Consider the following 56724-nt stretch of genomic DNA (forward strand, 5'->3'; position numbering starts at 1 on the left):
AGATGCCGTCGCCGAGGCTCGCTTCGGTGATGGGACAGAGACCCGCCACCGCACCAGTCTTCACGAATGCGGCGACTTCCTCATTGGTCGTGTGGGTGGCGTGAATGAGGCACCAGCGCCGATCGAGAGGCGCGTGCTCGAGCAGCCATTGCACCGGGCGCCGGCCCGACCAGGCCAGGCAATCCTCGACTTCCTTCACCTGCTCGGCCGCGTGGATATGCACCGGTCCGCGATCGGCGAGCGGAATGATTGCCGCGAGCTCATCCGGCGTCACCGCGCGCAGGCTGTGCGGCGCGATGCCGACATTGGCGCCCGGCAATGCTGCGATTGCCTTGCGCGATGCGCTCATGAGTTTGGCGAATTGATCGACCGAGCAGATGAAGCGACGCTGGCCGTCATGCGGGGCTGCGCCTCCGAACGAGCCATGCGCATAAAAACTCGGCAGCAGCGTCAAGCCAATGCTTGAAGCTTCGGCAGCCTGCGCGATGCGCGCAGCCATTTCGCCGATGTCGGCGTAATGTGCGCCGTCGCGATCATGATGCAGGTAATGGAATTCGCCGACGCGGGTAAAACCCTGCTCCAGCATCTCGACATAAAGCAGCGTCGCGACGGCGGTCACGTCGTCCGGCGTCATCGCCAGCGCGAAGCGGTACATCGTCTCACGCCAGGTCCAGAACGTGTCGGTGGTGTCGCCGCGCAATTCCGCAAGACCAGCCATGCCGCGCTGAAACGCGTGGCTATGCAGGCTTGCAAGCCCTGGAAGCGCGATGGCGTGGCGCTCGTCGCCAGCGGCCGGCACAACGCCCGGCGTCACCTCCGCGATCGCGCCGGCGGTGATCACCACCTGCACGTCATTGGCCCAGCCCGAAGGCAGGAGCGCGGAGGCGAAATGCAGTCGGGTCATGCTTACACGCCGGCTGGACAGAACCGCCCCACGATTATATGTCTAGACATATAAGTCAAGCATCCCAAGGAGGCCGGGATATTGGCGAAGGGAGACCTTCATGGCAGAGCGCTTCGATCGGATCTGGTACAACGCCCGGCTTGCCACGATGCGGGCCGACCGTCCCGATCTCGGCGAGATCGAACATGGCGTGATCGCCATACGTGGCGGCCATATCGTCTATGCGGGTGCCGCGGCGGATTTCCCCATTGATGCGGACGCGATCAAGCGCATCGATTGCGAGGGGCGCTGGATCACGCCGGGGCTCGTCGACTGCCATACTCATCTCGTCTATGGCGGCAACCGTGCGCACGAGTTCGAGCTTCGCCTGAACGGCGCAAGCTACGAAGAGATCGCGCGCGCCGGCGGTGGCATCGTCTCGACGGTGGCCGCGACGCGCAAGGCGAGCGAGGCCGAGCTTGTCGCCCACGCGCTGCCGCGGCTCGATGCGCTGATCGGCGAAGGCGCAACCACGGTCGAGATCAAGTCAGGCTATGGCCTCGATACCGAGACCGAAATGCGTCAGCTCGCAGCCGCGCGCAGCCTCGGCCGTCAACGGCCGGTTGCGATCCGCACGTCCTTCCTCGGCGCGCATGCGCTGCCGGTGGAGGCCGATGGCGACAAGGATCGCTACATCGATCTCGTCTGCAACGAGATGCTGCCGGCTATTGCAAAGGCCGGCCTTGCCGATGCCGTCGACGCCTTCATGGAAGGCATCGCGTTTTCCGCTGAGCAGACCGCGCGTGTGTTCCAGACCGCAAGGGCGCTTGGACTGCCGGTCAAGCTTCACGCGGATCAATTGTCGAATCTCGGCGGAGCAGCGCTTGCCGCACAATTCGCTGCGCTATCTGCCGATCATCTCGAACACACTGACGAAGCGGGCGCCGCCGCGATGGCGAGCGCCGGAACGGTGGCGGTGCTGCTGCCCGGTGCGTTCTACTTCATCCGCGAGACGCAGAAGCCGCCGGTGGACGCGTTTCGCAAGCACGGCGTCCACATGGCGCTTGCGACCGACTGCAATCCCGGTAGCTCGCCGCTGACGTCGCTGCTGCTGGCGATGAACATGGGAGCGACGCTGTTCCGGATGAATGTGGCCGAATGCGTTGCAGGGACCACCCGTGAAGGTGCGCGCGCGCTCGGCGTGCTGCACGAGACCGGCACGCTGGAAGCCGGCAAATGGTGCGACCTCGCAATCTGGGACATCGAGCGTCCGGCGGAACTCGTTTACCGCATCGGCTTCAATCCGCTGCACCGGCGAGTGTGGAGAGGGCAGTGACTGAGCAGGGCGCAGCGATCGTCGTCAAGCCGGGAACGGTCAGCCTCGACGATCTCGCGCGCGTGCTGGTGGGCGCTCCCGTCGTCCTCGATCCATCGTTCTGGCCGCGCGTCGACGCCGCAGCCGAGATCGTCGCGAAGGCCGCGCAAGCTAGCGTACCTGTGTACGGCATCAACACCGGTTTCGGAAAGCTGGCGTCAAAGCGCATTCCACCGGATCAGACCGCGCTGCTCCAGCGCAACCTCATCGTCTCGCATTGTTGCGGCGTCGGCCCGGCGACGCCGGAGCCGATCGTCCGGCTGATGATGGCGCTGAAGATTGTATCGCTCGGGCGTGGGGCTTCCGGCGTGCGCCGCGAGGTGATCGAGCAGCTGCAGGCCATGCTCGGGCGCGGCGTCTATCCGCTGGTGCCGCAGCAGGGATCGGTCGGCGCCTCCGGCGACCTCGCGCCGCTCGCGCATATGACGGCTGTGATGATCGGAGAGGGCCAGGCGATCGTTGGTGGCAAGACGGTGCCCGGCCACGAGGCGCTCGCCGCCGCCGGCCTCGCGCCGCTGACGCTCGGTCCCAAGGAAGGGCTCGCGCTGATCAATGGCACGCAGTTTTCGACCGCCTATGCCATCTCCGGCGTGCTGCGCGCGTTTGGCCTGGCTCGCGCCGCGCTCGTGACCGGCGCGTTGTCGGTGGATGCAGCGATGGCCTCGACGGCGCCATTCCGTCCCGAAATCCAGGCGCTGCGCGGTCATCCCGGACAGATCGCCGTGGCTGCAACGCTGATGGCGTTGCTCGACGGCAGCGATATCCGCCTGTCGCATCTCGAAGGTGACGAGCGCGTGCAGGATCCCTATTGCCTGCGCTGCCAGCCGCAGGTCGCTGGCGCAGCGCTTGACTTGATCACGCAGGCGGCACGCACGCTGATCGTCGAAGCCAATGCGGTCACCGATAATCCGCTGGTGCTGGTCGAGACCGGCGAGATCGTCTCCGGCGGCAATTTCCACGCCGAGCCGGTCGCCTTTGCCGCCGATTCAATCGCGCTGGCGCTGTCTGAGATCGGCGCGATCAGCGAGCGGCGCATCGCAACGCTGGTCGATCCCGCGCTGAATTTCGGCCTGCCGCCGTTCCTGACGCCCGATCCCGGCATCAATTCGGGCTTCATGATCGCCGAAGTGACGGCGGCCGCGCTCTATGCCGAGAACAAGCAGCGTGCGGCGGCCTGCTCCATCGACTCGACGCCGACCAGCGCCAACCAGGAAGACCATGTCTCGATGGCCGCGCATGCCGCGCGACGCCTGTCCGACATGTCCGACAATCTCGCCGCCATTTTGGGTATCGAGCTTCTGGTCGCGGCCCAAGGCATCACGCTGCGGGCGCCGCACGCGACCAGCGCGGCGCTCGTCGCCGTCATCGCCGCCCTTCGCGAACAGGTGCCCGCACTCGGCGCTGACCGCTACATGGCCGGCGATCTTGCCAGGGCCGCCGCGCTGATCGAGGCCGATGCACTGCCGGCAGCGGCGATCGCCGCGCTGTCATCCGATCCGTTTCCAAAACTCGACTGAACAAGGCTCGACCAAGAGGTCCTTATGAACCGCCGACTGGACAACGACCGCACCATCCGCTCGCCGCGCGGCAGCGAGATCAGCGCCAAGAGCTGGCTGACGGAAGCGCCCTTGCGCATGCTCATGAACAATCTCGATCCCGATGTCGCGGAGCGCCCGAGCGAGCTCGTAGTCTATGGCGGCATCGGCCGCGCCGCGCGCGACTGGGAGAGCTTTGACCGGATTGCGGACGCGCTGCGCAAGCTCGAAGGCGACGAGACGCTGCTGGTGCAGTCCGGCAAGCCAGTTGGCGTGTTTCGCACCCATGCCGACGCGCCGCGCGTTCTGATCGCGAACTCGAACATCGTGCCGCATTGGGCGACGCTCGATCATTTCAACGAGCTCGATCGCAAGGGCCTGATGATGTACGGGCAGATGACGGCGGGCTCGTGGATCTATATCGGCAGCCAGGGCATCGTGCAGGGCACCTACGAAACATTTGTCGAGGTCGGCCGTCGTCACTATGGCGGCAGCCTCGCGGGTAAGTGGATCCTCACCGCCGGTCTTGGCGGCATGGGCGGCGCGCAGCCGCTGGCCGCGACCATGGCCGGTGCCTCGATGCTCGCGGTCGAGTGCCAGCCGAGCCGCATCGAGATGCGTTTGCGTACCGGCTATCTCGATCGTCAGGCCGCAACGCTCGACGAGGCGCTTGCGATCATGGCGGAGGCCGCGAAGACGAAGAAGGCGGTGTCGGTCGGCCTGCTCGGCAATGCCGCCGAGATTTTCCCGGAGCTGGTACGCCGGGGCGTCAAGCCCGACATCGTCACCGACCAGACCAGCGCGCATGATCCGATCAACGGCTATTTGCCGAAGGGCTGGACGCTGGCCGATTGGGAAGCCAAGCGCGCGTCCGATCCGAAGGCGGTGGAGCGCGCGTCGAAGACATCGATGGTTGAGCACGTCCAGGCCATGCTGGATTTCCATGCGCAGGGCATTCCGACGCTGGACTACGGCAACAACATTCGCCAGATGGCGCAGGACATGGGGCTGAAGAACGCGTTCGATTTCCCCGGCTTCGTGCCTGCCTATATCCGCCCGCTGTTCTGCCGCGGCGTCGGGCCTTTCCGCTGGGCCGCGCTGTCGGGCGATCCCGAGGACATCTTCAGGACCGACGCCAAGGTCAAGGAGCTGATGCCTGACGACAAGCATCTGCACAATTGGCTCGACATGGCCAGGGAGCGCATCAAGTTCCAGGGCCTGCCGGCGCGGATCTGCTGGGTCGGTCTTGGCGATCGTCATCGCCTCGGCCTTGCCTTCAACGAAATGGTGGCGAGCGGCGAACTGAAAGCGCCGATCGTGATCGGCCGCGACCATCTCGACAGCGGCTCGGTGGCAAGTCCCAACCGCGAGACCGAGGCGATGAAGGACGGATCGGATGCGGTGTCGGACTGGCCCCTGCTGAACGCGCTGCTCAATTGCGCCAGCGGCGCGACCTGGGTCTCGCTGCACCATGGTGGCGGCGTCGGCATCGGCTATTCGCAGCATGCCGGCATGGTGATCGTTGCCGACGGCACGCCTGAGGCGGCAAAGCGGATCGAGCGGGTGCTGTGGAACGATCCCGCCAGCGGCGTCATGCGCCATGCGGATGCGGGCTATGAGACCGCGATCGACTGCGCCCGCGACAAGGGGCTAGATCTGCCGAGCCTGGCGAAATAGCTAGCCGCTCGCCAGCAGCTTCGGCATCGTCGTCTTCGCGCCGTCCATGAAGGTCTGGACGGCGTCGCGGACGATCGCGTCGAGATCGGACGGGATCGGCGTCTCGTAGATGAATTTGCGGATGGCGAGATAGAAGATGCGGCCGTGCAGGCCCCAGAACAGCTCGGTCTCGCGCTCGCTCAGCGGATGGGCCTTCGCATCCGGCAGATTCAGATCGTGGCGCAGCTCCGCTGCCGCCGGCTCGATGATCTCGCGGCGGACGATGTCGAGATAGCGGCCGGTGATGCCGAACGACTTCATCCCGGAGAAGACGAAGATCCGCACCCAATTGTACTCGAACACGCGCTCGACGTAATCGAGATAGAAGCGTGTTAGCCGCGCCTCCAGCGACTGCGAGCGGTCGCGGATCATCGGACCCCAGTCGGGCGACCAGCGGCTGAGATAGACCTCCTGGTACACGCGCTCGATCAGCGCTTCCTTGCTGGGGAAGTGACGATAGATCGCCGAATGCGTGATGCCCATGCGCTTGGCAAGCTCGCGAGTCTGGCCCTCGAAGCCGCGCTCGGCAAAGAAGCGGATCGCCTCGTCCACGATCGCTCGCTCGCGGTCGGCCGCGCGCATGTTGCGGCGCTTTGGCGCGGACTTTCCGGCCGGGGTCCGCTTCCGGATCGGTCGCTTCGCTGGTTTGTGCGCTTTTCGGGCCATTTCGTCGCTGAATCGAACGTCTGGCTGCCTTCATAGCTCAAGGCGCATTTGTGACCAAATGGTCATTTCTTGTTGACCGACCTCTGGCGCCGTGTCAGGATTTTGAGACCAGATGGTTACAAATCTGGCATCCCGGCTGATGAGCCGATGGATATCGAGGAAACGGCAGTGAAGGCGAGGGCTTTCAGCTATTTTCGTGCGGCGACGATCGACCAGGCGTTGGACGCTCATGCGCGCGCCGGCGACGACGCGCGCTTCATTGCCGGCGGCCAGAGCCTGGTGCCGGCACTGTCGCTGCGACTGCAGGCGCCGCGGCTGTTGATCGACATCACTCACATTGACGCGCTGCGCGGCGTCAGGCGCGAGGGCAGCCATCTGCGTATCGGCGCGCTGACGCGTCATTGCGAGATGCTGAGTGAGCCGCTGATCGCCGAATTCGCGCCGTTGCTCGCAGCTGCTGCGCCGTTCGTCGCCCACCCCGCGATCCGCAACCGCGGCACGCTTGGCGGCAGCGTTGCACTGGCCGATCCGGCTTCCGAATTTCCCGCGATGACGCTGGCGCTCGATGCCGAGATCGAGATCGCGGGCGCTTCCGGCCACCGGCGCGTCAAGGCCGACGACTTCTTCCTCGACCTGTTCGAAACGGCATTGCTGCCCGGCGAGCTCGTCACCGCGATCCATGTCCCGCTGTTCAAGGCGGACCAGCGCTTTGCATTCGACGAATTGGCGCGGCGGCGCGGCGACTATGCGCTGGTCGGATGCGGCATGCTCGCGACTTGCGCCGGCGATCGCATCGACGATATTCGAATCTCCTTCTTCTCGGTCGGCAATACGCCGACGCGGGTGAAGGGGGCCGAGACAGCCCTCATCGGCGCCAGCCTGGATGCGGTCCGTATCGCCGCCGCGCAGGCCGCGCTCGAAGGCGATCTCGCGCCGCCCGAGAGCGATGAAGTGCCGTCCGCCATGCGGCTGCATCTCGCACGCGTGCTGCTCGGCCGCCTGCTCGGGCGTCTTGATGAGGGCGCATGAGCGGCTTTGACGAGACCCTGCTGGAGGACGCCGACGAGACCGTGCGGGTCCGCTTCGTCGTCAACGGCCGCAAGGTCGCGTGCGAGGTTGCACCTCGGGAGACGCTGGTCGATTGCTTGCGCAATGCGCTCGAACTGACGGGCACGCACGCTGGCTGCGAGATGGGGGCCTGCGGCGCCTGTCTGGTGCAGCTCGACGGCCGGGCCGTGCATTCCTGCCTGATGTTCGCGGTGCAGGCCGACGGCGCGAAGATCGACACCATCGAGGGACTGACCGAGAGCGGTGTGATCGCCGATCTCCAGGCCGAATTCCATCGCCGTAACGCCCTGCAATGCGGCTTCTGCACACCGGGCATGCTGGTCAATGCCCATGAGCTGCTGTCGCAGGCGGTGCGGCCGAGCCGCGAAGAGATCCGCGACGCGCTGTCGGGCAATTACTGCCGCTGCACCGGCTATGAGGCAATCATCGATGCCATCGATGCGGTCGCCAAGGCGCGCAGCGATGAGGGGGGACGCCATGAGCGCGCCGCTCACCTCGCTCGATCGGCCCAATTCGTACATTGGCCGCTCCGTGCCGCGACCCAACGCGAAGCGGTTGCTTGCCGGGCGCGGGCGCTACGTCAGCGACCTCAAGCTGCCGCGCATGCTGTATGCTGCCTTCCTGCGTAGCCCCTATGCGCATGCAAAGATCATTGCCATCAACACCGAGCAGGCGCGCGCGCTCGAAGGGGTGCATCTCGTCGCTGTGGGCGCTGATCTCGCAAAGATCTGCACACCCTGGATCGGCACGCTCGATCATTTCAAGGGCATGACCTCGGCACCGCAATTGCCGCTGCCGCTGGACCGCGTGGTCTGGGCCGGGCAGGCGGTGGTCGCCGTCGTCGCCGACAGCCGGGCGATCGCGGAAGATGCGCTGGAACTGATCGAGGTCGACTACGAGGAGTTGCCTCTCGTCGTCGACATCGACGGCGCACGAGAGCCCGGCGGACCGCTGATCAATCCCGATAGCGCCAACAATGTCTGCTTCCGCAGCCAGCTGGACAGCGGCGCGGTCGACGACGCCTTTGCGCATGCGGCCCATGTGGTGGAAGAGGAGTTCTCCTTCGGCCGCCATACCGCGGTGACCCTGGAGCCGCGCGCGATCGTGGCCGATTATGATCCCGCGGCCGGCGCGCTCACGGTGCATCACGGCACGCAGACGCCCTATCAATTCCAGGACCTCTATTCGCGCCACTACGGCATCCCCGAGGCCCGCGTTCGCGTCATCGCGACCGATATCGGCGGCTCCTTCGGGATGAAGCTGCATGTTTATCACGAGGACATGGCGGTGGTCGGCCTCTCGATCCTGCTCGGCCGTCCCGTCAAATACGTTGCCGACCGCATCGAGTCCTTCGTCTCCGACATTCACGCCCGTGACCATCGCGTCCATGCCCGCATGGCGCTCGATGCCAAGGGCGAGATCCTGGCAATGGACGTCGTGGACCTGACCGCGATCGGCGCGTTCTCGACCTATCCGCGCACCAGCGTGGTCGAGGGCAACCAGGTGATCCGCCTGATGGGTGCGCCCTACCGCTTCAAGAACTATCGCGCCGCGCTCGAGGTGATCTTCCAGAACAAGGTCCAGACCAGCCAGTACCGCGCCGTCGGACATCCCATCGCCTGCGCCGTCACCGAGCGGCTGGTCGACATGGCCGCGGCGAAACTGAGCCTCGATCCCTTCGCGATCCGTGCGCAGAACGTGATCGCCGATGACGCCTATCCGCAGACCTCGCCGACCGGCTACCGCTTCGAGGCGCTGTCGCACCAGGCCTGCCTGAAGCGCCTCCACGAGATGATGGACTATGACGCGCTGCGTGCCGAGCAGGCGGAGTTGCGCAAGCGCGGGGTCCATCGTGGCATCGGCATCGCGGCCTTTGTCGAGATCACCAATCCCAGCCCGGCGTTCTATGGCGTCGGCGGTGCGCGCATCTCCTCGCAGGACGGCGCGATCCTCAGCCTGACCCCGTCCGGCGAGGTACGCTGCCTGATCTCGGTGACCGAGCAGGGGCAGGGCACCGAGGCGATCATCAGCCAGATCGTGGCCGATCAGCTCGGGCTCGCGCAGGAGCGCGTCAAGGTCATCACCGGGGATACCGAGGTGACGCCCCATGGCGGCGCGACCTGGGCCTGCCGCGGCGCCGGCATCGGCGGCGAGACCGCGCTGCAGGCGACGCGCGCGCTCAAGCGCAACATTCTGGAGATCGCCGCGCTGATCCTCCAGGAGCAGCCGTCGGCGCTCGACATCATCGATGGCGAGGTGGTGGATGCCGCGACGCGGAACCAGCGGATGCCGATCTCCGAGATTGCGCGCATCGCCTATTTTCGCTCCGACACGCTGCCGCCGGGCACGCAGGCGCAGCTCACCGTCAGCCATCACTTTGCCCCGCAGGGCTATCCCTTCGCCTTCACCAACGGCATCCAGGGCTGCTTGCTGGAGGTCGATGTCGAGACCGGCTTCATCAAGGTGCTGAAGCATTTCATCGTCGAGGATTGCGGCCGCGTCATCAACCCGATGCTGGTGGACGAGCAGCTGCGCGGCGGCATCGTGCAGGGGCTGGGCGCGGCACTGTTCGAGGAATGCCGCTACAGCGAGACCGGCCAGCTCATGAACGGTTCGCTGGCCGATTACCTCGTCCCGATGCCGATGGAAATGCCCGACATCGTCATCGGCCATGTCGAGACGCCGACGGCGGACACCGTGCTCGGCGCCAAGGGGTTGGCGAGGCCGGCACCGCGGCGGCGTCCGCCTGTGTGCTCAACGCCGTCAACGACGCGCTCCTGCCGTTCGATGCGACGATCAATTCAATTCCGATCACGCCGACGAAAGTCCTGAAAGCCCTGAAGCGGTTCTAGAAAAAAGACAATTGGAGGAAATCATGCCCAAATCCGGTTCGACCTCGAAGATCACCCGCCGCACCGCGCTCGCTGGCCTGTCGGCCGGCGCGGCTCTGCTCGCCATGCCTCGTCTCGGCCGGGCCGCGGACGAGACCATCCGCATCGGCTTCCCAACGCCGCTGACCGGACCATTCGCCGCTGAAGCGCGCGACCAGGTCAAATGCGCCGAGCTCGCGGTCAAGCTCGTCAATGACAAGGGCGGCGTCGGCGGCCGCAAGGTCGAGCTCCTGGTGCGGGACGACAAGCTCAACGCGGGCGAAGCGGCGACCCGTACGCTCGAGCTGATCGAGAAGGACAAGGTCCATGCCGTGGTCGGCGCGCTCTCCAGCGCCGTGCAGCTCGCGGTCAACGAAGTCACGCGCGCCCGCGGCGTGATCTACGTTTCGATCAGCCAGTCCGACACCATCAACGAGGTCAAGGATTTCAGCAAGTACACGTTCCACGAGGCTCTCAACCCGCACATGACCACCGCGGCCGTGGCGCGGCAGACCCTGAAGAAGGGCATGAAGGTCGCCCATCTCGTCGCCGACTATGCCTATGGCCACGAGATGCTGCGTGGCTTCAAGCGCGCGCAGACCGCGATCGGTGCCGAGACCGTCGGCGAGATCCTGCATCCGTTCGGTGCGGCCGATTATTCGACCTTCATGCCGCGTCTGATGTCGCTGCGGCCTGACGTGCTCTGCATTTCCAATTTCGGCCGCGATCAGGCCAATGCGATCAAGCAGGCGGTGGATTTCGGCGTCAAGCAGCAGATGAAGATCGTCGTGCCCGTCATCCTGCACAACCAGCGCCTCGCGGTCGGACCCGACGTGTTCGAGGGCGTCGTCGGCGGCTCCAACTATTTCTGGGGCCTGGAGACGCAGAGCAAGTCGGCCGCCAGCTTCAATGCGGCGTTCAAGGCCGCCAACGGCGGCGCGATCCCGACCGATTACGGCGCCTATGGCTATTCCGGCGTCGGATCGTTGCTGGCAGCAATGCAGGCTGCCGGCGGAACCGATACCGACAAGGTCGTCGATGCCCTGGAGAAGCTGCAATACGACCTCACCAAGGGTCCGCAGCATTACCGCAAATGCGACCATCAGTCGGTGCAGTCGGTGCTGGTGCTGGAGTCCAAGAAGAAGTCCGCGATGGCGAACGACAATGATCTGTTCGCGATCCTGGCCAACGATGCGGGGTCCGATGACATGCTGCGCAGCTGCAGCGAGCTCGGCCACGCGACCTGAAGCCTGTTACCATGGACCTGTCGCTGATCATCATGCAGCTTCTCTCCGGGATCGCCCTTGGCGCGGTCCTGGTGATCACTGCGCTTGGACTGACGATCGTGTTCGGCATGCTGGGGGTGGTCAATTTCGCCCATGGCGCGCTGTTCATGATCGGGGCCTATGCGGGGCTGTATCTGGCATCGCTCACCGGAAGCTTTTGGTGGGGGTTGCTGCTCGCGCCCATCTTGATCGGCGCCTTCGGCATGCTGATCGAGTTCGTCCTGATCCGCAGGCTCTACGGACGCTCGATCGACGATCCGCTGCTGCTTACCTTCGGCCTAAGCTACATCCTGGTCGAGGGCGTGCGTATCGTGTTCGGCAGCGACGGCATTCCGTTTCCGACCCCGCCGCAGCTGGTCGGCGTGCTTGATCTCGGCATTGGCTTCTTTCCGCGCTACCGGTTGTTCGTCATAGCCCTTGTGGCGGTGGTGCTGCTGGTGCTCTGGCTGACGCTGGAGAAGACCCGCGTCGGCCTGATCGTGCGCGCCGGCGCGCGCGATCCCACCATCATGCAGGTGCTCGGTGTCGATATCGGGCGGGTCTGGCTGGCGATCTTTGGGCTCGGGTCGGGCTGGCCGCGCTGGGCGGCGTGCTCGCGGGGCCCATGCGCAGCGTCAATCCGGAGATGGGCTCGCTGGTGCTGGCGGAGGCCTTCGTGGTGACCGTGATCGGCGGCCTCGGCTCGATCGTCGGCGCGGTCGTCGCCGGCCTGATGGTCGGTATCTCCATCAGCCTGGTGGCGCTGTTTGTCCCTGAAATGGCGACCATCGTGATGTTCGCGTTGATGGCGGTGGTGCTGCTGATCCGTCCGGAGGGCCTGTACGGCGTGAGAGGGAGGACCGCGTGACGCACCCTTCGAGCGGCGAAGCGGTCGCCAAACCGGCCTCCACAGGACTCGGCTGGCTCCTCGAGCAGCGCGTGCTGCTGTCGATTGCGGTGCTTGCCGTGCTGCCCTGGCTGCTGCCGTCCCAGGCGCTGGCCGTCAACGTCCTGATCTACGGTGTCGTGGTGATGGGCTACAATCTGCTGTTCGGCTACACCGGGCTGCTGTCGTTCGGGCAGGCGGCGTTCTTCGGCGCCGGCGCCTACTTCACCGGCATTGCGATCGGCCGCTACGGCATGCCCTGGTTTGCCGCGGTGCCGATCGCCGTCCTCCTCAGCACCTGCCTTGCCGCCGCGATCGGCATGGTCTCGACGCGCACCCGCGGCATCTATTTCTCCATGGTGACGCTCGCGCTGGCCCAGCTCGTCTATTACGTCGCGCTTCAGGCCTCCTCCTTCACCGGCGGCGAGAACGGCCTGCGCGGATTCACGGTCGATCGCATCAGTCTGTTTGGCTTTCAGGTCAATTTTCTCGACCCCGTCAACAAATACTACGTGCTGATGGCCTTCGCGGCGCTGGCGATGTGGTTTCAGTCCCGTATCCTGAATTCGCCGTTCGGCGCCGTGATCGAGGCGATCCGCGAGAACGAGCAGCGGGCGCGGGCCTGCGGCTATGACGTCGAGCGCAGCAAGCTGATCGTGTTCATGCTGTCGGGCGCGATCTCCTCGCTCGGCGGCTGCATGCTGGCACTGCATCTGTCGATCGTGCCGCTGGATCTCCTGCACTACCAGACCTCCGGCATGATCGTGATGATGGTGCTGCTCGGCGGCGCGCGCAGCTTCTTCGGGCCCTTCGTTGGGGCAGCCAGCTTCCTGATCCTGGAGGACGTCATTTCACTCTGGACGCCGCACTGGCAGATCTTCGTCGGCGCGATCTTCGTCCTGTTCGTGCTGTTCCTGCCCAAGGGCATCTGGGGCACGCTGCTCGACGCGCTTCGCATCGGAAAGGCGCGGCCATGAGCGGCGAACTGCTTCGTGTCGAGGGGATCGGCAAGCGCTTTGGCGGCTTCGTTGCGCTCGAGGGCATTACGGTGTCCTTTGCCGCCGGACAGCTCACCTCGATCATCGGTCCGAACGGTGCCGGCAAGAGCACCTTCTTCAACATCCTCTCCGGCGCGTTGACCCCAACATCGGGCAAGCTGCACTTCAGGGGACGCGAGCTGAGCGGCCTGCCGCAGCACCGTTTCGTGCATCAGGGCATCTCGCGCTCCTACCAGATCACCAACATCTTTCCGGATCTGTCCGTGCACGAGAACGTCCGCGTCGCGGCGCAGGCGCTGACCGTGAGCTACGACATCTGGCGCAACCGCGCCCGCCTGACCGAGCTGAACGCGCGCGCCGATGCTGCGCTCGACGCCGTCGGGCTGCTCTCCAGGCACGGCGAACTTGCAAAGTTCCTGTCGCACGGCCAGCAGCGCGCGCTGGAGATCGCGATCGCGCTGGTCTCCGAGCCCGAGCTGCTGTTGCTGGACGAGCCGACCGCGGGCATGGGGCCGGAAGAGACCAAGGACATGGTCGCGCTGCTCGAGCGCCTTGCCGAGAAGCGGACCGTGCTCCTCGTCGAACACAAGATGAAGATGGTGCTGGGCCTGTCCAAGCGCGTCGTGGTGCTGCATCACGGCCGGCTGCTGGCCGACGGCGCGCCCGACGAGATCAGGAGCAACCCGGAAGTCCGCCGGGTCTACCTCGGACAGAGTGAAGGCTATGGCTGAGACCGCGCTGCTCGAAATCAATGATCTCCACGCCTGGTATGGCGCGAGTCACATCCTCCACGGCATCTCCCTGCACGTGAATCCGGGCGAGGTGGTCGCTCTCGTCGGCCGCAACGGCGCCGGCAAGACCACGACACTGCGGGCCATGATGGGTCTGATGCCGAAGGCCACGGGTCGCGTGCGCTTTGCAGGCCAGGAGCTCCTGCCCCTACGCGCCCATCAGCGTTTTCATCTCGGTCTGGCCTACGTGCCGGAGGAGCGCCGCATCGTTTCCGGGCTCTCCGTGCGCGAGAACCTTCGCCTCGGTCTCGTCGCGGCCGGCGGCGATATCGAGGAGCGCGTCGCAATCGACGAGATTGCCGAAACCTTCCCGCGCCTCAAGGAGCGGCTTGATCAGGAGGGCGTCACGCTGTCGGGAGGCGAGCAGCAGATGCTCGCGATCGCCCGCGCGCTGATCGCCAGGCCCAGAATGATCCTGCTCGACGAACCCTCGGAAGGCATCATGCCGGTCCTGGTCGAGGAGATGGGCGTGCTGTTCCGCCGCCTGCGCGACGAAGGCAAGACGCTGCTGCTGGTCGAGCAGAACGTCGAATGGGCGCTACGGCTCGCCGACCGTGCCGTGATCATCGATCAGGGCGAGGTGGTGCATGAGAGCAGCGCCGCGGCACTGCTGGCCGACAAGGACATCCAGGAGCGCTACTGCGCGGTGTGAGCGGCCTCAGGCCACGACCTTGGCGCCGGCGTGGTCGAGCCGCTGCCGTTCGTTCGCGAGATAGTCGCCGATCGCATCGGCCGGCATGGGCTTTGCGAAATAGTAACCCTGGATGAAGTCGCATCCGAGCCGGCGCAGGCTGTCGAGCTGGGCGCGGGTCTCGACGCCTTCGGCGACGCAGGCAATCTCCATGTCGCCGCACAGGCCCGCCAGTGATTTGATGATCTTGTGGCTCACCGGATTTTCGTTGATGTCCGCGACGAAGCTGCGGTCGACCTTGATCTTGTCGAGCGGCAGCCGGTGCACGTGGCTCAGCGAGGAATAGCCGGTCCCGAAATCGTCCAGCGAAATGCCGCAGCCCATGGCCTTCAGCGTCGCGATCGATTGCTGCGCGCGCGCGAAGTCGAAGGTAACGGCGGTCTCGGTGATCTCGAAATCGATCCGGCGGGGCGGCACGCCGCTCTTCTCGATGATGGAGATCAGCGGCAGGATGCCTTCGGCCGCGCAGACGTCGTGGGCGGAGAGATTGAACGACAGGCGGATGTCGTCGGGCCAGGTCCTGGCAGTCGCCAGCGCGCGCCCGAGCAGCGCCTGCGTCAGCGGCCGGATCAGGCCGATGCGCTCGGCGGCCGGAATGAAATCAGCCGGCGAGACCAGGCCGAGGCGGGAGCTGCGCCAGCGCGCCAGGACCTCGAAGCCGACGGTATGCTCGCTCATGGCGTCCACGATCGGCTGAAACACCAGGTCCATCTCGGTGTTGAAATCAGCTGTCCGCAGCAAAGTCTCGATGACGCCGCGGCTGCGGATCTCTGCTTCGAGTTCGCTCGAGAAGATCACGGTGCGGCCGCGCAGATGGCGCTTGGCATGATAGAGCGAATAGTCGGCGCATTCATAGAGCGCCTCTGCCGTCGTCGCCGATTGAGGAAACAGCGCGAAGCCGATCGAGCAGGACAGGCCGGTATGAGCGGTATCGAGCTGGTAAGGCAGCTTGACCTGGTCGCCGATGCGTTCGCCGAGCCGCGTCAGGTCCACATCATCGGGGTCGCCGCACACGACGAGACCGAACTCGTCGCCGCCGAGCCGGGCGAATTCCACCCGCTGCGGACCAAAGCCCTCGCAGACCTCGCGGATACGACGGCCCGCCTCGATCAGGACGCGGTCGCCGACCGAGTGCCCGTAATTGTCGTTGATGGGCTTGAAGCCGTCGAGGTCGATGATCCCGACCGCAACGCGAACCTTTCTACGCTCGGTGTCAGCGAAGGCGCTCGACAGCTCGGCGAAGAAGCGGCGGCGGTTCGGCAGCTCGGTGAGCGAATCCAGATTGGCGAGGCGGAAGTTCTCGTCCGACAGCGCTTGCGTCGCTGCCTGCTGTGCCAGCAGCGACTTGCGGCTGGCGACGAGGTCGGCGAAGTCGCGATAGTAGATAAACAGCACCGTCACCATCGCGCCCGACACGAGGAGGTTATTGACCGCGATCGCCTTCAGCGTCGGCTCCCCCGTCGCCCAGAAGAACAGCACATAGGGTACGTCGACGACCAGGGTGACGATCAGCGCTGCCGAGCGAAGATGCATCAGCGAGAAGATGCAGCCGATCACGGTCACCGCCATGTAGAAGGCGACCTGGCTCTTGGCGAAAGGGTCGCCATAAGGGTAGAGCGCGAACGACCATGCGGTGAAGCCGGCGCCGATCGGCAGCGTCATCCAGTTGGTGGAGCGCAGATTGCGCAGGATGTCGGCATCGCTGCGCACGAGGTGGCGCTGGCGCAGCCACCAGAAGGTCCGAAGCGCGGCGAACAGGGTCAGCACGGAAGGGACGATCATCGTCAGCCAGTCCGGCGCCACGTTCACATAGGTGTAGGCGACCGCGATCGTGTTGCTCATGAGGATGAAGTAGAGCAGCGGGATCTGCTTGGAGAAGGCGCTGAACTGCGCGCGCGTCAGGTCCGGGTTGTCGGCGGGAACGCGAAACAGCCGTATCGCGGCGGCCATGTGAGACTTCAAATCGACGACAGGCATTGCAATACGAGCCCCGGATCCCTTCAAAACACCGGTGATCTTGCCGCGCGGGGGTAAAGGTCGCGTTAGGCGGGCTTCGCGGGAGGAGCCAGCGCAGGTTGCACGCTACCGCGGAATTTTCCGGTCGCGTGCATTGGTGAGGCCACGTTAAGGATATCCGGCCGCTGGGGCGTACGTCTCGGGCACAACTTCCCATAATCACCGCAGCTACGACCTGCTAACCATGCACGTGACGGAGCGGTGCAGCGTATTGCCGCGCGGCCATGGCTGACGGCCGGCGCGCCTATCGCCTCCCGTTCAGGGAGAGGCGACAGGCGACCTTGCGGCAGAGAGAGTAAGGCGATCGCTATTTCTTCTCCAGCGCCGCTGTTTGCTTGGCGAGCTGCTTGTCGAAGTCCTCCGACAGGCTGGTCGCGTAGGTCGCGAGCTCGCCCGGCTTGACGAACGGGTTCGGTGCACCGTCCTTCATCTCCGCGCGCTTGGCCTGCATGCCGTAGACTTCGGGATGCGGCCCGAGCAGGACGTCGATCTTCATGGCCTTCACCTTGGCATAGGTCGCGCGATAGTCGTCGACGATACCGGCGTGGGTCGGCTGGCCGACCAGCCGGTTCAGCGCCACCGTGCCGCTGCAGAAGAACAACACCTGGCGGTTCTGGCCGCCGTCCTTGACGGTCATCTCCCAGCTCGTGCAGCCCGGCGAGTGACCGGGCGTGGCGTGCGCCGTCAGCGTGGTGTCGCCGAGCGTGACCTTGTCGCCTTCCTTCACGGCGCGATCGACCTTCACCGCGGGGAAGGCGAGATCCTCGTTCTTCTCGTCGCCGGGATAGTAGCCGCCTTCGAGCAGCGGCTTGTCGCGCTCGCCGGCCACGAGTTGCGCGCCAGTCTCCTTCTTGACCTCGGCAAAGCCCCCGGTGTGATCGAAATGCGCGTGCGTGTTGAGGATGATCTTGATGTCGGCGACCTTCAGGCCGAGCTTCGTGATGTTGTCCTTGATCATGCCGGTCGACTGCGGAAGCGCCGTGTCCATCAGGATCAGGCCCTGCGAGGTCTTGATGACGTAGACGGCGATGCCGTCGGTGCCGACATAGTAGATGTTGTCGATGAGCTGGAACGGCTCGAACGGCGTGGTCCATTTCTTGGTCACCGCCGCAATGAAATCCTTGACCGTCTGCGCCTGCGCGCCGGTTGCGAAAAACGCCAGCGCACACAGCGCGGCCGCGAGCTTCTTCATAGGTTGCCTCCCGGAGTGTTCTTGTCATTCTGACCGCACGCAGCTTTCGCGCGGCGGCCGGTGCGCAAGCTACGTCGTGCGCGGTGCGGCAGCAACGGCCTCGTGCCCTCAAATTTTCACTGCATGCGCGGAATAACGGTCGCCGGCCGGTTTGAGCATGGCGGCCATCGTTGCAGCACGGGCCTTGTCGTTTGACCGCGTGCGGGCATCCCGTCATACTTTGCGGCAAGACGGGCCAGAAAGACTCGTCGGCACCGGGAGCTGAAATGACCAATTCATGGCCCGTCCTCGCTGGGACGCTGGTTTCGCTTGTTTCCTGCACCGCGATAGCCTTGGCCCAGCCGGCCTGCGTCACCCAGAACATGGCCGTGCCGCCCGGCGCCAACACCACCGACAAGGCGGCACCGTTCTTCATCGACACGACAGGGCTTGATTTCAAGACCTCACCGCCGACGCGCGATCCTCTCAGCGCCAACTATCCGCGTGCGACCGAGCTGCCCGACGGAACGCTGCCGCCATCGGGGCCGAAGGCAATTTCATCATCGGCCCGACCCACAACCCCGCGCCGGAGACAATCGCGAAGGAGAGTGTGCCGCGCGGCACGACGAAGTCGTTCACACTCTCTTCGAAGCAGAGCACGATCTACAATCCCGGCCTGATCCGCGACGACGTTGCCGGCTGCACCAATTCCTCGATCATGACCACCGTGACCGCGCCGGACGACAAGTCACACATGATCGTCACCACAAGCCATCCCGGAATCTGGTCGCGCACGATCGACGTCTACGTGCCGGCGCAATATGTGCGCGGGACCGAAGCGCCGTTCATCGTGGTCGGAGACGGCGGCTCCAACGCCTACAAGGACCTCGCCACGACGCTGGATAATCTGATCGCGCAGCGCCGTGTGCCGCCGATGATCGCGATCCAGATCGGCAATGGCGGGCAGGACGCGCAGGGCAGCCAGCGCGGCCGCGAATATGACGCGGTGTCGGGCGCCTACGCGCAGTTCGTCGAGCGCGAGGTGCTGCCGCTGGTCGAGGCGAACGCCGACGTCAGGCTGACCAGAGATCCCGACGGGCGTGCGACCATGGGGTTGAGCTCCAGCGGCGTGGCCGCCTTCACCATGGCGTGGTTCTATCCCGATCTCTATCACCGCGTGCTGGCCTTCTCGCCGACCATGGTCAACCAGCAATGGCCGCACGATCCGTCGCTGCGCGGCGGCGCCTGGGAATATCACAGCGCGTGGACGGGGCCGGCCGGTCCCAACCTCATCTCGAAGGCTGGTGTGCTGACGCCGGCCGAGCCGCCCGGTGTGCCGCTGATCGCCGCTGCGCCAGTGAAGCCGATCCGCTTCTGGTTCTTCGGCGGCGACCAGGACCTGTTCTATCCGAATCCCACTATCCCCGACGGCATGCACGACTGGACCTTGTCGAACGCACTGACGGCGAAGGTGCTGGCGGAGAAGGGCTACCACTAGCAGTTCCTGTTCGTGCGCAACGCCAAGCACGTTGACCGGCCGACCATCGCGCAAACGCTGCCGTCGGCACTGGAGTGGGTCTGGAAAGGCTATCCGATTCCCTGACCGCGCAAGCGCGGCTGGATGCCTAACGCCCGATCGTCACGCCGGCGGTCGAGCGCATGGCGTCCCGCAGGCTTCTCGCGTTCATGTCGTCGAGCACCTGCCGCGTCAGGACGGTGGTCTGGCCGGGCGTGTTGAGGATCGTCTCGCCGCGCGACAACGACAGTCGATCAGCCTTATAGGGCGAGGGCGGATCGGTCGCATGGGCGTGGTGCCGCTTGCTGGAGGCGGCCAAAGCTCCCTGCGAGGCGCAGAGGGCGACGATCGCGATCGATCGCAACAATTTTGCGGGCATGCGACCTCCCATGGTCAGGATGTCAGCCTAGCACATGGTCGCGTCGCCGCAGGAAAACAATGTCAGGCGAGAACGGCCTGGCGTTCCCCCACCGGTTCGCGAACCCGGTCGGTCTTTCCGGGCTCGGCGAGCCGCGTGAAACTCCGCTGGCCCGCACGCGCGGGTGCCTCGACGATGATGCCCTCGCAGACGATCTGCCCGCCCAGCATCCTGAATTCCAGCTTGTCATAGCGCGGCATGGTCTCGCCGGGCGCCGGCGGCAGCAGTTCGACGCGCCCCTGGATGTTCAGCGTGGCATCGCCGGTGCCGTGAAGCCGCGGATTCCACATCCTGATCCCGGTCTCCGCCCAGCGTTGCGGGATCAGCGTAGCGCGATCGACGGGATCCGCGATCTTGGCGCGCGCCTTTGGCGCGCTGGAGATCTTCGGAACAGGGGCCGCAAGGACTGGTTCGGGCGTGACAGGTTCGATGACGCTCGGAGGGACCTCCGCGGCCAGTTCGGCAACCGGTGCAGGAGCGCTCGTGTGGATAGGCTCGACCTCGACCGGGACGCTCGAGGGGCCGTCGCTCTCGATGCCCCCGGCGATATCCGCCGTCGAGACTTCGCCATCGCCGAGAGTCGCACAGGTGTCCGCTACCACGATCGGTTCGACATCCACGACGACTCCAGAGCAGGGTTCGTCGTTGACGATGAGAGCAGGGGCATCGACCGCAGCGATCGCGACATCGGCAGATACCTCTTCTGCGACGACGGGCTCGACCTCGATCGGGGCTTCGAACGATGGTTGGTTGCTGAGGACGGGCTCGGGAGCATCGAACGGCTCGCTCCCGGTTTCGGCAGACGGAGCCTCTTCCCCGGCGGCATGTTCACCGTTCGCCGGGAGTTCCGCAACCGGATCAGTGTTGATGAGCTCGGACGGATTAACGGGCTCGTGCTCGACCGGGGAAACCGAAATCTCCTCGACGGCCACCGTCTTGGCGTCGCAATGCAGCGGCTCGGCGACGATGCTGTCGAGCGCCGGTGCTGCTTCCGCAACGTCGGCAGCGGTGGAATCGCTCGCGGCGGTCGGCGCGACGTCGATGCTGCCGCTGTGCGGCAAGGGCCGAAGCCGGGTGAACGCCCATTTCACCGCGGGAATGCGGCGCAGCAACGATATCAGTCTCGAAAGCACAGGGAGTTATCCAAGAGGTACTCGGCGTGAGGCAATCGCTGATTCGCCAGCAATGCGAAAAACTGCCCCGGCCGTCACATCGCTGTCAATGTGGATGGGACCAATTGCAGAACATCTACACAGCGATCGCGACGCGGGCGATCTGATGTGCTTCATTCAGGGGGCATCGGTGCCAGCGGAGCTGAGGTGAGGACGATCCATGAGAAAAATGACGGCCATTGGAGCGGTTCTGCTCTGGTCCACCATCGCCTTCGCGCAGGACCGCACCATCACCGTGGCCTCGACGACGTCGACGGAGCAGTCGGGACTGTTCGGCTACCTGCTGCCGCTGTTCTCCAGGGACGCGGGCATCGAGGTCAAGGTCGTCGCCGTCGGTACCGGGCAGGCGCTCGACATCGGGCGGCGCGGCGATGCCGACGTGGTGTTCGTCCATGACAGGCCGGCGGAAGACAAGTTCATGTCGGAGGGGCAGGGCGTGAAGCGCTTCGACGTCATGTACAACGACTTCGTCATCGTCGGACCGAAGAGTGATCCCGCGAAGATCGCGGGCCACAAGGACGTCGCGGAGGCGCTGCGCAGGATCGCGGAAGCAAGGGCGCCGTTCATCTCGCGCGGCGACAAGTCCGGCACACATGCGGCGGAGCTGCGATTGTGGAAGGAGGCGGGTGTCGATATCGCAGCCGGCAAAGACAGCTGGTATCGCGAGATCGGGCAAGGCATGGGCCCCGCGCTGAACATGGCTTCGTCGTCGAACGCCTATCTCCTGTCGGATCGCGGCACCTGGCTGTCGTTCAAAAATCGCGGCGAGCTCGCCATCCTGACCGAGGGCGACAAGCGGCTGTTCAACCAGTACGGCGTCATGCTGGTGAATCCCGCCACGCATTCAAACGTGAAGGCGAAGGAGGGGCAGGCCTTCATCGACTGGCTGGTCTCGCCGAAGGGGCAGGACGCGATCGCCGGCTACAAGGTCGGCGGCGAGCAGCTATTTTTCCCCAACGCGTCCCACTAGCAGGAAGGCCACCGTCGACACGGCGACGCTGAGCGCCAGCAGGATCAGCCCGAGCCCGAGCGCCAGCGGCAGGTCGCCCTTGCTGGTTTCCAGCGCGATCGCAGTCGTCATCGTGCGCGTGAAGCCGCGGATGTTGCCGCCGACGATCATGATGGCGCCGACTTCGGCAATTGCGCGCCCGAACGCCGCGAGAAAGGCCGTCAGCAGCGAGGTCCGGCCGAGGGCGAACAGCAGCGCCATGCTGCGCAAGGCGGAGAGCCCGTCGATCCGTGCGAGGTCGCCATACTCCGCCCATAGCAGACTCGCCGGCCGGTGCACCAGCGCCACCACGATCGGCGTCGCCAGCAGCGACTGCGCGATCATCATGGCCGCCGGTGTGAACAACAGGCCGGCCGCCCCGAGCGGGCCGGACCGCGACAGCACGAGATAGAGCGCAAGCCCGACCACGACAGGGGGAAGGCCGAGCAGGGCGTTGGTCAGAACGATGATGACTTGCCGTCCGCGGAATCGGGTGATCGCAAGCAAGACCCCGATCGGCGCGCCGATCAGGAGCGCGACGATGCTGGCCGTCAGGCTGACGCGCACCGACAATGCGACGATGCCCAGCAGCTCGGAATCGGCTTCCCCGATCAGCACGAAGGCTGCGGCAATGGATCGCGCGAAGTCGTTCATCCGGGCCGGCGCTTGGGCGTCGGACGGAAGGCCTCCAGAAGGTCGTTGTCGAGGCTGCGAAGTCGCTTCACGGATCTTCCCTTGCGAGTCTTGCCGACGATCACAGAATACCCGGCAGGAGCGGTTTGGGAACTCGATTCGTCGGGAAGACGACAAGAAGATGGGCGACGACAGGGACGAGCTGACGTTCTAGGATGCGCCCATGAACATGGTGGCCACCATGCCGACGATGCACAAGGCCATCGCGATCGTCGAGGCCCAGCCGAGCCAGTACAGCGGGCCGGTGACCACGAGATCGCCCATCACCTTCGGCCGCCGAACCAGCAACATCAGGATCACCATGACCGGTGCCGCCAGCACGCCGTTGACGACCGCGCTCCAGTACAGCGCCTTGATGGGGTCGATCGGCGTGAAATTCAAACCGATGCCGCAAAGCCCGGAAAGGCCGAGCACCGTGTAAAAGGCGATGGCTTCCCTGGGTTTGCGCGAGAGCCCGACCTTCCAGCGGCGGCCTTCGCCGATGGCGTAGGCGGTCGAGCCGGCGAGCACTGGAATTGCGAGCAGGCCGGTGCCGATGATGCCGAGCGCGAAGATGAGCTCTGCGAAGGGCCCGGCGATCGGCTTCAGCGCTTCCGCGGCCTGGGCTGAGCTCTGGATGTCGGTCTTGCCTTGCGCATGCAGGGTCGCGGCCGTGGTGATGATGATCGAGAGCGCGATGAGATTCGAGAATCCCATCCCGATCAGCGTGTCGAGCCGGATGCGGCGGAATTCCGCGTCCGCTGTCGAGGTGTCTTTCTTCAGCGGTGTCTTGTTGTCGTCGATCCGCTGCTCCTCGGCCTCTTGAGAAGACTGCCAGATAAAGAGGTATGGCGAGATCGTCGTGCCGAGGATGGCGACCAGCGTGGTGAGGAATTCGACGTTCCAGCTCACCTGCGGAATGAGTACGCCCTTCAATGCCTCGGTCCAGGGGACCTTCACGACGGCCAGCGCAATGACATAGGCGAACAGGCTGAGCGTCAGCCATTTCAGCACCGCGACATAGCGATCGTAGTCGAAGAAGATCTGGGCCAGCACCGAGACGACGCCGAAGATTACGACATAGACGATGCCCGGACCGCCGATCAGCACCTTGAGGGCGTCCGCCATCGCGCCGAGATCGGCCGCGATGTTGATCGTATTGGCGGTAAACAGCAGAACCACGAGGCCCCACACATAGGCCGGGCCGAAATTGCGGCAGACATTGCCGGCGATGCCATGACCCGTCACCCGCCCGATCCGCGCCGAGATTTCCTGGATCGCCGTCATCAGCGGATAGCTCAGCAGCATCGTCCAGCCGATGCCGAAGCCAAGCTGTGCACCGGCCTGGCTATAGGTGCCGATCCCCGAGGGATCGTCGTCCGACGCGCCGGTGATCAACCCCGGCCCGAGCGTGGACAGGAAATTCCGCAGGCGGAAGGTGGCGCGCTTCTGCACCTTTGGTTCGAGCGTCGCCGTGTCCATCGCGGTTCCTCAGATGCAGCCTTGCCCTATAACCGGGCAAGGGCATCAGGAGTTCCAGGTACGGAACGCTTTGATGGGCGGAATGCTTACCCGCTGCGATCGATCGCGAAATCGTCAAGCAGGGGAGAGTTGCCTCCAGAGCAGAAGGTCGCGAGCAATTCGGCCGCAAGATAGCTGAACGTGATGCCGTTGCCGCCGTAGCCGTAGGCCGCGAAGATGTTCTTCTGTCCGGGGACCGGGCCGATCAAGGGCAAGCCGTCCTGCGTCGTGTCGAACGCCCCCGACCAGCAATAGTCAATCTTGCCGGAGGATCGCGGCCACATCGCCCCAAGCTGTTGCCTCAGGCGTTTTCGCTTGGCGGAGGTGAGGGCCTCGCGCGCCTGCGGTTCGATCGCGGAATCATCATCCTCGCCGCCGAAGATGATCCGGCCGTCGGTTGTGCTGCGGGCATAATGGTAGTCTTTGCTTGCTTCCCAGATCAGCACGTCTTCCGGCCACAGGTTCTGGGGCTGAGGCTCTGTGGCGATCGCCCAGCTCGAAGTGGGACGCTGGATGGTCGGACGCACGATGCCGGGCATGACGTAGCCCGTACACAGCACCACGCGGTTTGCCTCGATCTCGTAGCCGCCATTGAGCCCGACGATGACCTTGGCACCGGCGCTTTCGAAAGCCGTCGCGTCGGCTTGCCGGATCGCGGCCCCGCGCCCGATGGATATCTTCAGAAGCTCATGAGTGAGCTCGACCGGATCGGCATCGGCAGAATGCGGCGACAGGATCGCACCGGCGCGCGCAATCTCGAACCGCCGGAACAGTGACGCATGGTCGAGAAACACGCCGGGCAGGTCGGCCCGCGCGCGCAGCTCGGACTCTTCTCTCAGGGATCTGCCGCTGTCGTCGACTGCAAGGTAGAGCGAGAGCCGATCCCTGATGTGGCATGGGATCCGATAGCGGCGCGTCAACGAGATCAAGCCCTGGACGGCCCGGATGCTTGCCGTGTAGCAGCGCGCCGCACGTTCGAATCCGTAAGCCTGCGTGAGTTCGGATAACGGACGATCGATTTCCCAGAGCAGCATCGCGGTGCTGGCGCCGGTGCTGCCATGTCCCGGCGTTTCCCGATCGATGATGACGACTTCGTGCCCGCGGCGCGTGAAGCTTTCGGCGACCATGGCGCCAGTGATGCCCGCGCCGACGACCAGGACATCACATGCAAAGCTTCCCGCCACAGGACGAATTTCGGGGCCGCCGCTCGTAAGCCATGGCGTTGTCGAACTCCTGAGGTCGCCATGGTCGATGTCTTGATCGTCGGAAAAGATCGCAAAACCTCCGTGAAATTGGTGTCAGGGCCGCTTGGCCTCAGTCACCAGCTTCAACGTTCTTGAAATGCGCAAAGTTCCAGCGGCGGCGCGGCTTCTGAAGTCTCCGGATCAGATCAATCCGCGCAACACCTCGATCAGCCGCGCACACTCCTCCTCCGTTCCGACCGTGACGCGCAGGAAATCGTCGATGCGCGGCTTTCGGAAATGCCGGACGAGAACGCCGCGCTCGCGCAGCGCAGCGGCGAGATCGGCTCCGCTCCGGCTCCGATGGCGCGCGAAGACGAAGTTCGTGAGCGACGGCAGCACCTCGAAGCCGAGCTGTTCGAGATCGCGAGCCAGGATTTCGCGGCTTGCAATGATGCGTGTGCAGGTCTTCCGGAACCACGCGTCGTCCTCGATGGCAGCGACCGCGCCGGCGATGGCGAGGCAATCGACGGGATAGGAGTTGAAGCTGTCCTTCACCCGCTCCAGCGCCTCGATCAGCGACCGCTGGCCGATCGCAAAGCCGACCCGCAGGCCGGCGAGCGAGCGCGATTTCGAGAAGGTCTGGATGACGAGCAGATTGTCGTGATGCGCAACGAGCGGCACGGCGCTCTCGGCGCCGAAATCAACATAGGCTTCGTCCACCACCACCAGCCGGTCCGGGTTTTCGGCAAGCAATCCCGCGATTGCCTCGCGCGGAAGGGCGACCCCGGTGGGCGCGTTCGGATTGCAGAGAAGGATGGCGCTCGAGGGACGCCGGTAGTCGCCGTGCGCGATCCTCATCGCGGCATCGAGCGGCACCTCCTCGTGAACGATGCCATAGAGCCGGCAATAGACGGGATAGAAGCTGTAGGTGATGTCGGGAAACAGAAGCGGTCTGTCGTGCTTCAGCAGGGCCTGGAAGGTGTGCGCCAGAACCTCGTCCGAGCCGTTGCCGACGAACACCTGCTCGGGCGCGACTCCGCTGTGGGCCGCGATCGCCTCGCGCAGGCGTGTGGCGTGCGGATCGGGATAGAGGCGCAGTCGCTCCGCAGCCGAGGCGATCGCCGCCAGCACGCGGGGTGAGGGCGGATAGGGATTCTCGTTGGTATTGAGCTTGACGATGCCGTCCTGCTTCGGCTGCTCGCCGGGGACGTAGGGCGAAAGCGTGTGGACGACCGGACTCCAGAAGCGGCTCATGATCTCCAATCCAGGTTGATGGCGGCACAGTAGGGCACGCCGGGCATCGGCGGAAGTGCGCTCGCCGCATCGGCAGTCGCAGCAGGTCTGCACGAGCGTCGCAGCGGGGGACGTTCCCGCACGCGCGACCTTCGTGCTAAGGTCATCGCGCGAACGCCCAGAACTGAGAACAACAACGAAGGCCGGCGCGCCTCAGGCTGCGCAGAAGAGCCGCAAGAAGAGGACCACATGCCCGGTGCAGCCCTTCTCACCGCTCCCTCGATTCCGACCGCGCCCGTGACGCCAGCCATCGTCGACCGCCTGCGGGCCATCGTGGGCGACAAGGGCATGATCCTGGACGAGCAGGACAAGCAGCCTTTCGTGACCGATTGGCGCGGCGAGCTGGCGGGGCAGGCTGCGGCAGTGGTGCGTCCGGCCAGCACCGCGGAGGTCTCCGCCGTCGTCAAGCTTTGCCACGACAACGGCATTGCCATCGTGCCGCAGGGTGGCAACACCGGCCTGATGGGCGGCGCCACGCCGTGGCCGGCGCACCGCGGCATCGTGCTGTCGCTCGGTCGCATGAACCGGGTGCTGAGTGTCGATCCCGTCGGCTATGCCATGACGGTGGAGGCAGGCTGCATCCTCCAGACGCTTCAGGAGACCGCGGCGCGCCATGATCGCTTTCTTCCGCTCAGCCTGGGTGCCCAGGGCTCGTGCATGATCGGCGGCAATCTGTCCACCAATGCCGGCGGGGTGCAGGTGCTGCGTTATGGCAATGCGCGAAATCTGGTGCTGGGTCTCGAGGTCGTGCTCGCCAATGGCGAGGTCTGGAACGGTCTACGCGCCCTCAAGAAGGACAACACCGGCTACGACCTCAAGCATTTGTTCATGGGCGCCGAGGGCACGCTCGGTATCATCACCAGGGCGGTGCTGAAGCTCTGGCCGGCGCCGAAAGACGTCTGCACGGCATGGCTCGCGATCCGCGATCCCAGTGCCGCGATCGAGCTTCTGTCGGAGGCACACGCCGCGTCCGACGACAATGTCGGCTCCTGCGAGTTGATGAGCCGCGCCTGTACCGACATGGTGCTGCGCCACATTCCCGGCACCCAGGACCCTCTCAAGGCGCATATCGAGTGGTATCTGCTTCTGGAATGGTCCTCGGCCCGGCCGCGCGAGGACAGCGGTGCGGGCATGTCGGAGCGGATGGAGCAGTTTCTGGCCGACCAGCTCGAAGCAGGTCGGGTGCTGGATGCGGTGATCGCGCAAACCGAAGCGCAGTCGCGCAACATGTGGCGCATTCGCGAGAGCGTGGCCGAGGCATCGCGGGCCGAGGGACCGGGCCTGAGCTATGACGTGTCGGTCGCCGTCTCACGGATTCCCGAGTTCATCGACAAGGGTCTCAAGGCGGCGCTCGACATCCTGCCGACGATCCGCCCCTATCCGCTCGGCCATATCGGAGATGGCAATGTGCACTTCTCCTTCATGGGTCCGAAGGGCATGGATCGCGTCGCGCTCGGCCAGTATTCCGCGGTGATCACCCGGGCCGTCAACGACCTCATCACCTCCATGGACGGCTCGATCTCGGCCGAGCACGGCATCGGCATCGAGAAGCTCGACGAGCTCTCGCATTATCGTTCCAGGACCGAGCTCGACATCATGCGGACGATCAAGCGGGCGCTCGACCCCAAGAACATCATGAATCCCGGCAAGGTGCTCCGTCTCGAATGAGGCGGAGGGCGGCAAGCCGCCCGGTCGATTGAGCCAAATCATGCCGTTTGCGGCTTTATTCCCGCCTCGGATGCTTTAAGGAAGGGGCAGGATCAGGTCGCACCCGCCCGGCGGCGGTGCTAGATCCTGATGCAGGAAAATGGCGCCTGGCCGGCTGGCACGGGCCGCAGGATGAGAAGGATTTAAGGCAATGATCCAGACGGTTGGCATCATCGGGGCAGGGACCATGGGGAACGGCATCGCGCAGATCTGCGCGGCGGCCGGTCTTTCGGTCGTGATGGTCGACATTTCCGATGCCGCGGTGAACCGCGGCGTCGCCACCGTCAGCGGCAGCCTCGAGCGCCTGGTCAAGAAGGAGAAGATGTCGGCGGCCGACCGCGACGCCACGCTCAAGCGCATTACCGGCACCACCGACCGGGCGAAGCTCGCCAGTTGTGATCTCGTCATCGAGGCTGCGACCGAGAACGAGGAGCTCAAGGTCAAGATCCTGAAGGACCTCTGCGCCACGCTGTCGCCGCGCACGCTGCTCGCGACCAACACCTCGTCGATCTCGATCACCAAGCTCGCGGCGGCAACCGATCGTCCCGACCGCTTCATCGGTATGCACTTCTTCAACCCGGTGCCGGTGATGGCGCTGCTCGAGCTCATCCGCGGCTTGCAGACCTCAGACGATACCCATGCCAAGGCGCTCGATTTCGCCCAGCGCGTCGGCAAGGTGGCGATCACCGCCAAGAACAGCCCGGGCTTCGCCGTCAACCGCATCCTCTGCCCGATGATCAACGAGGCGATCTTCGCGCTGCAGGAAGGCATCGCGACCGCCGAGGAGATCGACGCCGGCATGAAGCTCGGCTGCAACCATCCGATTGGGCCGCTGGCACTCGCCGACCTGGTCGGGCTCGATACCATGCTGTCGGTGATGGAAGTCTTCTACAAGGGCTTCAACGACCCCAAATACCGTCCGGCCCCCTTGCTCAAGGAAATGGTCGACGCCGGCCATCTCGGCCGCAAGACTGGGCAGGGCTTCTACACTTACAGCGCCTGATCACGCGCGGAGGCGGGGCGTTTGCGCCCCGCCCCATCCCCGCAATTTGCGCTGCGACAAAGACGCCGTGCGCAATTGGCCCGACAATGTCGAACGGGCAGCCCGCGGGAACTAGGAACGGATAACAAAGGACATGTCGGATCGACTGAAGGCCGAGCGCGAAGCTGCGGTCGCACGGCGGAACCTGCTGACCCAGGATGCGATCGAGCGCACCGGGATTACCGAAGAGATGATCGGGGAACTCGTCACCCGTTTCTACGGCCGCGTGCGCGAGGATGCGCTGCTGGGACCGGTGTTCGGCGTCGTGCAGAACTGGGACGAGCATCTCGCCAAGCTCCGGGATTTCTGGTCGTCGGTCGTCCTGATGAGCGGCCGCTATCATGGCTCGCCGATGCGGGCGCATATGCCGCTGAGCCTCGTCGGCGATCATTTCGACCGCTGGCTCGATCTGTTCGAACAGACCGCGCGCGAGGTTTGCCCGCCGCCGGCAGCTGCGCTGTTCATCGACAAGGCGCGGCGCATCGCCGACAGTTTTGAAATGGCATCGGCGACGATCGCCGGCCGCATCGCCGCGCCGCGTCACGTGCTCAGGTCCTGACGACGAGCCTGCCTGCGAACCGTGCAGCTGTGTCGCGTCAAGGTTGCATTGCGTGATTGATGGCGCGTTGTACCAATTCCGTCATCATCGGTCTGGTCTGCAAAATCATCATGCCATTCGCGCGGTGCGACGTAGAATTCGCGAAAACGCGTTTGAATGCGTTCATTCGCGTTCAATCAAAACGAGCAAAGACATATTGATGCACTGCGGCGCCAATTCTCCGCCTTCATTTAGGCAGAGTTCCAGCGCCTGCTAGCGGGCATGTCGCGCGCATCGCTCAGCACAACGTCCTCATCCTCCGAGAAGATCACTGCGGAACCTGACATCGACGCGGGTACCGAGCAGACGCGGCGAACGCTGCTGCTTGGTGCGCTCGCGACCACCGCTTGCCTCGGTTGTTCAACGCAGGCTCGCGCGGGCGAGGATCCGCCCGGCTCCGACGAGCGTCCAAGGAAAGGCGACCAGCTGGTCTTCTCCGACGGTGAGCAGGAAGGAAAGCTGATCACCGCCGCTGATATACCGAAGGGCGGACCGCCGCTGCATGCCTGGCCGAAAGATCCGAGCACTTCGGTGGTGCGTAGCGCCTCGCGTCTCAACGAGATCCTGATCATCCGGCTCGATCCCGCCGAGCTCGACGAGCAAACCCGGGCGCGTGCCGTCGACGGCATCCTCGCCTATTCGGCAATCTGCTCGCATGCCGGCTGTCCCGTCACCGCCTGGGTCAAGAGCGATGCCGGCGACAAGGAGGTGTTCAAGTGCATGTGCCACAACTCCGAATACGATCCCCGCGCGGGCGCGCAGGTCGTGTTCGGGCCGGCGCCGCGGCGGCTCGCCGCCCTGCCGATTGCGCTTGCCGACGGCTCGCTCAGCGTCGCCGGTAACTTCATCGGAAAGGTGGGAGGCGTGCAGCCAGGATGACGGACGGTGCGGGATATGCCCGCGTCACGAGAGGCCGCATCCGCCGAGGGGCGGACGACGGGACGACAAGAATTCAAAACAACAATTCAAAACAAGAATTCAAACGGATGAAAAAGGGGAACGTCCATGAAAACCTCCAAGCAAACGTCGGTCACCAGCAAGCAATGGTACCTGTCCGGCTTCGTCGCCTTCACCTGTCTCGTCTCGACCGCCGCGTTCGCCGGCCCGATCGAGAACTATTCTCCCGTGACCCAGCAGCGCCTGGAGAATCCGGAACCCGGCAACTGGATGCTCTATCGGCGCACCTATGACGGGCAGGGCTATAGTCCGCTCGACCAGATCAACACCTCGAACGTGAAGACTCTCACGCCGGTCTGGACGTTTGCCACCGGTGTGGTCGAGGGCCACGAGGCGCCTCCGATCGTCAACAACGGCGTGATGTTCGTAACGACCCCGATGGGACAGGTGATCGCGATCAACGCCAGGACCGGCGACGAATATTGGCGCTACAAGCGGCAGCTCCCCGACGATCTGTTCCAGTTGCATCCGACCAACCGCGGTGTCGGCCTGTGGGAAGACAAGCTCTATCTCGCCACCACCGACGATCATGTCGTCGCGCTCGACGCCAAGACTGGCAAGGTGGTGTGGGACACCAAGGTGCAGGACTACAAGAAAGGTCAGTACATGACCCTGATGCCGCTGATCGTCGAGGGCAAGGTCATCGTCGGCGGCTCCGGCGGTGAGCTCGGCGTGCGCGGCTACGTCGCCGCCTTCGATGCCAAGGAAGGCAAGGAGCTGTGGCGGACCTATACCATTCCCGGCGAAGGCGAACCCGGCCACGATACCTGGCAGGGCGACGACTGGAAGACCGGCGGTGGTTCCGCCTGGATGACCGGCAATTACGACAAGGACACCAAGACGATCTACTGGGGCGTGGGCAATGCCGCGCCTTGGCCCGGCGAGACGCATCCCGGTGACAATCTCTACACCTCGTCGGTGCTCGCGCTCGATCCGGGCAACGGCAAGATCAAGACCTATCACCAGTATCACCAGAACGATTCCTGGGACTGGGACGAGGTCGACGCGCCGATGCTGATCGACCTGCAACGCGACGGCCGCACCATCAAGAGCCTGGTGCATCCCGGCCGCGACGCGATCTTCTGGGTGCTCGAACGCACCCCGACCAAGATCAACTACGTCGCCGGCTGGCCGTTCGTCGCAACCGACGTCTGGAAGGGCATCGATGCCGAGAGCGGGCGGCCGATCGTCGATCCCGACCACAAGCCGGTCATCGGCAAGCGCGTCGAGTTCTGTCCGTCGCTATGGGGCGGCAAGGACTGGCCGTCGGCGGCCTACAGCCAGAAGACTGGTCTGGTCTACGTGCCCGCCAACGAGAATTTCTGCGGCGGCTTCACCGGCGAGAAGGTTCCGCTCAAGGCGGGCGAGCTCTGGCTCGGCACCAAGCCGGAGGACATCGGCCTCAAGGCGAAGCCGGGAGCGGACCATTTCGGCGAGCTCCAGGCCTGGGATCCCGCCACGGGCAAGAAGGTGTGGCAGCACAACTTCCCGAAATCCCAGTTGTTCGGTTCGGTGACGGCGACGGCGGGCGATCTCGTCTTCGTCGGCGGCACCAACGACCGCAACTTCCGCGCCTTCCACGCCAAGACCGGCGAGCTGTTGTGGGAGCAGAAGACCAACTCCGGCATCATGGGCATGCCGGTGTCCTATGAGATCGACGGCACCCAGTACATCGCGATCCAGTCTGGCTGGGGCGTCGACGCGCAGCGCATCCAGGATGCGCTCGCGACCAACAATATCGGCATCGAGTCCAATGTGCCGCAAGGCGGCGTCGTCTGGGTGTTCGCGCTGAAGAAATGAGCTCCGCGGGCGGATCGAAAGTAGCGGAGCCTCTGGGGGCAAATGCGGCGGACGGCAACGTCCGCCGCATTTTGCGTGTTCCTTGCTTTCACCTTCTCCCCTTGTGGGAGAAGGTGGAGCGGAGCGCCGGATGAGGGGTATCTATCCGCGTACACAAATCGCAAGGTGTGCTCGCGGAGACATACCCCTCACCCAAGCGAGTTTGTTGCCACCAGCGTCGCGGCTCTCTCCCGCAAGGGGCGAGGGGAGATCAATGCGCAGTCGTCAGACAACTACTTCCCCTGCCGATCCACCTTGTCCTTTTCCTTCTGGTTCATCTCCTGAATCTTCGGATCGGTGCTGCTCTGCCCGGTGGTCTGGGTGGTCGAGGCGGGCGGGGCGTTGGCGTTGGGCAGCGAGTTTTGCTCCGGCGCGGTGGGGCGGGTGGCTGTGGTCGGTGGCGTCGTACTGTTCTGCGCGAACGCGCCTGTGGTCGTCATGAAAAAGGCGCCCGACAGCAACGAGACTGCGAGCGCCCTTGAGATGTTGGTCATCGATCTGCTCCTGTCAGATCGATGGAAACGGCGCGGAGCCGCCTTATGTTCCCGCGCTAAGCCTCCAATTGCTTGCCGAGTGGAAGGCTGCGGATACGCTTGCCGGTCGCGGCGAAGATCGCATTCATCAGCGCAGGTGCGAACGGCGGCACGCCGGGCTCGCCGACGCCGCTTGGCGGCGTGTCGGGTCCGGGCGGAACGATGTAGACGTTGGTCACAACAGGAGATTCGTCCATCCTGACGACGGGGAAGTCGTCAAAGTTCTTCTGCTCCACCTTGCCGTCCTTGAACGTGACCGCGCCGTATTTGGTCAGGCTCAGCCCCATGATCGCCGCGCCCTCGATCTGCGAGGCGATGCGCTCGGGGTTGACATAGGTGCCGCAGTCGATCGCGGTGTCGACCCGCGGCACACTCAGCTTGCCCTTGTCGTCGACGGCCACCTCGACGATGGTCGCGATGTAGCTGACGAAGCTGCGGTGCACGGCAATGCCGAGGCCGTGACCCTTGGGTACCTGACGGCCCCATTCGCCCTTCTCGGCGACCAGCTCGACCACCTTGCGCAGGCGCGCGGTGTCGATCGGGTAGCTGTCAGTGGGCTCGCCGTAGTTCCACATGTCCTTGACGGCGGGCTTGACGATGCGCGGGCTGCCGATCAGCGCGAGCAGCGTCTCCTTCTGGTCGCGTCCGGTCGCAGCGGCGATCTCGCCGACCATCGACTGTACCGCGAAGGCGCGCGGGATATTCGAGACCGAGCGGAACCAGCCGATTCGGGTGAACGCGGCAGCTTCCGGGTTCTCGCAGGAGATGTTGGCGATCTCGAACGGCATGTCGACGAGGCCCATGCCGAGCTCGAACGGCGCTGCGTGCTTGGCGCCCGCCGCGAACGTCGACGCGATGGTGGGCGCCACGCTGCGGTGACGCCAGGCGATCACCTTGCCGCTCTTGTCGAGCCCCGCCTCGATCCGTTCCACGGAGACGGTGTGCAGGAAGTCGTGGTGGAGGTCGTCCTCACGCGTCCACTGCACCTTCACGGGCGCACCGAGTTCCTTCGACAGCAGCGCGGCCTCGAGCGCGAAGTCGCATTTCGACTTGCGGCCGAAGCCACCGCCGAGCAGCGTCACGTTGACGGTGACATTGCCCTCGGGGATGCCGAGCGTCTTGGCGACGTCTTCGCGCGTGCCGCCGGGGCTCTGCACCGGCGCCCAGATCTCCGCCCTGTCGCCCTTGACGTCGGCGACGGCTACCGGCGGCTCCATGCTGACATGGGCGAGGTGCGGCAGGTAGTATTCGCCGACCACGACCTTGTCGGCGCTCTTCAACGCAGCGTCCGCGTCGCCCTCGGCACGCACGACGAGGCCGGGCTTGCGTGAGGCCTCCTCGAGCTCCTTGCGATAGGCGACCGAGTCGTATTTGCCGTTGGCGCCGTCGTCCCAGACCAGCTTCAGTGCGTCGCGGCCCTTGATCGCCGCGCCGGTGTTGCGTGCGATCACGGCGACGCCGCCGAGCGGCTGGAATTTCGACGGCCACGGCCAGCCTTGAACTTTCATCACCTTCTCGACGCCGGGCACCTTCAGCGCCGCGTCGGGATCGAACGAGACCAGCTTGCCGCCGGTCACCGGCGGGCGGGCGATCACGGCGTATTTCATGCCTGCCAGCCGCACGTCGGCGCCGTAGCGCGCCTTGCCGGTGGTGATGTCGTGGAGATCGACGATGCTGACCTGGCCCTTGCCGAGATAGCGAAAGTCTTTGGGGTCCTTCAGCTTGAGGCCTTCGATAGCAGGCACCGATTCCTTGGCGGCATCGGCAGCCAACTCGCCGAAGCCGAGCTTGCGCCCGCTGGCGCTGTGGACGACCTCGTGATTGACGGCCTTCACCTCGGTCGCCGGCACGTTCCAGCGCTTGGCCGCGGCCTGCTCCAGCATGGTGCGGGCCGAGGCGCCGATCTGGCGCATCGGGATCAGATAATGCCGCGTGCTGCGCGAACCGTCGGTGTCCTGGTTGCCGAACGTGACCTCGTCGCCATGGGCCTGCTGCACCTTGACCTTCGACCAGTCGGCTTCCATCTCCTCGGCCACGATCAGCGGCAGGCTGGTGCGCACGCCGGTGCCCATCTCGGAACGGTGGGCAAGGATGGTGACGGTGCCGTCGGACGCGACCGCGACGAACACGCGCGGATCGACCACGACGCCATGCGGCATCTTGCCGGCGCCGGTCTCATAGGCAAAGGCCTGGCGCGACATCACGGGCGCGGCGAGCACGAAGCCGCCGGTGACGCCGAGTCCTTTCAGGATGTTGCGGCGCGAGACCTTCTCGACGCGGATGTTCTTTTCGAAGCCACGAAGCTTCCCAGGGTTGTCGATGAAATTCATGTCACACTCCCGTCGATGCGAGATGGACCGCGTTCTCGATGCGCTGATAGCAACCGCAGCGGCAGATATTGCCGGCCATCGCCTCGCGGATCTGGTCGTGCGACGGCTTGGGGTTCTCCATCAGCAGCGAAGCAGCCTGCATGATCTGGCCGGCCTGGCAGAAGCCGCATTGGGGGACGTTGACCTGCCGCCAGGCCTTCTGGACGGGATGATCGCCGTTCGGATGCAGGCCCTCGATCGTGGTGACCTCGCGGCCGGCGACGTCGTTGATCGACGTGATGCAGGAGCGTACGGCTTCCTTGCCGACGATGACCGTACAGGCGCCGCACAGGGCCTGGCCGCAGCCATATTTGGTGCCGGTCAGCCCGGCTTCGTCACGCAGGAACCAGAGTAGCGGGAGATCCGGGTCGCCGTCCCAGCTCTGTTCCTGGCCGTTGATCTTCACCTTGATCATGATCGTCCCTCGCTCTTCATAAGCTTGCTGATTTTGACATTGCCGACGTCCGTCGGCGCAATGTTGGTTGCGTCGTCGCCGCATTCGAGCCTTTGTCCCGCGCGGGCAGATCCCGGCAGGAGGCAGAAATGCGAATCGTGATGTCCGGATGTGCTCGATACCTCTCCCGTGTTGTTCTTGTTTGATTGAACTTCGCGCGGCATCGTGACGGGGCGACCGTAACAGAGATCGCACAGGCCCGGCATTCACAGCCGAGTGTTCCTGACGGGAAAAGACTGCAACGCAGGTTTGTCAAAAGCAGGGCGCGGCATCACGTTGCGCGCCGGTGGGTTGCACTGTGCGCTTGCGAAATGAGCGCGCAGAAAAAAGCTTCGTCCGGCAGAATGACTGCGCGGACGAAGCAGTGTGCCTCAGTCGAGGGAGGGAGAAACGCAGGGGCGCGGACTTCGAATGGGAAGCAGGCGGCACTGCGCAGTCATTCAGAGACCAGGACTGAGGAGCTCGTGGCCCTCATACGCAGAGTGAAGGCGGCGGCATCGCCGCGGTCGCCCCGAGACTGGCCCCGTCCGGCTCGCTGGAGGCCAGCGAGGGGACGGGGCAGGGAGTGTGGTCCGGCGGCCTTGTTCAGGCCGCCTTGGTTACGCGGCCTTGGCTTTGGCCACGTGGGTCGCGATCGCGTCCATCAGCGCCGGTGACAGGCAGTCATAGGGCTCGAGCCCGATTTCCTTCAGCCGCGTGCGGATGCCGGCCATCTGCTCCGGCTTCACGCCCGATTCGATCACGGAGGAGACGAAGGCGGCGAATTGCGGCGCCTGCGATCCCTGCTCCTGGAACAGTTCGGGATGGATGAAGTCGAGGCCGTAGAACGGATGGTTCTTGTTCTCGATCCGGCCGAACATATGCGTGCCGCAGGCCTTGCAGGCGTGGCGCTGGATCACCGCGGACGCGTCGACGATCTGGAGCTTGTCGCCGTTCTCGAGCACGGTGACGTTCTGGCGCGGCACGACGGCGACGACGGAGAATGTCGCGCCCTGCGGCTTCCAGCACTTGGTGCAGCCGCAGGCGTGGTTGTGCGCGACGTCGCCCTTGATGCCCACCTTGACCTGGTGGTCCTTGCATTTGCAGGCGAGCGTGCCGCCGGCAAAATGGCCGGTACCTTGTTTGAGGCCGTTGTCGATCGAGGGATGGAGTGCAACAGTCATGGGTCGATCCTCCTTGGGGGTGACGCTTTCGAGCTAGTACACGACGACGGAACGAATGGATTTGCCCTCGTGCATGAGGTCAAAACCCTTGTTGATCTCTTCGAGCTTGAGCACGTGGGTGATCATCGGATCGATCTGGATCTTTCCGTTCATGTACCAGTCGACGATCTTCGGCACGTCGGTGCGGCCACGCGCGCCACCGAAAGCCGTGCCGCGCCAGTTGCGCCCGGTGACGAGCTGGAACGGGCGGGTGGCGATCTCCTTGCCGGATTCGGCGACGCCGATGATGATCGAGGTGCCCCAGCCGCGATGGCAGGCTTCCAGCGCCTGGCGCATCACGGTGGTGTTGCCGGTGCAGTCGAAGGTGTAGTCGGCGCCGCCGTCGGTGAGGCCGACGAGATGCTGGACGATGTCGCCGGTGATCTTCTTGGGGTTGACGAACTCGGTCATGCCGAACCGGCGGCCCCAATCCTCCTTGGAGTCGTTGATGTCGACACCGATGATCTTGTCGGCGCCGGCCATCTTGGCACCCTGGATCACGTTGAGGCCGATGCCACCGAGGCCGAACACGACCACGTTGGAGCCCGGCTCGACCTTGGCGGTGTTGACCACGGCACCGACGCCGGTGGTGACGCCGCAGCCGATGTAGCAGCTCTTGTCGAACGGCGCGTCCTCGCGGATCTTGGCGACCGCGATCTCCGGCAGCACGGTGAAGTTCGAGAAGGTCGAGCAGCCCATATAATGGTAGACCGGCTTGCCCTTGTAGGAGAAGCGGCTGGTGCCATCAGGCATCACGCCCTTGCCTTGCGTCGCGCGGATCGCGGTGCAGAGATTGGTCTTCTGGCTCAGGCAGCTTTTGCACTGCCGGCATTCCGGCGTGTAGAGCGGGATGACGTGATCGCCCGGCTTCACCGAGGTCACGCCCGGGCCGATTTCGCGGATGATGCCGGCGCCCTCATGGCCCAGGATCGACGGGAAGATTCCCTCGCTGTCGAAGCCGTCGAGCGTGTAGGCGTCGGTATGGCAGATGCCCGTCGCCTTAATCTCGACCAGCACTTCTCCGGCCTTCGGCCCTTCCAGATCGAGTTCGACGATCTCGAGCGGCTTCTTGGCTTCGAATGCGACGGCGGCACGTGTCTTCATCGGTAACTCCTCAGATTCTCATAGGACGCCAAGAAGTAGTCCTGGCAGTCCTCGTAACGTTCATTTGTGGCCCATGCAGGCGTCTTCCGCCTTGGTGTAGACCTCGTTCTTCTCGTCCTTCTTGGCGGGACGCTGCCGGCCCCAGGCTTCGGTCGAGCGGGCGCGGAGATAGACGTAGAGGTCGTCCATGTAGCAGGCGACGTTCGGGTTGTCGCCGAAGGCCGGCATGACGTTCTCCTGCGCGGTCGAAATGTTCTTGCGGCCGGACGCGACGACGCCGAGGAAGTCGCCATAGCTCATGGTCTTGACGGAGTCCTTCAGGGCCGGCGCGTAGGTCGATCCCATGCCGTCGGGACCATGGCAGACGTGACAGTCGGAGTGATAGCGGCGGTATCCGGAATAGGTGAACCAGTCCACGGTGCCGTCGGCCGAAATCTTGTAGGTCGGGTTTCCTTCCTTATCGAGCCACTTTCCGTCGTCTTCCTTCTTGACGGCGGTCGGGTCGCCCGGACCTCCCGCTTGTGCAAGTCCTCCGGACGCAACGAAGATGATTGCAACGATGGCAAGGCAGATTTTACGCAAGAGATTGTCCTCGAAGGCATCGGGAGGAGACGAGCCGGCGCGTGGAGTTGATCCACGCGCCGGAGCGATACGAGATGAGGCTAGTTCGCCGGCAGCGAGAACACGGTCAGCGTACCGCCGAGCGCCGTGTAGTTGCTGAGGGCCGCGTAGCCGCCGACTGCGCCGAGACCGGCGGTCGGATCGGTCAGGCCTGCCGCCAGACCGATGCCGGCCCAGCCGCCGACGCCCGAGAGCACTGCGACATACTGCTTGCCGCCGTTCTCATAGGTCGTGACGTTGCCGATGATGCCGGAGGGAGTCTTGAACTTGTAGAGCTCCTTTCCGGTCTTGGCGTCGACCGCCTTCAGGTAGCCTTCGAGCGTGCCGTAGAACACCACGCCGCCGGCGGTTGCGAGCGCACCCGACCAGACCGAGAACTGCTCCTTGTTCGACCAGACGATCTTGCCGGTCTTGCCGTCCCAGGCGATGAAGTTGCCCATATGGGTCTCACCCGCCGGCGGGTACATCGAGAGCGTTGCGCCCACATAGGGCTGGCCCGCGGTGTAGCTCACCTTGAACGGTTCGTAGTCCATGCAGACGTGGTTGGTCGGAACGTAGAACAGCTGCGTGTCCGGCGAGTAGGCTGCCGGCTGCTCGTCCTTGGTGCCGAGCGCGGCCGGGCAGATGCCCTTCACGTTGTGGTCCTCACCCGCCTTGTCGGTCGAAGCTGCGTCGAGCACCTTCGGACGGCCATAGGTCGGCGAGTTCTTGTCCATGTCCACGCCCGAGGTCCAGTTCACCTTCGGATCGAACTTCTCGGCGACCAGCAATTCGCCGGTGGCGCGATCCATCGTATAGCCGAGGCCGTTACGATCGAAATGCGTCAACAGCTTGCGCGGCTGGCCGTTGATCGACTGGTCCGAGAGGATCATCTCGTTGACGCCGTCATAGTCCCACTCGTCGTGGGGCGTCATCTGGTAGACCCACTTGGCCATGCCGGTGTCCGGGTTACGTGCCCAGATCGTCATCGACCATTTGTTGTCGCCGGGACGCTGCTTCGGATTCCAGGTCGAGGGGTTGCCCGATCCGTAATAGACGAGGTTCAGCTCGGGATCGTAGGAGATCCAGCCCCAGGTCGCGCCGCCGCCGATCTTCCACTGATCGCCCTGCCAGGTCTTGAGGCTCGAGTCCTTGCCGACTGGCTTGCCGAGCGCGGTGGTCTTCTCGGCGTCGACCAGGATCTGGTCGTCCGGACCTTCCGAATAGCCGCGCCATGCCAGCTTGCCGGTCTTGATGTCGTAGGCTGACATATGGGCCTGAACGCCGAACTCGCCGCCGGAGATGCCGATCAGCACCTTGTCCTTGACGACCAGCGGTGCCGAGGTTCCGGTCTCGCCCTTGCCGGGATCGCCGTTCTTGGCGGTCCATGCGACCTTGCCGGTCTTGGCATCGAGTGCGACGAGCGTGGTGTCGGCCTGATGCAGGAAGATCTTGCCGTCACCGAAGGCGAGGCCGCGGTTGACCGTGTCGCAGCACATCACCGGAATGACGTTCGGATCCTGCTTCGGCTCGTACTTCCAGACGATCTTGTTCTCGTTGGAAAGGTCAATGGCGTAGACCTTGTTCGGGAACGGCGTGTGGACGTACATCATGTTGCCGATGATCAGCGGACCACCTTCGTGGCCGCGCAGCACGCCGGTCGAGAAGGTCCAGGCGACCTGAAGCTTGCCGACGTTTTGTGCATTGATCTGGTTCAGCTTGGAATAGCGAGTGCTGGCATAGTCGCCTGCCGGGATGACCCAATCCTTGGGATTCTGGGACATCTTGAGCACTTCGTCATTCGCTGACGCGCTCCCGACGGCAAGCGCCGCCGCGGAGCCAAGAAGGGTCGCCAGTAACACCTTGCGCATAGTCGTTCCTCCGTTGGTATCGTTTATTGTTTCTGAAGCATTGCTCAATCACCGGGCTTCTCGTCCGGCGTCTGCTCGTGCAGGGCGGTCACGATTGGGACCAGAAACGATGCTGTGCTGTTTCCTCCTCGGGATGAGAGCTACGGGTCCACGTGCAGGAGCGGCCCGTTCTTGTTGTTCCCTTCGCAATCCCTAACGACTTCGCCATCGGGAAACTTGCCCAAGAGAGAAGCTAGTTTGCTTGATAGCGCACGGACGCGAAGAATTTGATTTTGCAGTAGCGAATTCAGCGGCTTCGGCATCGTGCGGCGCGGCGTGCAACGCTCAGGTTCCCCTTGACGGCGCTGCAACTAAGGCGGAGGATTAACTTTCAAGGGTGGCAATGGAATGATGGCGCTCGTTCCACAAGATCGCTCAAATTCGAGGTAAACGTCACGCAATCACGGCGGAGGGCTCCAGCAGCGCTGGTCGCGATTCGCGTTGAATATCCGGGTAGGACCAGTGGCTGGATTAATGTCCGACACAATTCACACGCTCTCGACGACCGGACTGACGCCGAAGCGGCAGATCCAGAGCTGGATCGACGGGCTGACCAGCCTGTGTGGACATTTCGACGTCGATCCGCTGGAAGCATCCTCGCTCGAGGGCCGCATCGACTACACCTCCGTCTCGCGCCTGAAACTGTGCCAGATCGAGGTCAGCCAGCATCGCATCGCGCACACGCTGGCGCGGGCCAAGGCCAATGAGCACCCCTACATAAAGATTCACTTCCAGACCTACGGCGTGTCCTATTTCGAGCAGGAAGGCCGCCACATCGAAATCAACCCGGGCGACATCATCGCCTACGATGTCTCCTGTCCGCATCTGATCATCAGCCCCGCCTTCACCCGCCACGATGTGGTGATCGTTCCGAAGGCGCTATTGCGCGACCGCGGTTTCCCGTCGCAGCGGATGCCGGCCTGCAAGCTGTCGGCGAAGACGGGTACGGGACGCATCGCCCATGATTTCGTCCACGCGACCTTCGACGAGGCGGCCAAGCTTTCGGCGAACAGCGCGGTCGGCGTCGCCGATTCGCTGATCGATCTCTTGCTGCTGCCGCTGCGCGAAGCGGACACGGGGTTCGATCGTGTCGGGCCCGAGGCAATGTATGTGCGGGCGCAGTTCTTCATCCGCGAGCACCTGCGCGATCCGGATCTGTGCATCGACCAGATCTCCGCCGAGCTGGGCTGCTCCAAGCGCTATCTGCACATGCTGTTTTCCGAGCGCGGCACCACGGTGAGCGATTACATCTGGCAGGCACGTCTGCAGAATTGCCGCCAGGAGCTCGAAGCTCACGGCGGCAAGACCATCACCGACGTCGCGTTCTCCTGGGGTTTCTCCAGCTCATCGCATTTCAGCCGTGTGTTCCGGAAATATTTCGGCGTGGTGCCGTCCTCGATCCACAAGGCGCAGCAGGGCGCGGCCGTCGCGAACGAGCATTAGACTCGGCGGCGTTTGGGCCGTCGCCGGTCGTTCGGCGATATCTCTCAGGCGGACATCGCGACGTAGGGGATGCTGGCCAGGAGCACGGCGAGAAGAACTGCGTTGCACAGCATGCCGTTCCAATGCAGTCGGCGGAGCCGGCGCGGGGCGTCAGTGTCGCCGGCGTCCGTCGCGCTGAGTTGGTGGTCCATGCGTTGCATGAACCAAGGGCGACCGTAGATTGCCAGGACTGTGAGCAGGCCGACGCCCGTCGCGGCGGCCAGGCGCCCGTCGAGGAGAAACGCCAACGTCCCGATCACGCCGGCAACGCGCATCACCATGAAATGGGCGTTGAACATTCCGCGCAGCAGCTGGGCGACGGGCTGGATGTCAAGCTTCACCAGAAGAAAGGCGGGTGAGGCCAGCGTGAAGTAGCCCATCGGAAAGAGCAGGATGATCATGACGGCTACGGCGATACCATCCGGTGTCATGCGATCGGCCTTTTTTCTCCGCGCCGGCGAAGTGTTCCAGCATTGCGCAATCATAGCCTGTAATTGCGTTTCCGACACGGCTTTGGTCGGATGTTGTGCGGCGCAGCGGAAGATTACCCGCCGCGTCGTGCCCGAAAGTTCAGGCCGGCTCGAGGCCGAGCGACTTCGCGCTCTCGATCCAGATCGGCAGCTCGCGCTGATACAGTGCGTTGGTCTCCTTGAAGCCGACCGCCGGCTCGAGCACGAAGGTTGCCAGAACCTCCTTCACTTTCGGATCGCTGTTTGCGGCGACGCAGAGCTCGGCCAGGCGGTCGACGACCGTTTGCGGCGTCGCCTTCGGGACCGCCCAGCCGGAGAAGCCGCTCACGGAGAAGAATTTCGACGTCGCACCCTGCTCGGGGAGGGTCTTGATGGCGGGGATCGCATCGACCTTCTTCGAATGCACCCCGAACACGGTGCCGCGGTCGCTCTGCAGGACCGATTGCGCCGCAGTGTAGCTGCCCATCGCGGCGTCGAGCGTGCCTTCCAGCATGCCCGTCCACATCGGAGCTTCGCCGCGGTAGTGGACCGGCTCGATGTTGAGGCCGTATTGCTTGTTGAGCTCGTTGATCGTCATGTGCGGAGCGGAGCCCGCGCTGTAGGTGCCGAAATTCACCTTGCCGCTCTTGCGGGCGAAGGCGACGAAATCCTCCAGCGTCTTGACGCCGGTCTTGGGGTTCGCGATCAGCAGGAGGCCTGCGCCCGGAATGACGCTGACCAGCGTCAGATTCTTATCCATGTCGTAGCCGGGATTCTTCATGACCACGCGGTTCATGATGTAGGTGGTCGAGATCGAGCACAGCATGGTGTGGCCGTCGGGCTCGGCGCGGGCGACCTCCGCCGTGCCGATCGCACCGGAGGCCCCGGGCTTGTTCTCGACGACGACGGTCTTGCCGATCTGCTTGGAGATGAATTCGCCATAGGCGCGCGCGAGCAGATCAGTCTGTCCGCCGGCGGGATAGCTGCAAATCATGCGAATCTGCCGCGACGGCCAGCTGCCTTGCGCCGAGGCGCCGCGCGCAACGAATGGCATCGCGAGTGCAGTGGTACCGGCGGCGATGAAGTGGCGACGGTTGAAGTTTACGGACATGATTCCCTCCTGATTTTGGCCGAACCTACTGCATCAGGCTGGCGCCGCCATGGGTGGGAGGCGAGACACATTGGCGCATTCGAATGGACGCACCCGTGCCCAATCGTGCGTCATCCGGACGATTGCACCTTTCGCATCACACGCAGCCGCCGCTCCGTACTCCGTCATTGCGAGCGCAGCGAAGCAATCCAGAATCTTTCCGGGGAGGGGCTCTGGATTGCTTCGCTGCGCTCGTAATAACGGCGTTGATGCAGTTGCGCGAAGACTTGGGTCTCGTACCCCGGCCTGAGCGCAGCCAGCGCGTCCGGGACGTGAGGCATCACCGCTGAATGATCTTCATCCAGACGTCGCCGAGGATCGCCGGCTCGCGCGGCGGCAGATAGGTGAGGCCGGCCTGCTTGCCGAATTCGGCGATCTTGCCCTCGGCGGCAAGCGCTGTCAGGGCCTTGTTGACAGCCTCGATCAGTGCGCCGTCGCCAGTGAGCCCGACATAACCGCGATTGGCGCCGATCGGGTAGTAGTAGCCGGAAGGCGTGATCGTCGTGTCCGGATGCGCGGCGCGATGGGCGTCGAAGCGGCCAAGGTCGATCAGCGTCGCGTCATGATCACCGCGGGCCAGCGCGCCGAGCAGGTCGTCGCGGCCGGGAACCAGATGCGTGATGCTATCGATCAGGCGTCCCTTGTCGAACGTCATCAGGATGGCGTCGCCCAGCGATCCGCTCTCGATCACGAGGCGAAGGCCGGCGAGATCGCCGATGCCGCCGATCTTGCGCCCCTGCGCCTTGGGCCCGAGCACGACCGTCATCGGCGAATAGACGTAGGGCTGGCTCGGCGCGAGCACGCCGAGCGCGACGCGGCGCCGCCGGTCGTCGCGCGTGGCGCCGGCGAAATCCGGCAAACGCGCCGTCTTCATGCCGGGCTTGACCAGGGAATCCGTCGTCAACGCGTAGCCGCCGACCAGCGAGCAGCGCCCGTCGGACAGCAGCGCATTGGCTTCGAGCTGCGGGCTCGAATCCTCGTCCAGTCTGCTCTCGAACCACTGGATCTTCAGCGGTCGCCCCATCCGCTCCGCGATCGCCTGCGCCAGCAACACGTCGAAGCCGGAGTCCGGCTTGCCTTTCTGGTGCATGGAGAGCGGTGGCCGATCCTCGTCGAGGCAGATCTTCAGCGGATCGTCGGCCGCGTGGCCGGCCGTCGCCGCCGCCGCGAGGATCGCGGCCATGCCCCATGCGGCGAGCCAGTGCTTCATGGCTTCCTCCGACTCGAGATGAACGCCCAGAGATTCCCGATCTCGTCGTCGCTGAGAATGTCGGCCCAGGGCGGCATCTTGTTGTTCTTGCCGTTCTTCACCGTGGTGACGAAGCGCGTCCTGTCGTCGGGGAAGGTGCGCAGGTCCGGCGTGATGGTGCCGGGGTTCAGCATGTTGGGGCCGTGGCAGTGCGAGCATTTTTCGGCATAGGTCGACTTGCCGTGGTCGATCTGCGCCTGCACCGGATTGCCGGTTGAATCGTCCGCGGCGCGAACGGTCGCCGCAAGCGCGACCGTCAGCACCGCGACGGTGGCGATGACCGCCACCGTCTTGAGAGAGACCTCTTTCAGCATCGTGCCGTGGCTATTGCTTCACCGCAAACACCCACAGCGAGCCGCCGGGGGGCACGTTGGCAAGCCGCTCGTCGCCGGAGAACAGCGAGTACACGCCGCCATAACCGCTGGTGACCGCGACATACTGCACGCCGTCCTGCTGCCACGTTACCGGTTGCCCCTCGATGCCGGAGCCGGTCTGGAACTGCCAGAGCTTCTTGCCGGTGTCGGCATCGAAGGCCTCGAACTCGCCGGTCAGCGCGCCCGAGAACACGACGCCGCCCGCGGTCGACAGCACGCCGGAGAAGCGCGGGATGTCGCTCGGCGCTTCCCATTTCGACTTGCCGGTCATGGGATCGATCGCCTTGAGATGACCGCGCGGGCCGTCACCCCACTCCCAGAGATCGGTGAGGTCCATGCCGAGATACCATTCACCCTGCTTGAAGGTGACGGGCTCGGTCTTGTACCGGCCGCCGAAGGAGAGTGTGTTGGCATAGGCAAGGCCAGTCTGCGGATTGAACGACATCGGCTCCCAGTTCTTGCCGCCGAGGATCGACGGATAGACCGTGACCTTCTTGCCCTCGCGCGCATCCTTCGAAACATCGGTCTCGATCGGCCGCCCGGTCTTCATGTCGATGCCGGTCGCCCAGTTCACCTTCACGTAGGGATTGGCCGCGAGCAGCTTTCCGTTGGTGCGGTCGAGCACGTAGAAGAAGCCGTTGCGGTTGGCGTCCATCAGCACCTTGGTCGGCTTGCCCTCGACATTCATGTCGGCGAGAACCATCTCGGCCACGCTGTCATAGTCGAACGGATTGTTCGGCGAGAACTGGTAGTGCCACTTGATCTTGCCGGTCTTGGGATCCATCGCCAGCACGGAGCAGGTGTAGAGATTGTCGCCGGGGCGCACCGCCGAATTGAACGGGCCGGGATTGCCGATGCCCCAATAGACCGTATTCAGCTCGGGATCGTAGGACCCTGTGATCCAGGTCGAGCCGCCGCCGAGCTTCCAGGTGTCGCCTTTCCAGGTGTCGCCGCCGGGCTCGTCGGGCGAGGGGATCGAATGGGTGCGCCACAGATGCTTGCCTGTTGCCGGATCCCAGCCGTCGATGAAGCCGCGGGTGCCGAACTCGGCGCCGGAGATGCCGGTGATGACGACGCCGTCCGCGACCAGCGGGGCCACCGTCATCGAATAGCCTTCCTTGATGTCGGCGGCCTTCTGCCGCCACAGCTCCTTGCCGTTCTTGGCATCGAGCGCGATCACGTTGGCATCCAGCGTGGTGCGGAACACCTTGCCGTCGTAGAGCGCGGCGCCGCGATTGATGATGCCGCAGCAGACGATGCGGGGGTCTCGGCGGGATATTCGATCTTGGATTTCCAGATCTGCTTGCCGGTCTTGGCGTCCACCGCCATGGTGGCGTTGTGCGACGTCACATAGATCACGCCTTGGTACACCAGCGGCTGCGATTCCTCGCTGCGATCGTCATTGAAGCTGTAGTTCCAGACCGGGACGAGGTTCTTGACGGTGTCCTTGTTGACCTGGTTCAGGGTCGAGAAGCGCTGGAGATTGTAGCCCATCCCGTAGTTGAGAACGTTCGATGTATCGGTCGCACCCTTGACCAGCTGCTCGGTGGTCTGGGCATTTGCATACGCTGATGCAAGCATGACGAGGCTCGCGGCCGTCGCAAAGCGTTTCATCCGTTCCTCCCAATATGCGCGCCTTTTGACGCTGCGGGTGCAACACTCCGCCCGAATGCAAAACCCGTCAATACGAAAGTCGAACGCGCGCTGCCGATATGTTGGACGCCAGATGCCAGGGTGCACGCGGTAATCTTCGAAGGAATTTGCTCGTCTTGCGCGAATGCGCTGCATCAATTTCCATCGTGCGACGATTGATGCGATGCGAGAGTCGCCCGCGACCGGGTTCGGTGTCTTCCGGCGCCTCGCAATTCCGGCTTGAACCGGCACCTGCTTGCGGACTTATGTTGAGCAGGTCCCGTTCGAATCGGGGCCCATGGTCAGGGAGGTCAAAATGATATCGCGTCGCTCAGTTGCGCTTGCGCTCACGATCGCAGTGCTGTCCGGTCCGGCCTGGTCGGCCTCCGGCGCTGCGGTGAAGATGTTCGATACCGACAATGACGGCACGCTCGATCTTGCCGAGGTCAAGAAGGCAGCGGCCGCGTTGTTCGCCAGGCTCGATCCCGATCACGATGGAACGCTGGACGCACGCGAGTTGCGCGGACGGTTAACGGCGAAAGAACTCGCCGCCGCGGATCCCGATCGCGACGGCACACTCACGCTCGACGAATATCTGTCCGTCGTGGAGCAGCGCTTCAACGCGGCGAATCTCGACAAGGACGGAGCGCTGGATGCGAAGGAGCTGAACTCGCGCGCCGGCCGCGCGCTTCTGCGATTGTTGCGCTGAGAGCAACCGCGCTTGACTGGGAGCGAAGGCGGTTTGCCCGAGAGGGAAATTCGCAAGCGCATTGCGACAGTTCGCAGTATCAGCGGTTCGATTCCAACTTGCGCTGCACTTGAGGCAGCCCTAGGTTTCGCCCGGCGCGATTGTCGCGCCCAATATCCTTGGGAGACCCGAATGGCCTGGAAAGCTCCGAAGATCGTGGAAGTGCCGGTCGGCATGGAAATCAACATGTACGCCTGCGCTGCGCGCAAGTAAGACTGACGAACCTGCCGCGGCTTCGGTGGCGAACGCCATTGAAGCCGTGGTAGTGTTCATGATGCGCGTTGGAGCCCACACAATCTGGACGGCGGTTGCATGCACGCTCGCGCTTGCACCGGCATGTGTCCGCGCCGAAGAGGGCTTCGATACCGAACACATCTTCGGCTTCATGATCGGCACCGATGTCGGAAATCCCGGCGAGCGCGAATTCCAGACTGAGACGACGGGGCGATTCGGCAAGGGGAGCGGCACCTATCGCGCGCTCGCGCAGGAGGTCGAAATCGAGGTCGTCCCGCTGCCGAACTTCCGCATCGAGCTTGGCGGCACGGCCACGCTGCACGACATCACCGGCGTCCCCGATATCGGCGATCGCCGCCAGTTCAACTTCCAGGGCGCCTCGCTCGATTTGCGCTATCGCCTGCTCGACCGCGAGCGCGCGCCGTTCGGTTTGACCGTCGCCGCCGACCTTCATGGCGATCGCATCGATGAAACCTCCGGTGCAAAAGGGCGGATGTACGGCACCGATTTCACCCTCGCCTTCGACCGCGAGTTGATCCCGAATTTCGCCATCGGCGCGCTCAACCTGATCTATCAGCCGGAATGGGCGCGCTTCGAGGTGGCGGGTGTGTCCGAGAAGAGCTCGACCATCGGCGCCGCCTTCGCCGGCCTGGTGCGCGTCCGCCCCAATCTGCTGCTCGGCGGCGAGATGCGCTATTTCCGGCAATACGAGGGCATCGGTCTCGGCGAGTTCGCGGGGCAGGCGCTGTTCGTGGGGCCGACCGCTTACGTCCAGCTCTCCGATCGATCGCGGCTCACCATGAGCTGGAGCATGCAGGCCTGGGGCCGCCCGGCCGGATCGGCCGGCAATCTCGACCTCGTCAATTTCGAGCGGCACCAGGCGCGGCTGATATTCGGGGTGAATTTCTAGCGCATAAGATCGTCATGGCCGGAACAAGCCCGGCCATGACGAGGCTGCGGCGTTTTTGAAACTTCCCACTCCTCCGGACGTATCTCTTTGTGCTAATCTCCATCGCCCCCGCGAGAGGATCCCGGCATGAACCCGATCGACCTGGTGGTGACTGTGTGTGCAGTGCTCTCGCCTGCGACCTGCGAGGAGCAGCATCTGGTGTTCAACTTTGCGGGGTCGCCGACGCAATGCGCCATGGCCGCGCCGCCCTATATCGCGCAATGGGTCGGCGACCATCCGAAGTGGCAGGCGGTGCGCTGGCGCTGCGAATATCCGCACCCGAACGATAAGGCGTGAGGCGCCTTCCTTACTTCGTGCAGTCCTTCAGATCCTTGTCGGCGATCGAGAACACCGCGTCCGCCTTGATCTCGATGTCACGGACGACGCACTGCCGTGAATTGGGATAGCTGACCCTGGCGTCATAGCGGCCGGGCTCGACGCCGGTGATGCGCAGCCGCTCGTCGTGGTCGACCTCCTTGTCCTTGTCGTTCAGGCACTGGTTCGGACCCCAGTCGGTCCTGCCGGCGGGCGAGAGCTGGAAGCCGGAGATCGTCTCCGTCGTCAGGTTCCAGAGCCGGATGCCTTTGCCCTTGGCCTGCGCGAGCGCCGCGCCCGGCATCGCAACCAACAGGATGCCGACCGCAATCAGCGTACGCCGCATGGTGAAACCTCCCTCGACAATTTCCTTTGGCTCAGTTGACCACGAGATTTCATTTCGATTCAAGCTGCAAGGCCGCGAGCTCGGCCCTGATCCTTGCGATCTCCGCCTCGGTACGCTCAGCGCGCGGAATGCCGATCGGCACTTCCTGCACGATACGGGCCGGGCGTGGTGACAGGACAAACAGACGGTCGCCGAGGCGGATCGCATCGTCGAGGCTGTGGGTGACGAGCAGCGTCATCACCGGGCGGCTTGCGACCAGCGTCGCGATCTCGTCACGCAGGCGGCCGGCGAGCGCGTCGTCGAGCGAGGCGAGGGGCTCGTCGAGCACGAGCAGATCGGGCTCGACCGCAAAAGCGCGGGCAAGTGCGACGCGGCGGGCAAGACCCAGCGACAATTCGCCGGGAAAGTGGCAGCGATGCGCCTCCAGCTCGAGAATTCTGAACAGCTCCGACAGCTTGGCGTCCGTGACGTCAGGCGCAGCCAGCCGCACATTCTGCTCGACCGAGCGCCAAGGCAGCAGCCGCGGCTCCTGGAACACCATGCCGATCCGCGCCTCCGGCGGCCGCGCGATATGCCCGGCGAAATCGCGGTCGAGCCCGAGGATGATGCGCAGCATCGTGCTCTTGCCGCAACCTGAGGGGCCGATCAGCACGCCGACCTCGCCGGATTGGAGCGCGAACTTGACCGGCGCCAGCACCTCGTGCGTTCCGCCCGCGGCATTGTTGAACGTCTTGCCTGTGATCTCGACCTCAAGCCGCACGGGGCCGCCACCGGGTTGCGCGGGCTTCGAACGGCTGCACCAGCAAGGTTTCGATCACGAGCACGACGGCGGCGAAGGTCAGCGAATAGGCCAGCAGCCGCGGCGTGTCGAACAGCTGGAAGGCGACGCCGATCTCGAATCCGACCCCGTTCGGCCGTCCCAGCAGTTCGGCGACCAGCACGATCTTCCATACCAGCGACAGCCCGGAGCGGGCGGAGGCTGCGATATAGGGGGCCAGTTGCGGCAGCACGACATGGCGAAAGGCGCGCCAGCGCGGCATTGCGAACACGGTCGCCATCTCGTCGAGCGAACGGTCGAGCGTGCGCGTGCCCTCACGCAGGGTGACGATGGCGGTCGGCAGCTTGTTGATGGCAATCGCCGCGATCGCGGCCGCTTCAGTCAGCCCGGCCCAGATATAGGCGAGCACGATCACGACCAGCGCCGGCAGGTTCAGCAGCAGGATCAGCCAGGGATCGCCGAGCCGGTCGGCGAGCTTCACTCGCCCCATCAGGTAGCCGATCGCGCTGCCCAGCGACATCGCCAGCACGAAGGCGAGGATGACGCGCGCCAGCGTCGCGCCGAGATGCAGGAACAGGGCGCCGCTCGATGCCTCCGCGATCATCACCTGGAGCACGGCGGGCGGCGAGGGCAGTTTCGCGCCGCCGACGAACAGGGCGGCGGTCCACCAGATCGCGAGCAGCAGGGCAAACGAGAGGAGACGCAGCACCTCAGTCTCCGGGGGCTGCGTGATAGAAGGTGCCGGGATCGAACTCGGCCGCAGGGCCGACGAGATCACGGCCGCCGATCTCGGCCAGCACGCGATAGAGCACGCGCGCGTCGACCTCTTCGTCAGTGATGCTCCGGCGCGGAATGCCGTCGCGATAGCGGTCGCGGTAGGTCCTGAGCAGGGTGGCATCGCTGGTGCCGGTGAGCGGGGCGATTCTGTCCCAGGCGGCATCCGAGCTGATCAGCAGCTGCTTGGCCTTCCGGGTCATCGCGATGAAGCGTGCCACGGCATCGCGATGGCTCGCCGCCCAATTTTCGTCGAAGACATAGCCGACCGCGGAGACCGCGCCCTTGGCGCCGAGCTTCGGCAGGATGTCCTCGATGCCGGCGAGGCGGCGAAAACCCTTGGCCTCGAGCTGCGCACAGAAATTCCAGAAGTTCAGGCTCGCATCCATCTCGCCGTCGAGCGCCTTGGCGGCGATCAGAGGCGGCGCGCCATAGACGATGCTCGCATCGGATTTCAGGTCGATGCCGTCCTGCTTCATCCGGGCCTGCAGCAGCAGCCAGCTTTTGTCGATGGGGCCGCCGCCGATGCCGAGCTTGCGGCCCTTCAGGTCGGCCAGCGTCTTGATCGGCGACGTCGCCGGCACCATCACCGCGCCGAGCGCGCTGGAATAGGGATAGAAGGTCAGCCTGGCGCCGAGCGCGCGCTCGCGCGACACCCACAGCCAGTCGGACAGGATGATGTCGGCACTGCCGGCGCGCAGCGCGATCTTGCCGGCTTCGGGGCTGGCGAGCTCGGTGACGTCGAGCGAAAGGTCGGCCTCCTTGTCGAGCCCGGCGCTGCGGATCGCGGCCAATTCCCAGGAGAATGTTCCGGTTTTCTGCACCGCAAGGCGGATCGTATCCGCCGCGTGGCCCGCTGCGACCTGTATCAGCGCCAGGATCGTCGCAAGCGCCAATGTTCGACCAAGAAGTCTCATCACCTTGTGAGCCGTTTCCTCAGATAGAGTGCTTTTCAGGACAATACGCATAGCATAGCTTTCGTCGCAACCTGTGGGAGGACGCGGATGAATCTGGCGGGACAGCTACGACCGATTGTCGCCGCATTGGCGGTGCTGGCTGCGACTGTGTGCGCGGTGCGGGCCGAGGAGGCCAATGATTATCCGACCTCGGCGCGCGCCGAATATGTCTATGGCTGCATGAAGGCCAACGGCGAGTCGCGGCAGTCGATCGAGCAATGTTCCTGTTCGATCGACGTGGTGGCTTCGATCGTCTCTTATGAACGATATGTCACTGCCGAGACGGCGCTGAGCATGGCCCAGGTCCGCGGCAATCTCGGCGTCCAGTTCCGCACCTCGGAGCAGGCGAACTCGGCGGTGAACGACTTGCGGCGGGCGCAAGCGGAAGCCGAGGTGAGGTGTTTTTGACGCTTTCTTCCTTCTCCCCTTGTGGGAGAAGGTGGCGCGAAGCGCCGGATGAGGGGTATGTCTCCACGAATGCTATCGCAAGAGAGTAGCTCGCGGAGACAAACCCCTCACCCAAGCGGATTTTTGTCTACCAGCGGTGCTGCCCTCTCCCACAAGGGGCGAGGGCACAGCCATCCGCACCGCGTTACGCGTTTGACGTTGAAGCGGAAGAGATCGCCCCTCACGTTCCCGGCTTCTCCACATCCCATTCGTTGCGGAACACGTGCCCGTCCGTGTCCTTTGCCTCCGCGCGGAATCGCTTGGCGCCGTTGGAGACATAGGTGAAGCGCAGATTGGGATCTTCCGAGATCGAGATGCCGCCATTCATCGACAGCACCGGGCTGTCGTCCTGCGTCAGCTTCAGCTGGTTGACGAAGAAGGCGGGAATATAGAGCTGCGTGACCTGGTCCATCTGCAGGCCGGAATTGTTGGGATGGCCGATCATGATCTGCGCCTCGCGGATTCGGCTCGCCGGAATGTCCTCGCGTGCGAATTGCCGGTAGCGCATCTGGCCAAGCCTGTTGTTGGCTTCCTCGGCGTTCTTTCCTGCCGGTGCCGAGCAGCCGCCCGAGGCTTTCACATAGACTTTCGAGACATAGAGCTGGCCGTCGGTGAGTTCGGCCACCGCATGGACGTCGGTGTAGTTGTTGACGCGCACGCGCGTCGAGATTTCGGTGACGTTGGCGTCAGGCCCAAGCTCGAACTTCGCCGCCATCGGTGCCGGGTTGCGGTCGATCACCAGCGTGATCGAGCGGATGCGGCGGCTGTCGGCGGGTGAGAGCTTGCTGCGCAGGGTCACGGGTACGATGGCCGCATCCTCGGCGCGAGTGGGCATCTCGATGCCGATGACATCGGCGCCGTCTTTGATCGGACGGTTGTTGAAAATATCCTGCACCAGGCCCGGCCAGGGATCGTAGGCCTCTTCAGCCTGCGCCGGCACAGCGAAGGCGATGCCGAGCAAGGCGGCGATCAGGGCAGGCGGCGTGTGCATCCCGGCATGGTCATGGTCCCCGGAGTCAGCGAAGCTCATCTTCCGGCCAGCGTAGCGCGTTCGCTACTCCCATTCAATTTCCGAGAATGCTGCGGTTGCGTTGCGGGCGTTGTAGTCGTCGAACAGCTGCCAGTGCGGCCGTTCCGTGGCGGCCGCCTTGTCCGCCGCGGTCCGGATCGGCTCGCCCGCCTTGTTCGACGCCCGCACGTCTGCCAGCAGCGTGGTGAGATAACGCCGTTCGTCGGCGAGCGCGGCAGGCCAGTCGCTCACAGGCCCGTGACCGGGGACCACGCGCAATGCCGGAATCCTCTCGAGTTCCCCGAGCGTGCCGAGCCAGCCGCGAATGCTGCCGTCCATCACCGGAACGTGGCGGAGAAAAACCAGGTCGCCCGCGAACAGCGTCTTGCTCGTCTCGTCGAGCACCGTCAGGTCGTTGTCGCTGTGCGCGGCCGGCCAGGTCCGCAAGGTCAGGCGGCGCGATCCGAGATCGAGCGTCATCGTGTCCTTGACGAGTATTGTGGGCGGCACGATCTTCACGGGATCGATCAGCTCACGGCCCATGATGCGTCTGAAATTATCGAGATAATACGGCCCCCGCGTCGCCAGCGCCTGCGGCAGCTTGCCGTTGCCGACGAAGCTTGTTCCGTCCGCAACGAAGGCCGCGTTGCCGAAGACATGGTCCGGATGGCCGTGGGTGTTGATGACGTAGCGGATCGGCTTGCTGGTGCGGGCTCGCACGGCGGCGAGGAGCCTCTCGCCCTCGCGAAAACTGCCGCCGGTGTCGATCACGGCGACCGCGTCGTCGCCGACGATGAAGCCGACATTGGCGATGTCGCCCTCATTCTCGCGCGTCATCAGCGCGATGGTCCCGGAGTGTACGAAGATTCCCGGTGCGACTTCGCTCACAGGCAATTCGGCTGCCGTGACGCGTGCTACCGTCGAGAGACCCAGCAGGGCCGAGGCTGCGATCACGAGAGCGATGCGAGACATTTTTTCGCCTCAGTTCAAGGGGGCCGCCGCGCTGCACTGCAGCACGACAAGCCAACACAAAGTTTGGCAGAACATGGTGCATCCTGCGTTGCACGGATAGCATTCGATCTAAAGATGGAGGAAGCGCGATGACGGAGGCCGGGCGACATCGTCGCTGGTTGTTTTCACTGGGGATCCTGGTTGCGTCCTGCGTGCTCGGCGAGGTCGCCATGGCGCAGACCAAGGACAGCGGCGACCTCTCGTTCGAGCTGGTCGACCCGAATGTTTTGCGCGTCTGCGCCGATCCGCGCAATCTGCCGTTTTCCAATGAGAAGGGCGAGGGGTTCGAGAACAAGCTCGCCGAGTTTCTTGCAGGCAAGCTCGGCAAGAAGCTCGACTACGTGTTCTTTCCGCAGGCGACCGGCTTCGTGCGCATGACGCTCGGCGCGCATCGCTGCGACGTCATCATGGGCTTTCCGCAAGGCGACGACCTCGTGCAGGGCACCAATCCCTACTACCGCACGTCCTACGCGCTGGTCGCGAAGGCCGGCAGCGGGCTCGAGGACGTCGACACGCTCGAGGATGCGAAGTTGAAGGGCAAGCATGTCGGCATCGTCGCCGGAACGCCGCCGGCGACCAACATGGCGCTGGCCGGCCTGATGGGCGACGCAAAACCCTATCCGCTGATGATCGACACACGCTTCGACAATTCGGCGCAGGCGATGATCGACGACCTCGTCGCCGGCAAGATCGATGCCGGTGTGCTGTGGGGGCCGATGGCGGGCTTCTATGCGAAGAAGGCCGGATCGCTGCACGTCACGCCGCTGGTGAAGGAGCCCTCCGGACCGAAGCTGGTCTACCGCATCGGCATGGGTGTGCGTCCGGCCGACCAGAACTGGAAGCGGCAGCTCAACAAGCTGATCCAGGAGAACCAGGGCGAGATCAACAAGATCCTGGCCGAGTTCGGCGTGCCGTTGCTGGACGAGAGCGACCGACCGCTTGGCGCGGAGACGGCCAAGAAGGCACCATGAGGCGGCATCTTGCCGTTGTGCTCGTCGCCGCCATGCTGGCGGCGCCGGCATTCGCGCAGCAACAGGAGCCGTTCGAGCCCGAGGGCTATCGCACCGACAATTACCGCGCGCCAGTACCGGCGACGCTTGCCGGCGCGCGCGTACTGACGACCGCGGAGGCCGAAGCGATCTGGCGCGGAAAGGGCGGCATTTTCATCGACGTGCTGCCGCGTCCGCCGAAGCCGAAGAACCTGCCTGAAGGCACAGTTTGGCGCGACATGCCGCGCAAGAGCATTCCGGGCAGTCTCTGGCTGCCGGATACCGGCTACGGTACGTTGCCGCTGGCGATGGACGATTATTTTCGCCGAGGCCTTGCGAAGGCGTCGCGCAGCGACAAGGCCGCGCTGCTCGTGATCTATTGCCTCGCCGATTGCTGGATGTCCTGGAACGCCGCAAAGCGCGCGCTGGCCTACGGCTATTCAGACATCGCGTGGTATCCCGATGGCACCGACGGCTGGGAGCGCGCGAAACTTCCCACCGAGGAGGCGCAGCCGGAACCGCGGCCCGATCAGTAGGAGGATCGTCATGCCCGGGCTTGTCCCGGGCATCCACTTTCTTCGTGTCGCGTGGTTAGGCTTGGATGGCCGGGACAAGCCCGGCCATGACGCGGTGTCTACTGCTTCTGCAACTTCGTCAGCGTGCCCGAGCCGTTGGTGTCCGTCGCCGAGTACGTCACCCGGTCGCCGGCGTGGACGGCGTCCAGCATCGCGGCGTCCTTCGCCTTGAACTCCTGCAGCGCGCCGGCGCCGCCGGCGCTGCCGCCGACCGTGCCCTTCTGTGTCTGCTGGATCGAGATCGTGC

General features: G+C 64.5%; 51 protein-coding genes and 4 pseudogenes (2 of these 55 running past the window's edge). 26 read left to right on the forward strand and 29 right to left on the reverse strand.

The genetic code is table 11. From position 1 onward, the window contains the following. Window positions 1-904, reverse strand: the 5' portion of a protein-coding gene (locus F8237_RS25120) for a formimidoylglutamate deiminase (RefSeq protein ID WP_151648871.1). It extends 455 nt beyond the left edge of the window; only the first 904 of its 1359 coding nucleotides appear in the window; its start codon is at window positions 902-904; the stop codon falls past the left edge of the window. 100 nt (window positions 905-1004) lie between these two features. On the opposite strand from F8237_RS25120, the gene hutI reads away from it, so the two are divergent. Genes hutI through hutU form a run of 3 tightly spaced genes read left to right on the forward strand, consistent with a single transcriptional unit; the run spans window position 1005 to window position 5470 of the window. Continuing rightward, window positions 1005-2219, forward strand: coding sequence for an imidazolonepropionase (gene hutI, locus F8237_RS25125; protein WP_151648873.1), 1215 nt, complete (start codon window positions 1005-1007; stop codon window positions 2217-2219). Then, window positions 2216-3775, forward strand: coding sequence for a histidine ammonia-lyase (hutH, locus tag F8237_RS25130; RefSeq protein WP_151648875.1), 1560 nt, complete (start codon window positions 2216-2218; stop codon window positions 3773-3775). The genes hutI and hutH overlap by 4 nt, the downstream gene beginning before the upstream one ends. A gap of 24 nt (window positions 3776-3799) precedes the next feature. After that, window positions 3800-5470, forward strand: a complete 1671-nt coding sequence (gene hutU, locus F8237_RS25135; RefSeq protein ID WP_151648877.1) for a urocanate hydratase — start codon at window positions 3800-3802, stop codon at window positions 5468-5470. On the opposite strand, the gene F8237_RS25140 is transcribed toward hutU, so the two are convergent. Further along, the gene (locus tag F8237_RS25140) at window positions 5471-6091 is read right to left on the reverse strand and encodes a TetR/AcrR family transcriptional regulator (protein WP_162006204.1); all 621 of its coding nucleotides are present in this window, start codon (window positions 6089-6091) and stop codon (window positions 5471-5473) included. A 252-nt stretch (window positions 6092-6343) separates the two neighbouring features. On the opposite strand from F8237_RS25140, the gene F8237_RS25145 reads away from it, so the two are divergent. The 8 genes and pseudogenes from F8237_RS25145 to F8237_RS25180 all read left to right on the forward strand — a co-directional run bounded on the left by F8237_RS25145 (window position 6344) and on the right by F8237_RS25180 (window position 14705). Then, window positions 6344-7204 (forward strand): FAD binding domain-containing protein, encoded by an 861-nt coding sequence (locus tag F8237_RS25145; RefSeq protein ID WP_151650663.1) that lies wholly within the window; start codon window positions 6344-6346, stop codon window positions 7202-7204. After that, window positions 7201-7716 (forward strand): annotated as a pseudogene (locus tag F8237_RS25150) ((2Fe-2S)-binding protein); the annotation flags it as partial. The gene F8237_RS25145 and the pseudogene F8237_RS25150, both read left to right, overlap by 4 nt. A 4-nt stretch (window positions 7717-7720) precedes the next feature. Continuing rightward, window positions 7721-10095 (forward strand): annotated as a pseudogene (locus tag F8237_RS25155) (xanthine dehydrogenase family protein molybdopterin-binding subunit). 23 nt (window positions 10096-10118) lie between these two features. Further along, on the forward strand, window positions 10119-11360 hold the full coding sequence (locus tag F8237_RS25160) for an ABC transporter substrate-binding protein (RefSeq protein WP_151648881.1): 1242 nt from the start codon (window positions 10119-10121) through the stop codon (window positions 11358-11360). Window positions 11361-11371: 11 nt separating this feature from the next. After that, window positions 11372-12246: pseudogene (locus F8237_RS25165) on the forward strand (branched-chain amino acid ABC transporter permease). Continuing rightward, window positions 12243-13241 (forward strand): branched-chain amino acid ABC transporter permease, encoded by a 999-nt coding sequence (locus tag F8237_RS25170; RefSeq protein WP_151648883.1) that lies wholly within the window; start codon window positions 12243-12245, stop codon window positions 13239-13241. The pseudogene F8237_RS25165 and the gene F8237_RS25170 overlap by 4 nt, the downstream one beginning before the upstream one ends. Beyond that, a complete protein-coding gene (locus tag F8237_RS25175; protein WP_151648885.1) occupies window positions 13238-13993 on the forward strand; it encodes an ABC transporter ATP-binding protein in 756 nt (251 codons plus the stop codon). The genes F8237_RS25170 and F8237_RS25175 overlap by 4 nt, the downstream gene beginning before the upstream one ends. Then, a complete protein-coding gene (locus F8237_RS25180) occupies window positions 13986-14705 on the forward strand; it encodes an ABC transporter ATP-binding protein (protein ID WP_151648887.1) in 720 nt (239 codons plus the stop codon). Before F8237_RS25175 ends, F8237_RS25180 begins: the two co-directional genes overlap by 8 nt. 6 nt (window positions 14706-14711) lie before the next feature. Here the strand turns inward: F8237_RS25180 and F8237_RS25185 are convergent, their stop codons facing one another. Both F8237_RS25185 and blaBJP read right to left on the reverse strand, forming a co-directional pair. Further along, window positions 14712-16721, reverse strand: coding sequence for a putative bifunctional diguanylate cyclase/phosphodiesterase (locus F8237_RS25185; protein WP_151648889.1), 2010 nt, complete (start codon window positions 16719-16721; stop codon window positions 14712-14714). A 346-nt stretch (window positions 16722-17067) separates the two neighbouring features. Next, complete coding sequence (gene blaBJP / locus F8237_RS25190; protein ID WP_151648891.1) at window positions 17068-17952, reverse strand: BJP family subclass B3 metallo-beta-lactamase; 885 nt, start codon at window positions 17950-17952, stop codon at window positions 17068-17070. Between the two features lie 589 nt (window positions 17953-18541). Here blaBJP and F8237_RS25195 point away from each other — a divergent pair. Then, window positions 18542-19429, forward strand: coding sequence for an alpha/beta hydrolase (locus F8237_RS25195; RefSeq protein ID WP_244625964.1), 888 nt, complete (start codon window positions 18542-18544; stop codon window positions 19427-19429). A 127-nt stretch (window positions 19430-19556) separates the two neighbouring features. On the opposite strand, the gene F8237_RS25200 is transcribed toward F8237_RS25195, so the two are convergent. Together F8237_RS25200 and F8237_RS25205 are read right to left on the reverse strand one after the other, a co-directional pair. Beyond that, window positions 19557-19826, reverse strand: a complete 270-nt coding sequence (locus tag F8237_RS25200) for a TonB-dependent receptor plug domain-containing protein (RefSeq protein WP_201280149.1) — start codon at window positions 19824-19826, stop codon at window positions 19557-19559. A 62-nt stretch (window positions 19827-19888) separates the two neighbouring features. Continuing rightward, window positions 19889-20998, reverse strand: coding sequence for a hypothetical protein (locus F8237_RS25205; protein ID WP_151648895.1), 1110 nt, complete (start codon window positions 20996-20998; stop codon window positions 19889-19891). Between the two features lie 199 nt (window positions 20999-21197). Between F8237_RS25205 and F8237_RS25210 the strand changes: the two genes are divergently transcribed. After that, on the forward strand, window positions 21198-22007 hold the full coding sequence (locus tag F8237_RS25210; RefSeq protein ID WP_151648897.1) for an ABC transporter substrate-binding protein: 810 nt from the start codon (window positions 21198-21200) through the stop codon (window positions 22005-22007). On the opposite strand, the gene F8237_RS25215 is transcribed toward F8237_RS25210, so the two are convergent. The 4 genes from F8237_RS25215 to hisC all read right to left on the reverse strand — a co-directional run bounded on the left by F8237_RS25215 (window position 21981) and on the right by hisC (window position 26656). Then, on the reverse strand, window positions 21981-22679 hold the full coding sequence (locus F8237_RS25215; protein ID WP_151648899.1) for an ABC transporter permease: 699 nt from the start codon (window positions 22677-22679) through the stop codon (window positions 21981-21983). The genes F8237_RS25210 and F8237_RS25215 overlap by 27 nt on opposite strands. Window positions 22680-22868: 189 nt before the next feature. Then, window positions 22869-24179 (reverse strand): Nramp family divalent metal transporter, encoded by a 1311-nt coding sequence (locus tag F8237_RS25220; RefSeq protein WP_151648901.1) that lies wholly within the window; start codon window positions 24177-24179, stop codon window positions 22869-22871. An 86-nt stretch (window positions 24180-24265) separates the two neighbouring features. Further along, on the reverse strand, window positions 24266-25402 hold the full coding sequence (locus F8237_RS25225; protein ID WP_244625965.1) for an NAD(P)/FAD-dependent oxidoreductase: 1137 nt from the start codon (window positions 25400-25402) through the stop codon (window positions 24266-24268). Between the two features lie 201 nt (window positions 25403-25603). Then, window positions 25604-26656 (reverse strand): histidinol-phosphate transaminase, encoded by a 1053-nt coding sequence (gene hisC / locus F8237_RS25230; protein WP_151648905.1) that lies wholly within the window; start codon window positions 26654-26656, stop codon window positions 25604-25606. 228 nt (window positions 26657-26884) lie between these two features. Here hisC and F8237_RS25235 point away from each other — a divergent pair, with 228 nt between their 5' ends. The 5 genes from F8237_RS25235 to F8237_RS25255 all read left to right on the forward strand — a co-directional run bounded on the left by F8237_RS25235 (window position 26885) and on the right by F8237_RS25255 (window position 32799). Next, the gene (locus F8237_RS25235; protein WP_151648906.1) at window positions 26885-28363 is read left to right on the forward strand and encodes an FAD-binding oxidoreductase; all 1479 of its coding nucleotides are present in this window, start codon (window positions 26885-26887) and stop codon (window positions 28361-28363) included. Between the two features lie 190 nt (window positions 28364-28553). Then, entirely contained in the window at window positions 28554-29405 is an 852-nt protein-coding gene (locus tag F8237_RS25240) for a 3-hydroxybutyryl-CoA dehydrogenase (protein WP_151648908.1), read from the forward strand. A 133-nt stretch (window positions 29406-29538) separates the two neighbouring features. Continuing rightward, a complete protein-coding gene (locus F8237_RS25245) occupies window positions 29539-30003 on the forward strand; it encodes a group III truncated hemoglobin (RefSeq protein ID WP_151648910.1) in 465 nt (154 codons plus the stop codon). A 261-nt stretch (window positions 30004-30264) separates the two neighbouring features. Further along, window positions 30265-30921 carry a QcrA and Rieske domain-containing protein gene (locus F8237_RS25250; protein WP_151648912.1) on the forward strand — a complete coding sequence of 219 codons (657 nt, stop codon included), beginning with the start codon at window positions 30265-30267 and terminating at the stop codon, window positions 30919-30921. A 126-nt stretch (window positions 30922-31047) separates the two neighbouring features. Next, the gene (locus F8237_RS25255) at window positions 31048-32799 is read left to right on the forward strand and encodes a methanol/ethanol family PQQ-dependent dehydrogenase (RefSeq protein WP_151648914.1); all 1752 of its coding nucleotides are present in this window, start codon (window positions 31048-31050) and stop codon (window positions 32797-32799) included. A 272-nt stretch (window positions 32800-33071) separates the two neighbouring features. Here the strand turns inward: F8237_RS25255 and F8237_RS25260 are convergent, their stop codons facing one another. From F8237_RS25260 to xoxF5, 7 genes are all read right to left on the reverse strand, one after another. Further along, a complete protein-coding gene (locus F8237_RS25260) occupies window positions 33072-33332 on the reverse strand; it encodes a hypothetical protein (protein ID WP_151648916.1) in 261 nt (86 codons plus the stop codon). A 56-nt stretch (window positions 33333-33388) separates the two neighbouring features. Continuing rightward, complete coding sequence (locus tag F8237_RS25265) at window positions 33389-35701, reverse strand: xanthine dehydrogenase family protein molybdopterin-binding subunit (RefSeq protein ID WP_151648918.1); 2313 nt, start codon at window positions 35699-35701, stop codon at window positions 33389-33391. A 1-nt stretch (window position 35702) separates the two neighbouring features. Next, entirely contained in the window at window positions 35703-36155 is a 453-nt protein-coding gene (locus tag F8237_RS25270) for a (2Fe-2S)-binding protein (protein WP_151650664.1), read from the reverse strand. Window positions 36156-36793: 638 nt separating this feature from the next. Continuing rightward, window positions 36794-37357: an S-(hydroxymethyl)glutathione synthase gene (gene gfa / locus F8237_RS25280; RefSeq protein ID WP_151648920.1), complete on the reverse strand. Its 564-nt coding sequence runs from the start codon at window positions 37355-37357 to the stop codon at window positions 36794-36796. A 33-nt stretch (window positions 37358-37390) separates the two neighbouring features. Next, window positions 37391-38500, reverse strand: a complete 1110-nt coding sequence (locus F8237_RS25285; protein WP_015684623.1) for an S-(hydroxymethyl)glutathione dehydrogenase/class III alcohol dehydrogenase — start codon at window positions 38498-38500, stop codon at window positions 37391-37393. Window positions 38501-38560: 60 nt separating this feature from the next. After that, the gene (locus tag F8237_RS25290; protein ID WP_374761590.1) at window positions 38561-39082 is read right to left on the reverse strand and encodes a c-type cytochrome, methanol metabolism-related; all 522 of its coding nucleotides are present in this window, start codon (window positions 39080-39082) and stop codon (window positions 38561-38563) included. Window positions 39083-39162: 80 nt separating this feature from the next. Continuing rightward, on the reverse strand, window positions 39163-40971 hold the full coding sequence (xoxF5, locus tag F8237_RS25295) for a lanthanide-dependent methanol dehydrogenase XoxF5 (protein ID WP_151648922.1): 1809 nt from the start codon (window positions 40969-40971) through the stop codon (window positions 39163-39165). A 513-nt stretch (window positions 40972-41484) separates the two neighbouring features. Here xoxF5 and F8237_RS25300 point away from each other — a divergent pair. Next, window positions 41485-42453 (forward strand): helix-turn-helix domain-containing protein, encoded by a 969-nt coding sequence (locus tag F8237_RS25300; RefSeq protein WP_151648924.1) that lies wholly within the window; start codon window positions 41485-41487, stop codon window positions 42451-42453. Window positions 42454-42497: 44 nt separating this feature from the next. Here the strand turns inward: F8237_RS25300 and F8237_RS25305 are convergent, their stop codons facing one another. The 5 genes and pseudogenes from F8237_RS25305 to F8237_RS25325 form a co-directional block, all read right to left on the reverse strand. Then, window positions 42498-42923, reverse strand: a complete 426-nt coding sequence (locus F8237_RS25305; RefSeq protein WP_151650666.1) for a hypothetical protein — start codon at window positions 42921-42923, stop codon at window positions 42498-42500. A 139-nt stretch (window positions 42924-43062) separates the two neighbouring features. Then, on the reverse strand, window positions 43063-44052 hold the full coding sequence (locus tag F8237_RS25310) for a Bug family tripartite tricarboxylate transporter substrate binding protein (RefSeq protein ID WP_151648926.1): 990 nt from the start codon (window positions 44050-44052) through the stop codon (window positions 43063-43065). A 319-nt stretch (window positions 44053-44371) separates the two neighbouring features. Further along, the gene (locus F8237_RS25315) at window positions 44372-45301 is read right to left on the reverse strand and encodes a type 2 periplasmic-binding domain-containing protein (RefSeq protein WP_151648928.1); all 930 of its coding nucleotides are present in this window, start codon (window positions 45299-45301) and stop codon (window positions 44372-44374) included. Next, window positions 45298-45654, reverse strand: a complete 357-nt coding sequence (locus F8237_RS25320) for a c-type cytochrome (RefSeq protein WP_151648930.1) — start codon at window positions 45652-45654, stop codon at window positions 45298-45300. The genes F8237_RS25315 and F8237_RS25320 overlap by 4 nt, the downstream gene beginning before the upstream one ends. A 10-nt stretch (window positions 45655-45664) precedes the next feature. Next, a pseudogene (locus F8237_RS25325) lies at window positions 45665-47328 on the reverse strand (methanol/ethanol family PQQ-dependent dehydrogenase). 334 nt (window positions 47329-47662) lie between these two features. On the opposite strand from F8237_RS25325, the gene F8237_RS25330 reads away from it, so the two are divergent. From F8237_RS25330 to F8237_RS25345, 4 genes are all read left to right on the forward strand, one after another. Then, window positions 47663-48055, forward strand: a complete 393-nt coding sequence (locus F8237_RS25330; RefSeq protein ID WP_151648932.1) for an EF-hand domain-containing protein — start codon at window positions 47663-47665, stop codon at window positions 48053-48055. 171 nt (window positions 48056-48226) lie between these two features. Then, on the forward strand, window positions 48227-48307 hold the full coding sequence (gene pqqA / locus F8237_RS25335; RefSeq protein ID WP_012029362.1) for a pyrroloquinoline quinone precursor peptide PqqA: 81 nt from the start codon (window positions 48227-48229) through the stop codon (window positions 48305-48307). Between the two features lie 25 nt (window positions 48308-48332). Further along, window positions 48333-49238, forward strand: a complete 906-nt coding sequence (locus F8237_RS25340) for a hypothetical protein (protein ID WP_151648934.1) — start codon at window positions 48333-48335, stop codon at window positions 49236-49238. Window positions 49239-49364: 126 nt separating this feature from the next. Then, window positions 49365-49574, forward strand: coding sequence for a hypothetical protein (locus F8237_RS25345; RefSeq protein WP_015684634.1), 210 nt, complete (start codon window positions 49365-49367; stop codon window positions 49572-49574). Between the two features lie 10 nt (window positions 49575-49584). On the opposite strand, the gene F8237_RS25350 is transcribed toward F8237_RS25345, so the two are convergent. Genes F8237_RS25350 through F8237_RS25365 form a run of 4 tightly spaced genes read right to left on the reverse strand, consistent with a single transcriptional unit; the run spans window position 49585 to window position 52407 of the window. Next, window positions 49585-49938: a hypothetical protein gene (locus F8237_RS25350; protein ID WP_151648936.1), complete on the reverse strand. Its 354-nt coding sequence runs from the start codon at window positions 49936-49938 to the stop codon at window positions 49585-49587. 49 nt (window positions 49939-49987) lie between these two features. Continuing rightward, the gene (locus F8237_RS25355) at window positions 49988-50698 is read right to left on the reverse strand and encodes an ABC transporter ATP-binding protein (RefSeq protein WP_151648938.1); all 711 of its coding nucleotides are present in this window, start codon (window positions 50696-50698) and stop codon (window positions 49988-49990) included. Continuing rightward, window positions 50688-51425, reverse strand: coding sequence for an ABC transporter permease (locus F8237_RS25360; protein WP_151648940.1), 738 nt, complete (start codon window positions 51423-51425; stop codon window positions 50688-50690). Before F8237_RS25360 ends, F8237_RS25355 begins: the two co-directional genes overlap by 11 nt. Window position 51426: 1 nt before the next feature. Further along, entirely contained in the window at window positions 51427-52407 is a 981-nt protein-coding gene (locus tag F8237_RS25365; protein WP_374761589.1) for an ABC transporter substrate-binding protein, read from the reverse strand. Between the two features lie 87 nt (window positions 52408-52494). On the opposite strand from F8237_RS25365, the gene F8237_RS25370 reads away from it, so the two are divergent. After that, on the forward strand, window positions 52495-52854 hold the full coding sequence (locus F8237_RS25370) for a hypothetical protein (protein ID WP_151648944.1): 360 nt from the start codon (window positions 52495-52497) through the stop codon (window positions 52852-52854). Between the two features lie 220 nt (window positions 52855-53074). Here F8237_RS25370 and F8237_RS25375 read toward each other — a convergent pair whose 3' ends face one another. Both F8237_RS25375 and F8237_RS25380 read right to left on the reverse strand, forming a co-directional pair. After that, a complete protein-coding gene (locus F8237_RS25375; RefSeq protein ID WP_420837971.1) occupies window positions 53075-53923 on the reverse strand; it encodes a quinoprotein dehydrogenase-associated SoxYZ-like carrier in 849 nt (282 codons plus the stop codon). Window positions 53924-53947: 24 nt separating this feature from the next. Continuing rightward, on the reverse strand, window positions 53948-54874 hold the full coding sequence (locus F8237_RS25380) for a quinoprotein relay system zinc metallohydrolase 2 (protein ID WP_151648946.1): 927 nt from the start codon (window positions 54872-54874) through the stop codon (window positions 53948-53950). Between the two features lie 128 nt (window positions 54875-55002). Here F8237_RS25380 and F8237_RS25385 point away from each other — a divergent pair, with 128 nt between their 5' ends. Both F8237_RS25385 and F8237_RS25390 read left to right on the forward strand, forming a co-directional pair. Next, entirely contained in the window at window positions 55003-55884 is an 882-nt protein-coding gene (locus F8237_RS25385) for a substrate-binding domain-containing protein (RefSeq protein WP_151648948.1), read from the forward strand. Then, the gene (locus F8237_RS25390; protein WP_151648950.1) at window positions 55881-56438 is read left to right on the forward strand and encodes a PQQ-dependent catabolism-associated CXXCW motif protein; all 558 of its coding nucleotides are present in this window, start codon (window positions 55881-55883) and stop codon (window positions 56436-56438) included. The genes F8237_RS25385 and F8237_RS25390 overlap by 4 nt, the downstream gene beginning before the upstream one ends. A gap of 98 nt (window positions 56439-56536) precedes the next feature. Here the strand turns inward: F8237_RS25390 and F8237_RS25395 are convergent, their stop codons facing one another. Further along, a protein-coding gene (locus F8237_RS25395; protein ID WP_151648952.1) for a copper-binding protein crosses the window boundary here: on the reverse strand, window positions 56537-56724 show its 3' portion. It continues 112 nt past the right edge of the window; the window shows 188 of its 300 coding nt (coding positions 113-300); its start codon lies beyond the right edge, outside the window; the stop codon is at window positions 56537-56539.

Source organism: Bradyrhizobium betae (assembly GCF_008932115.1).
GTDB lineage: Bacteria > Pseudomonadota > Alphaproteobacteria > Rhizobiales > Xanthobacteraceae > Bradyrhizobium > Bradyrhizobium betae.

Bases quoted from the DNA above. Each gene is read 5' to 3' on its own strand.
- F8237_RS25140 (WP_162006204.1), bottom strand. From the start codon at position 6,091: ATGCGCGCGGCCGACCGCGAGCGAGCGATCGTGGACGAGGCGATCCGC.
- F8237_RS25250 (WP_151648912.1), top strand. From the start codon at position 30,265: ATGTCGCGCGCATCGCTCAGCACAACGTCCTCATCCTCCGAGAAGATC.
- F8237_RS25175 (WP_151648885.1), top strand. From the start codon at position 13,238: ATGAGCGGCGAACTGCTTCGTGTCGAGGGGATCGGCAAGCGCTTTGGC.
- blaBJP (WP_151648891.1), bottom strand. From the start codon at position 17,952: ATGAAGAAGCTCGCGGCCGCGCTGTGTGCGCTGGCGTTTTTCGCAACC.
- F8237_RS25270 (WP_151650664.1), bottom strand. From the start codon at position 36,155: ATGATCAAGGTGAAGATCAACGGCCAGGAACAGAGCTGGGACGGCGAC.
- F8237_RS25370 (WP_151648944.1), top strand. From the start codon at position 52,495: ATGAATCTGGCGGGACAGCTACGACCGATTGTCGCCGCATTGGCGGTG.
- F8237_RS25260 (WP_151648916.1), bottom strand. From the start codon at position 33,332: ATGACCAACATCTCAAGGGCGCTCGCAGTCTCGTTGCTGTCGGGCGCC.
- F8237_RS25185 (WP_151648889.1), bottom strand. From the start codon at position 16,721: ATGCCTGTCGTCGATTTGAAGTCTCACATGGCCGCCGCGATACGGCTG.
- F8237_RS25265 (WP_151648918.1), bottom strand. From the start codon at position 35,701: ATGAATTTCATCGACAACCCTGGGAAGCTTCGTGGCTTCGAAAAGAAC.
- F8237_RS25200 (WP_201280149.1), bottom strand. From the start codon at position 19,826: ATGCCCGCAAAATTGTTGCGATCGATCGCGATCGTCGCCCTCTGCGCC.
- F8237_RS25350 (WP_151648936.1), bottom strand. From the start codon at position 49,938: ATGCGGCGTACGCTGATTGCGGTCGGCATCCTGTTGGTTGCGATGCCG.
- xoxF5 (WP_151648922.1), bottom strand. From the start codon at position 40,971: ATGCGCAAGGTGTTACTGGCGACCCTTCTTGGCTCCGCGGCGGCGCTT.
- F8237_RS25310 (WP_151648926.1), bottom strand. From the start codon at position 44,052: ATGTCCGTAAACTTCAACCGTCGCCACTTCATCGCCGCCGGTACCACT.
- F8237_RS25240 (WP_151648908.1), top strand. From the start codon at position 28,554: ATGATCCAGACGGTTGGCATCATCGGGGCAGGGACCATGGGGAACGGC.
- F8237_RS25245 (WP_151648910.1), top strand. From the start codon at position 29,539: ATGTCGGATCGACTGAAGGCCGAGCGCGAAGCTGCGGTCGCACGGCGG.
- F8237_RS25390 (WP_151648950.1), top strand. From the start codon at position 55,881: ATGAGGCGGCATCTTGCCGTTGTGCTCGTCGCCGCCATGCTGGCGGCG.
- hutI (WP_151648873.1), top strand. From the start codon at position 1,005: ATGGCAGAGCGCTTCGATCGGATCTGGTACAACGCCCGGCTTGCCACG.
- F8237_RS25320 (WP_151648930.1), bottom strand. From the start codon at position 45,654: ATGCTGAAAGAGGTCTCTCTCAAGACGGTGGCGGTCATCGCCACCGTC.
- hutU (WP_151648877.1), top strand. From the start codon at position 3,800: ATGAACCGCCGACTGGACAACGACCGCACCATCCGCTCGCCGCGCGGC.
- F8237_RS25160 (WP_151648881.1), top strand. From the start codon at position 10,119: ATGCCCAAATCCGGTTCGACCTCGAAGATCACCCGCCGCACCGCGCTC.
- hisC (WP_151648905.1), bottom strand. From the start codon at position 26,656: ATGAGCCGCTTCTGGAGTCCGGTCGTCCACACGCTTTCGCCCTACGTC.
- F8237_RS25215 (WP_151648899.1), bottom strand. From the start codon at position 22,679: ATGAACGACTTCGCGCGATCCATTGCCGCAGCCTTCGTGCTGATCGGG.
- F8237_RS25300 (WP_151648924.1), top strand. From the start codon at position 41,485: ATGTCCGACACAATTCACACGCTCTCGACGACCGGACTGACGCCGAAG.
- pqqA (WP_012029362.1), top strand. From the start codon at position 48,227: ATGGCCTGGAAAGCTCCGAAGATCGTGGAAGTGCCGGTCGGCATGGAA.
- F8237_RS25285 (WP_015684623.1), bottom strand. From the start codon at position 38,500: ATGAAGACACGTGCCGCCGTCGCATTCGAAGCCAAGAAGCCGCTCGAG.
- F8237_RS25315 (WP_151648928.1), bottom strand. From the start codon at position 45,301: ATGAAGCACTGGCTCGCCGCATGGGGCATGGCCGCGATCCTCGCGGCG.
- F8237_RS25375 (WP_420837971.1), bottom strand. From the start codon at position 53,923: ATGAGCTTCGCTGACTCCGGGGACCATGACCATGCCGGGATGCACACG.
- F8237_RS25385 (WP_151648948.1), top strand. From the start codon at position 55,003: ATGACGGAGGCCGGGCGACATCGTCGCTGGTTGTTTTCACTGGGGATC.
- F8237_RS25305 (WP_151650666.1), bottom strand. From the start codon at position 42,923: ATGACACCGGATGGTATCGCCGTAGCCGTCATGATCATCCTGCTCTTT.
- F8237_RS25365 (WP_374761589.1), bottom strand. From the start codon at position 52,407: ATGAGACTTCTTGGTCGAACATTGGCGCTTGCGACGATCCTGGCGCTG.
- F8237_RS25210 (WP_151648897.1), top strand. From the start codon at position 21,198: ATGAGAAAAATGACGGCCATTGGAGCGGTTCTGCTCTGGTCCACCATC.
- gfa (WP_151648920.1), bottom strand. From the start codon at position 37,357: ATGACTGTTGCACTCCATCCCTCGATCGACAACGGCCTCAAACAAGGT.
- F8237_RS25330 (WP_151648932.1), top strand. From the start codon at position 47,663: ATGATATCGCGTCGCTCAGTTGCGCTTGCGCTCACGATCGCAGTGCTG.
- F8237_RS25235 (WP_151648906.1), top strand. From the start codon at position 26,885: ATGCCCGGTGCAGCCCTTCTCACCGCTCCCTCGATTCCGACCGCGCCC.
- F8237_RS25255 (WP_151648914.1), top strand. From the start codon at position 31,048: ATGAAAACCTCCAAGCAAACGTCGGTCACCAGCAAGCAATGGTACCTG.
- F8237_RS25345 (WP_015684634.1), top strand. From the start codon at position 49,365: ATGAACCCGATCGACCTGGTGGTGACTGTGTGTGCAGTGCTCTCGCCT.
- F8237_RS25380 (WP_151648946.1), bottom strand. From the start codon at position 54,874: ATGTCTCGCATCGCTCTCGTGATCGCAGCCTCGGCCCTGCTGGGTCTC.
- F8237_RS25180 (WP_151648887.1), top strand. From the start codon at position 13,986: ATGGCTGAGACCGCGCTGCTCGAAATCAATGATCTCCACGCCTGGTAT.
- F8237_RS25220 (WP_151648901.1), bottom strand. From the start codon at position 24,179: ATGGACACGGCGACGCTCGAACCAAAGGTGCAGAAGCGCGCCACCTTC.